General features: G+C 70.1%; 52 protein-coding genes and 1 pseudogene (1 of these 53 cut by a window edge). 35 read left to right on the top strand and 18 right to left on the bottom strand.

Annotated elements, in window-relative coordinates; genetic code table 11:
- The 8 genes in view from AO398_RS11670 to AO398_RS11635 are tightly spaced (at most 48 nt apart) and all read right to left on the bottom strand, a layout consistent with a single transcriptional unit that may run on beyond the window.
- A protein-coding gene (locus AO398_RS11670; RefSeq protein WP_244498739.1) for a response regulator crosses the window boundary here: on the bottom strand, positions 1 to 666 show its start. 1,299 nt of this gene lie to the left of the window's left edge; the window shows 666 of its 1,965 coding nt (coding positions 1–666); its start codon is at positions 664 to 666; its stop codon lies beyond the left edge, outside the window.
- A complete protein-coding gene (locus AO398_RS11665; protein ID WP_058192225.1) occupies positions 663 to 2,384 on the bottom strand; it encodes a response regulator in 1,722 nt (573 codons plus the stop codon). The genes AO398_RS11670 and AO398_RS11665 overlap by 4 nt, the downstream gene beginning before the upstream one ends.
- On the bottom strand, positions 2,381 to 3,448 hold the full coding sequence (cheB, locus tag AO398_RS11660; protein ID WP_058192224.1) for a chemotaxis-specific protein-glutamate methyltransferase CheB: 1,068 nt from the start codon (positions 3,446 to 3,448) through the stop codon (positions 2,381 to 2,383). The genes AO398_RS11665 and cheB overlap by 4 nt, the downstream gene beginning before the upstream one ends.
- A complete protein-coding gene (locus AO398_RS11655) occupies positions 3,445 to 5,694 on the bottom strand; it encodes a response regulator (protein ID WP_058192223.1) in 2,250 nt (749 codons plus the stop codon). The genes cheB and AO398_RS11655 overlap by 4 nt, the downstream gene beginning before the upstream one ends.
- A 14-nt stretch (positions 5,695 to 5,708) precedes the next feature.
- The gene (locus tag AO398_RS11650) at positions 5,709 to 7,382 is read right to left on the bottom strand and encodes a methyl-accepting chemotaxis protein (protein WP_058192222.1); all 1,674 of its coding nucleotides are present in this window, start codon (positions 7,380 to 7,382) and stop codon (positions 5,709 to 5,711) included.
- Positions 7,383 to 7,430: 48 nt separating this feature from the next.
- Positions 7,431 to 8,003 carry a chemotaxis protein CheW gene (locus AO398_RS11645; RefSeq protein ID WP_058192221.1) on the bottom strand — a complete coding sequence of 191 codons (573 nt, stop codon included), beginning with the start codon at positions 8,001 to 8,003 and terminating at the stop codon, positions 7,431 to 7,433.
- Positions 8,004 to 9,497 (bottom strand): CheR family methyltransferase, encoded by a 1,494-nt coding sequence (locus AO398_RS11640; protein WP_058192220.1) that lies wholly within the window; start codon positions 9,495 to 9,497, stop codon positions 8,004 to 8,006.
- Between the two features lie 7 nt (positions 9,498 to 9,504).
- A complete protein-coding gene (locus tag AO398_RS11635) occupies positions 9,505 to 9,999 on the bottom strand; it encodes a chemotaxis protein CheW (RefSeq protein WP_058192219.1) in 495 nt (164 codons plus the stop codon).
- A gap of 209 nt (positions 10,000 to 10,208) precedes the next feature.
- Between AO398_RS11635 and AO398_RS11630 the strand changes: the two genes are divergently transcribed.
- From AO398_RS11630 to AO398_RS11600, 7 genes are all read left to right on the top strand, one after another.
- The gene (locus AO398_RS11630; protein WP_058192218.1) at positions 10,209 to 10,460 is read left to right on the top strand and encodes a hypothetical protein; all 252 of its coding nucleotides are present in this window, start codon (positions 10,209 to 10,211) and stop codon (positions 10,458 to 10,460) included.
- 368 nt (positions 10,461 to 10,828) lie between these two features.
- Positions 10,829 to 11,644, top strand: coding sequence for a DeoR family transcriptional regulator (locus AO398_RS11625; protein WP_058192217.1), 816 nt, complete (start codon positions 10,829 to 10,831; stop codon positions 11,642 to 11,644).
- A gap of 85 nt (positions 11,645 to 11,729) precedes the next feature.
- Positions 11,730 to 13,262: a glycerol-3-phosphate dehydrogenase gene (gene glpD, locus AO398_RS11620; protein ID WP_058192216.1), complete on the top strand. Its 1,533-nt coding sequence runs from the start codon at positions 11,730 to 11,732 to the stop codon at positions 13,260 to 13,262.
- 57 nt (positions 13,263 to 13,319) lie between these two features.
- On the top strand, positions 13,320 to 14,825 hold the full coding sequence (glpK, locus tag AO398_RS11615) for a glycerol kinase GlpK (RefSeq protein ID WP_058192215.1): 1,506 nt from the start codon (positions 13,320 to 13,322) through the stop codon (positions 14,823 to 14,825).
- A gap of 253 nt (positions 14,826 to 15,078) precedes the next feature.
- The gene (locus AO398_RS11610; RefSeq protein WP_058192214.1) at positions 15,079 to 15,810 is read left to right on the top strand and encodes an MIP/aquaporin family protein; all 732 of its coding nucleotides are present in this window, start codon (positions 15,079 to 15,081) and stop codon (positions 15,808 to 15,810) included.
- Between the two features lie 139 nt (positions 15,811 to 15,949).
- Positions 15,950 to 16,945: a lipoyl synthase gene (lipA, locus tag AO398_RS11605; RefSeq protein ID WP_058192213.1), complete on the top strand. Its 996-nt coding sequence runs from the start codon at positions 15,950 to 15,952 to the stop codon at positions 16,943 to 16,945.
- Between the two features lie 16 nt (positions 16,946 to 16,961).
- A complete protein-coding gene (locus tag AO398_RS11600; protein ID WP_058192212.1) occupies positions 16,962 to 17,417 on the top strand; it encodes a type II toxin-antitoxin system RatA family toxin in 456 nt (151 codons plus the stop codon).
- 5 nt (positions 17,418 to 17,422) lie between these two features.
- On the opposite strand, the gene AO398_RS11595 is transcribed toward AO398_RS11600, so the two are convergent.
- Positions 17,423 to 18,640, bottom strand: a complete 1,218-nt coding sequence (locus AO398_RS11595; protein WP_058192211.1) for an FAD-dependent oxidoreductase — start codon at positions 18,638 to 18,640, stop codon at positions 17,423 to 17,425.
- A gap of 21 nt (positions 18,641 to 18,661) precedes the next feature.
- Complete coding sequence (locus AO398_RS11590; protein WP_058192210.1) at positions 18,662 to 19,159, bottom strand: CinA family protein; 498 nt, start codon at positions 19,157 to 19,159, stop codon at positions 18,662 to 18,664.
- A gap of 100 nt (positions 19,160 to 19,259) precedes the next feature.
- Here AO398_RS11590 and AO398_RS11585 point away from each other — a divergent pair, with 100 nt between their 5' ends.
- Positions 19,260 to 19,658, top strand: coding sequence for an MAPEG family protein (locus AO398_RS11585; RefSeq protein ID WP_058192209.1), 399 nt, complete (start codon positions 19,260 to 19,262; stop codon positions 19,656 to 19,658).
- Between the two features lie 466 nt (positions 19,659 to 20,124).
- Here the strand turns inward: AO398_RS11585 and AO398_RS11580 are convergent, their stop codons facing one another.
- Positions 20,125 to 21,456, bottom strand: coding sequence for a bifunctional 2-C-methyl-D-erythritol 4-phosphate cytidylyltransferase/2-C-methyl-D-erythritol 2,4-cyclodiphosphate synthase (locus AO398_RS11580; RefSeq protein WP_058192208.1), 1,332 nt, complete (start codon positions 21,454 to 21,456; stop codon positions 20,125 to 20,127).
- Positions 21,457 to 21,625: 169 nt separating this feature from the next.
- Here AO398_RS11580 and dusB point away from each other — a divergent pair, with 169 nt between their 5' ends.
- The 3 genes from dusB to ntrC all read left to right on the top strand — a co-directional run bounded on the left by dusB (position 21,626) and on the right by ntrC (position 25,317).
- The gene (gene dusB / locus AO398_RS11575) at positions 21,626 to 22,648 is read left to right on the top strand and encodes a tRNA dihydrouridine synthase DusB (RefSeq protein ID WP_058192207.1); all 1,023 of its coding nucleotides are present in this window, start codon (positions 21,626 to 21,628) and stop codon (positions 22,646 to 22,648) included.
- Positions 22,649 to 22,719: 71 nt separating this feature from the next.
- Entirely contained in the window at positions 22,720 to 23,802 is a 1,083-nt protein-coding gene (locus AO398_RS11570; RefSeq protein ID WP_152997498.1) for an ATP-binding protein, read from the top strand.
- A 48-nt stretch (positions 23,803 to 23,850) separates the two neighbouring features.
- Positions 23,851 to 25,317 (top strand): nitrogen regulation protein NR(I), encoded by a 1,467-nt coding sequence (gene ntrC, locus AO398_RS11565; protein ID WP_058192205.1) that lies wholly within the window; start codon positions 23,851 to 23,853, stop codon positions 25,315 to 25,317.
- A gap of 63 nt (positions 25,318 to 25,380) precedes the next feature.
- On the opposite strand, the gene AO398_RS11560 is transcribed toward ntrC, so the two are convergent.
- The gene (locus AO398_RS11560; RefSeq protein ID WP_244498738.1) at positions 25,381 to 25,683 is read right to left on the bottom strand and encodes a hypothetical protein; all 303 of its coding nucleotides are present in this window, start codon (positions 25,681 to 25,683) and stop codon (positions 25,381 to 25,383) included.
- A gap of 74 nt (positions 25,684 to 25,757) precedes the next feature.
- Between AO398_RS11560 and AO398_RS11555 the strand changes: the two genes are divergently transcribed.
- Positions 25,758 to 25,931, top strand: coding sequence for a hypothetical protein (locus AO398_RS11555; protein ID WP_201025749.1), 174 nt, complete (start codon positions 25,758 to 25,760; stop codon positions 25,929 to 25,931).
- A 28-nt stretch (positions 25,932 to 25,959) separates the two neighbouring features.
- Here the strand turns inward: AO398_RS11555 and AO398_RS11550 are convergent, their stop codons facing one another.
- Both AO398_RS11550 and AO398_RS27465 read right to left on the bottom strand, forming a co-directional pair.
- Positions 25,960 to 26,319, bottom strand: a complete 360-nt coding sequence (locus tag AO398_RS11550; RefSeq protein WP_058192204.1) for a type II toxin-antitoxin system HicB family antitoxin — start codon at positions 26,317 to 26,319, stop codon at positions 25,960 to 25,962.
- Complete coding sequence (locus AO398_RS27465) at positions 26,316 to 26,582, bottom strand: type II toxin-antitoxin system HicA family toxin (RefSeq protein WP_082643240.1); 267 nt, start codon at positions 26,580 to 26,582, stop codon at positions 26,316 to 26,318. Before AO398_RS27465 ends, AO398_RS11550 begins: the two co-directional genes overlap by 4 nt.
- Positions 26,583 to 26,746: 164 nt before the next feature.
- Here AO398_RS27465 and metC point away from each other — a divergent pair, with 164 nt between their 5' ends.
- The 10 genes from metC (at position 26,747) to AO398_RS28285 (ending at position 38,206) form a co-directional block, all read left to right on the top strand.
- Positions 26,747 to 27,937, top strand: coding sequence for a cystathionine beta-lyase (gene metC, locus AO398_RS11545; RefSeq protein WP_058192203.1), 1,191 nt, complete (start codon positions 26,747 to 26,749; stop codon positions 27,935 to 27,937).
- An 88-nt stretch (positions 27,938 to 28,025) separates the two neighbouring features.
- Positions 28,026 to 29,747 carry a hypothetical protein gene (locus tag AO398_RS11540; protein WP_058192202.1) on the top strand — a complete coding sequence of 574 codons (1,722 nt, stop codon included), beginning with the start codon at positions 28,026 to 28,028 and terminating at the stop codon, positions 29,745 to 29,747.
- Entirely contained in the window at positions 29,744 to 30,511 is a 768-nt protein-coding gene (locus tag AO398_RS11535; RefSeq protein ID WP_058192201.1) for a glycosyltransferase family 2 protein, read from the top strand. Before AO398_RS11540 ends, AO398_RS11535 begins: the two co-directional genes overlap by 4 nt.
- On the top strand, positions 30,505 to 30,846 hold the full coding sequence (locus AO398_RS11530; protein ID WP_058192200.1) for a lipid-A-disaccharide synthase N-terminal domain-containing protein: 342 nt from the start codon (positions 30,505 to 30,507) through the stop codon (positions 30,844 to 30,846). Before AO398_RS11535 ends, AO398_RS11530 begins: the two co-directional genes overlap by 7 nt.
- A complete protein-coding gene (locus AO398_RS11525) occupies positions 30,843 to 31,442 on the top strand; it encodes a pyridoxamine 5'-phosphate oxidase family protein (protein WP_058192199.1) in 600 nt (199 codons plus the stop codon). The genes AO398_RS11530 and AO398_RS11525 overlap by 4 nt, the downstream gene beginning before the upstream one ends.
- A 254-nt stretch (positions 31,443 to 31,696) precedes the next feature.
- Positions 31,697 to 33,388 (top strand): methyl-accepting chemotaxis protein, encoded by a 1,692-nt coding sequence (locus AO398_RS11520; protein ID WP_058192198.1) that lies wholly within the window; start codon positions 31,697 to 31,699, stop codon positions 33,386 to 33,388.
- 130 nt (positions 33,389 to 33,518) lie between these two features.
- A complete protein-coding gene (rarD, locus tag AO398_RS11515) occupies positions 33,519 to 34,418 on the top strand; it encodes an EamA family transporter RarD (protein WP_058192197.1) in 900 nt (299 codons plus the stop codon).
- 48 nt (positions 34,419 to 34,466) lie between these two features.
- Positions 34,467 to 36,848, top strand: a complete 2,382-nt coding sequence (locus tag AO398_RS11510) for a response regulator (protein ID WP_058192196.1) — start codon at positions 34,467 to 34,469, stop codon at positions 36,846 to 36,848.
- Positions 36,845 to 37,126 (top strand): hypothetical protein, encoded by a 282-nt coding sequence (locus tag AO398_RS11505; RefSeq protein ID WP_058192195.1) that lies wholly within the window; start codon positions 36,845 to 36,847, stop codon positions 37,124 to 37,126. Before AO398_RS11510 ends, AO398_RS11505 begins: the two co-directional genes overlap by 4 nt.
- A gap of 741 nt (positions 37,127 to 37,867) precedes the next feature.
- Positions 37,868 to 38,206 (top strand): hypothetical protein, encoded by a 339-nt coding sequence (locus tag AO398_RS28285; protein ID WP_152997495.1) that lies wholly within the window; start codon positions 37,868 to 37,870, stop codon positions 38,204 to 38,206.
- 40 nt (positions 38,207 to 38,246) lie between these two features.
- On the opposite strand, the gene AO398_RS11500 is transcribed toward AO398_RS28285, so the two are convergent.
- Complete coding sequence (locus AO398_RS11500; RefSeq protein WP_058192194.1) at positions 38,247 to 39,272, bottom strand: P1 family peptidase; 1,026 nt, start codon at positions 39,270 to 39,272, stop codon at positions 38,247 to 38,249.
- 100 nt (positions 39,273 to 39,372) lie between these two features.
- Between AO398_RS11500 and AO398_RS11495 the strand changes: the two genes are divergently transcribed.
- Positions 39,373 to 40,239: an NAD(P)-dependent oxidoreductase gene (locus AO398_RS11495; RefSeq protein WP_058192240.1), complete on the top strand. Its 867-nt coding sequence runs from the start codon at positions 39,373 to 39,375 to the stop codon at positions 40,237 to 40,239.
- Positions 40,240 to 40,580: 341 nt separating this feature from the next.
- Here the strand turns inward: AO398_RS11495 and AO398_RS11490 are convergent, their stop codons facing one another.
- On the bottom strand, positions 40,581 to 41,432 hold the full coding sequence (locus AO398_RS11490; protein WP_058192193.1) for a S49 family peptidase: 852 nt from the start codon (positions 41,430 to 41,432) through the stop codon (positions 40,581 to 40,583).
- A gap of 232 nt (positions 41,433 to 41,664) precedes the next feature.
- Between AO398_RS11490 and AO398_RS11485 the strand changes: the two genes are divergently transcribed.
- The 6 genes from AO398_RS11485 to AO398_RS11460 all read left to right on the top strand — a co-directional run bounded on the left by AO398_RS11485 (position 41,665) and on the right by AO398_RS11460 (position 47,076).
- Positions 41,665 to 41,967, top strand: coding sequence for a hypothetical protein (locus AO398_RS11485; RefSeq protein ID WP_058192192.1), 303 nt, complete (start codon positions 41,665 to 41,667; stop codon positions 41,965 to 41,967).
- A 176-nt stretch (positions 41,968 to 42,143) separates the two neighbouring features.
- Positions 42,144 to 44,900 (top strand): DNA gyrase subunit A, encoded by a 2,757-nt coding sequence (gyrA, locus tag AO398_RS11480; protein ID WP_058192191.1) that lies wholly within the window; start codon positions 42,144 to 42,146, stop codon positions 44,898 to 44,900.
- A 61-nt stretch (positions 44,901 to 44,961) separates the two neighbouring features.
- Positions 44,962 to 45,465: a pantetheine-phosphate adenylyltransferase gene (gene coaD, locus AO398_RS11475; protein ID WP_058192190.1), complete on the top strand. Its 504-nt coding sequence runs from the start codon at positions 44,962 to 44,964 to the stop codon at positions 45,463 to 45,465.
- Positions 45,466 to 45,492: 27 nt separating this feature from the next.
- Positions 45,493 to 46,041 carry a peptidylprolyl isomerase gene (locus AO398_RS11470; protein ID WP_058192189.1) on the top strand — a complete coding sequence of 183 codons (549 nt, stop codon included), beginning with the start codon at positions 45,493 to 45,495 and terminating at the stop codon, positions 46,039 to 46,041.
- A gap of 9 nt (positions 46,042 to 46,050) precedes the next feature.
- Complete coding sequence (locus AO398_RS11465) at positions 46,051 to 46,548, top strand: hypothetical protein (RefSeq protein WP_082643239.1); 498 nt, start codon at positions 46,051 to 46,053, stop codon at positions 46,546 to 46,548.
- Positions 46,549 to 46,614: 66 nt separating this feature from the next.
- Positions 46,615 to 47,076 (top strand): peptidylprolyl isomerase, encoded by a 462-nt coding sequence (locus AO398_RS11460; RefSeq protein WP_058192188.1) that lies wholly within the window; start codon positions 46,615 to 46,617, stop codon positions 47,074 to 47,076.
- A gap of 204 nt (positions 47,077 to 47,280) precedes the next feature.
- Here the strand turns inward: AO398_RS11460 and mobA are convergent, their stop codons facing one another.
- A complete protein-coding gene (mobA, locus tag AO398_RS11455) occupies positions 47,281 to 47,934 on the bottom strand; it encodes a molybdenum cofactor guanylyltransferase MobA (RefSeq protein ID WP_058192187.1) in 654 nt (217 codons plus the stop codon).
- 7 nt (positions 47,935 to 47,941) lie between these two features.
- Positions 47,942 to 49,090, bottom strand: a complete 1,149-nt coding sequence (apbC, locus tag AO398_RS11450) for an iron-sulfur cluster carrier protein ApbC (RefSeq protein ID WP_058192186.1) — start codon at positions 49,088 to 49,090, stop codon at positions 47,942 to 47,944.
- A 239-nt stretch (positions 49,091 to 49,329) separates the two neighbouring features.
- Here apbC and AO398_RS11445 point away from each other — a divergent pair, with 239 nt between their 5' ends.
- The 6 genes and pseudogenes from AO398_RS11445 to AO398_RS11420 all read left to right on the top strand — a co-directional run.
- On the top strand, positions 49,330 to 49,833 hold the full coding sequence (locus AO398_RS11445) for a pyridoxamine 5'-phosphate oxidase family protein (RefSeq protein ID WP_058192185.1): 504 nt from the start codon (positions 49,330 to 49,332) through the stop codon (positions 49,831 to 49,833).
- Between the two features lie 127 nt (positions 49,834 to 49,960).
- Complete coding sequence (locus AO398_RS11440; RefSeq protein WP_058192184.1) at positions 49,961 to 51,253, top strand: nicotinate phosphoribosyltransferase; 1,293 nt, start codon at positions 49,961 to 49,963, stop codon at positions 51,251 to 51,253.
- A gap of 355 nt (positions 51,254 to 51,608) precedes the next feature.
- Positions 51,609 to 53,060 (top strand): MmgE/PrpD family protein, encoded by a 1,452-nt coding sequence (locus AO398_RS11435; RefSeq protein ID WP_058192183.1) that lies wholly within the window; start codon positions 51,609 to 51,611, stop codon positions 53,058 to 53,060.
- Positions 53,061 to 53,197: 137 nt separating this feature from the next.
- Positions 53,198 to 55,219, top strand: coding sequence for an AI-2E family transporter (locus tag AO398_RS11430; RefSeq protein ID WP_058192182.1), 2,022 nt, complete (start codon positions 53,198 to 53,200; stop codon positions 55,217 to 55,219).
- A gap of 110 nt (positions 55,220 to 55,329) precedes the next feature.
- On the top strand, positions 55,330 to 56,118 hold the full coding sequence (gene hisN, locus AO398_RS11425; RefSeq protein WP_058192181.1) for a histidinol-phosphatase: 789 nt from the start codon (positions 55,330 to 55,332) through the stop codon (positions 56,116 to 56,118).
- Between the two features lie 46 nt (positions 56,119 to 56,164).
- Positions 56,165 to 56,752 (top strand): annotated as a pseudogene (locus AO398_RS11420) (hypothetical protein); the annotation flags it as partial.

Here is a 56,752-nt window from a genome sequence, read left to right as displayed (position 1 = left end):
CACCGCGCCGCCCTTCGCGCCGAGGAGGTCGCCCTCGCGCTGCCCGAGGCAGCTGAAGACGTCCCGGCCGAGCAGCGTCGCCTTGCGGGCGTTGAGCCGCACGAACCGCCCGTCCGCGTCCTTGAAGCTAATGGCGTCCTGGGCGTGGTCGAGCAGGCCGCGCAGCAGCGCTCGCTCGGTGGCGAGGTCGCGGCCCAGGCGGTGGCGCTCGAAGGCCTGCCGGACCGTGGAAAGCAGCAGGCTCGCGTCCCAGGGCTTGGTGACGTAGCCGACGATGCCGCCGCGGTTGAGGGCGGCGATCACCGCGGTGATGTCGGCGTAGCCGGTGAGCAGGATCGCCTGGGCGTCGTGGAAAGCCCGGGCCTCGGCGAGCAATGCGTCGCCGGTGAGGCCGGGCATGCGCTGGTCGGAGAGCACCACCGCGATGTCGGGCTCGGCGTGCAGGATCTCGAGCGCCTCGGATGGGTTCGAGGTCGTCAACACCCGGTAGGAGTCCTCGAAGAGGTCCTCCAGGGCGATCAGGATATCCGGCTCGTCGTCGACGGCCAGGATCGTCCCACGCGGGTTGTCGAACCCCGCCCCGTGATCGTGCTGTGAATGCGTATCCGTCACCGAACCGGTGTCCATCGCGGAGGAGAATGCTCGAACTGCCGTGCCTTCACTCATGCGCTGGCCGCCTGCCGCGGAATGCCGATCACGAAGCAGGCTCCCCCGTCTGGCGCCGCCTCCACGGTGAGCGAGCCGCTATGCGCCTGAACGACGCTGTAGGCAATCGCAAGACCCAAGCCGGTGCCTGAACCCACGGGCTTTGTCGTGAAGAATGGCTCGAAGATCTTCTCACGCAGATCTTCCGGGATGCCAGGACCAGTATCGCTAATCCGGATCTCGTCGATCTCGGGGTTCGAGAGGGTATCGATCCGGATTATGCCGCCCCCCGGCATGGCGTCGGCGGCGTTGCCGAGGATGTTCATCACCACCTGGTTGAGCAGTGCGGGGGTGCAGTGGATCTCGGGGCGTCCGGCGAAGCTGCGCTCCACGGCGATCCGGTCGCCGAGCTTGTGCTGGATCAGGGCCAGCACGGTCTCGATCGCCTCGGGCACGTTGACGAGCGCCCGCTCGCCCTCGTCGAGGCGCGAGAACTTGCGCAGGTTGAGCACGAGGTCCTGGATCCGGGTCAGCCCCATCCGCATCGAGCCGACCCGCTGGCGGGCCTTGTCGATGGCGCGGGCGGCGCGCTCCGGGGCCGCGGTGGGCAATTCGTTGAGCAGCCGCTCGACCGTGCCCTGGTGGGCCAGGATGAAGGCCAGGGGGTTGTTGATCTCGTGGGCGATGCCGGCGACCAGCTCGCCGAGCGAGGCCATCTTGGCGGCCTGGACCAGCTTGGCCTGGGCCTCGGTGATCTGGCGGTTGGCTTCGGCGAGGTCGCGGTTGGCCCGCTCCAGGGCGTCGGCGAGACGGGCGCGGGCCTCGGAAGCCTCGGCCTCGGCGCGGGCACGCTCCACCGCCCGCTCGCGCTCGCCGAACTGGCCGGCGATGCGGCGGTCGTCCTCCTCCAGCAGGCGGCGGCGCACGAAGCCGCGCACCCGCAGGGCCAGCACCTCGGCATCGGTCTTGGAGACCACGTCGTCGGCGCCGGCCGCGAAGGCCTCGACCAGAAAATCCTTGGCCGGATCGCTGCCGGCAATGCCCACGAGATGGAAGCCGGCGCCGGCCGCCTGGCCGGAGCGGCGCTGACTGATCGCCCGGCACAGGGTCAGCCCGTCATAGGCGTGGCCGAGCAGGTCGATGGTCACGCAGTCGAACGCGTCCTCGCCGACGCCGTCGAGGGCCTTGAGCGCGGCCTCCGGCCCGTCGGCGGTGGCGACGTGGTGGCCCTCCTGTCCGAGCAGGCCCGCCAGGAAGGTCCGGTAGGTGAGGCTGCCGTCGATCACCAGGATCCGACCGCGTCGGAAGGCGGCGGCCCCAGGGCCCTCGCCGTCGGCGGCGGGCCGGCGCTCGCGCCGGAGGGCGCGAATGCGCAGGATCATCAGGTCGCGGTCGGCGGATTTCGGCAGGTAAGCGTCGGCGCCGCTCTCCAGGCCCTTCCGCTCGCCGCCACCGCCGCCTGTGAGCATCAGCACCGGCAGGGCCCGCGTGCGCAGAGACAGGCGCATCTGGCGGATCAGCTCGTCGCCGTCCATGCCGGGCAGGTGGTAATCGGCCACGACGAGGTCGGGCTGGCTGCGATTGAGATGGTCGAGGGCGGCCTCGGCCGAGGGGCAGCGCTCCACCGCAAAGCCGTGGGCCTCCAGAAGAAGGCGCAGCTCCAGGGCCTGCGTCTCGGAATCCTCGACCAGCAGGATCCGGGCGGGCCCGTCCTGGGCGGCGGCCTCGCTCCGGCTCACGGCCGGGCCCCGGGATCGGCCAGCCGCAGGACGTGATCGCCGATCCGGTCGAGGGGGAGGACCGACCGGGCAGCGCCGAGCCGCACCGCCGCCGCCGGCATGCCATAGACGACCGCGGTGCTCTCGTGCTCGGCCACGGTCTGGGCGCCGGCCCGGTGCATGTCGGCCAGCCCGACGGCGCCGTCCTCGCCCATCCCGGTAAGCAGCACGCCGATCCCCGAGGCGCCGACCTGGCGCGCCAGCGAGCGGAACAGCACCGTGGCGGCCGGGCGCTGGCCGGAGACGGCCTCGGTCGCGACCACCCGCATCACCCGGCCGGAGCCGATCTCCAGGTGCCGGTCGCCGGGGGCCACGTAGACCCGGCCGGGTTCGGCCCGCTCGCCGTCCTGGGCCAGGGAAACCGGCAGGGCGACGACACTGTCGAGCCAGTTCGCAAACCCCTCCATGAAGGCCGCGCCCATATGCTGGACCACCAGCACCGGCAGCGGAAAGGTTTTGGGGAGTGCGCCGATCACCCGGGCGAGCGCCGGCGGGCCGCCCGTGGACGCCCCGATCGCCAGGAGGCTCGGAGCCTGCCCGACCGGATCGGCGGGGGGCGCGAAGGAGGCGGCGCTGGTGCGACCGGCCCATTCGGTGCCGATCGGCCGGCGCCGGATCACCGGGACCTGAGCCATGATCCGCAATTGCGTGCAGATCTCGCCCGCCACAGCCTCGTAGCCGGCATGGGTCGTAGCCACGGGCTTCTCGACCACCGAGAGGGCGCCGGCGCGCAGCGCGTTCATGGAGATCCGCAGCGAGGAATCCTCCACCGCGTCAGCGACCACGACGATCGGCGTCGGGTGCTCGGCCATGATCCGGCGGGTGGTCTCCAGACCGTCGATGCCGGGCAGGCGGATATCCATGGAGATCACGTCGGGCCGCACCGCCTGGAGGCTCGACAGCGCCTCCTCGCCGGAGGCCACGGCGGCGACCAGCTCCAGCCGGGGATCGCGCGACACGATGTAGCGCAGAAGCTCGCGCACCACGAGGCTGTCTTCGACAAGCATGACCCGGACGGGCGTCATAGCAGCTGTCCGATCGTGTCGAGCAGCTGGCGCTGGTCGAAGGTCTGCTTGGTCAGGTAGGCGTCGGCCCCGAGGTCGAGGCCGCGGGCCACGTCGGCCTCATCCCCGCGCGAGGTCATCAGGATCGTCGGCAGCCGGGCGAAGCGCGTGTCGGCGCGAAGCGCCTTCAGCAGGCCGAATCCGTCGAGGCGCGGCATCTCCACGTCGACGAGCACGAGATTGATGGGCTCGATCTCGGCACGCAGCCGGTCGAGGGCGTCCTGACCGTCGACGCAGACGACCACGCGGTAGCCGGCGGCTTCCAAGATGCCCTTCTCCAAGGTCCGGGTGGTGATCGAATCGTCGACGACCAGGATGGTCGCCCGCGCGGCGGCACGGGGTGCGGTCGTCGAACGTGGAGCCTGCGCCATCGTTCCGGGCGACAAGCCCGCCGATGTCGCGGCCCGGGCGGCGAGGCCCTCGGGGTCGAGGACCAGCACGGGGACGTCGCCGGCCACGACCGCCGTGCCGGCGATCAGGCCGGGATCGGCCCCGAAGGCCGGGGCGGGCAGGACCAGGAGCGCGCGGACATCGTGCAGGCGATCGACCCCCAGCGCCAGCCGGCCGCCGCCGGCCCGGAGCAGCACCGCCGTCAGGATCGTCGGGTCCTGACCGGCGGAGTCCTGCGCCTGTCCCAGGATCGCGGCGAGATCGGTGACCGGGTGGTTGGTGGCCGCCTCGCCCGCGCCGATCCGGACCATGGTGCGGCCCAGGGCGAGGGGCAGGTCGGCGCGGTCGAGGCGCAGCAGGCGCTCCACCGCGCCGCCCGGCAGGGCGTAGGTACGCCCGGCCGATTCGACCAGCAGCAGGCTACGCCGGGCCGCCGAGAGCGGCAGGCTGAAGACCAGGGCGGTGCCGGCGGGCTGGCGCGGCTCCAGGCGGACGCTGCCCTGAAGCTGGCGCGCCGCATCCGCCGCGACCGACAGGCCGTAGCCGCGCCCCGACAGGGTATCGACCGCCTCCGCGGTGGAGAAGCCGGGCTCGAACACGAGGCGCAGCAGGGTCTCGGGATCGGCGGCCTCCCCGGGGGACAGCAGTCCCCGGTCCCGGGCGGTGGCCTCGATCCGGGCGAGGTCCGGACCCGGCCCGTCATCGTGGACCGTGACCTGAAGGCGCGCACCGCGCACCGCGACCTCCAGCCCGAGCGCCAAAGCCTCGGGCTTGCCGGCGGCGCGGCGGATCTCCGGGCCCTGCCAGCCGTGGCTCAGGGCGTTGCGCAGGGCGTGCAGCAGCGGATCCTTCAGGGCCTGGAGCAGGCCGCGCTCCACCGGCAGGTCGAGGCCGCGCAGATCGAGATCGACGTCGCGGCCCTGTTCCCGGGCGGTCTCGCGGATCGAGCGGGCGAGGGGGCCGAGGACGGTCTCGGCCGGCACCAGGGCGAGGCGCTCGGCTTCGGCACGGACGCGGAACGCCGCGCCCTCGACCGCGCTGGTGGCGGCGGCCTGGCGCCGGGACAGCTCCGCGGCATCCCGAGCGAAGCCGCCGAGACGCGCTGCCAGCGCCCGCAAGTCCGGTCGTTCCGCCTCGAATTTATCAGCCAGTGCCTCGGCGACGACACGCAGATCCCGGGCGAGGCGGGCAAGGCGCGCCAGACCCTCGGCGGCGGGGGCCTGGGCCGCCAGGGTGCTGGTCAGGTCGTGGCTCGCCCGGGCCAGGGCCTCCACGGCCTCCCCGGGCACGCGCAGGATCGCAGCGCCGGGTTCGGCAGGCTCGGAAGGCGGCGCCGGGGCGGAGGCGGCTGGAGCGGGCGGCGCTGAGGCGGACGGCGCGGGGGGGTCGCCGCGACGCGCGGGGGGCTCAGGGGCGGCCGGGGCTGGTGCGGGTTCGGGAGCCTCTCCGGGCAGGCCGAGGCATTGCCCGAGGGCCGACAGGGCGTCGGCGGGCATGTCCGGCCCCGCGCCGTCCTGAAGGCCGGACACGTAGGTCTCGATCCGGTCGAGGGCGAGCTGGACGGCGTTGGCGGCGGCGCGATCGAGGGCCTGGGCGCCGGTACGGACCCGCTCGAACAGCGTCTCCAGCCGGTGGGCGACGGCCTCCACGGGCGGCAGGTCGACGGCGCGGGCGGCGCCCTTCAGGCTGTGGGCGCGGCGGAACACGTCGTTCCAGTCCGGCGTCGCGCTCCCGAGCGCGGCCCGGATCGCCGTGATGTGCTCGCGGTGCTCGACCTCGAAGGCCGCGAGCAGGAGCTGGCGAATATCGACGGCCAAGGCGGCGCCCGCCCTCAGTGCCGGTAGCGTTCGGCCAGGGCCATGAGGGCCTGGGCGAGTTCGGTGAGGTTGGCCGAGGCGGTCTCGACCTCGCGGGTGCCGGCCGCCGTTTGCTGGCTGGCCTGGCGGATGTTCTGCAGCGCGCCCATCACCTGCTCGATCCCGAGCTGCTGCTGGTTGGTCGAGGCCACGATCTGCTGGAACGTCTGGACGTTCTCCTCCACCCGCGCCGTGATCTCCTCGATCGTCCGCTGCGTCGTGTCCGAGCGGGTCTTGCCCGAGGCCGCGCGCTTGACCGCCTCCTCGGTGAGCATCACCGAGGTGTTGATGCCCCGCTGGATCTCGCCCAGCAGCCCCCGGACCTGGCCGGTGGCCGCCTTGGCCTGGTCGGCGAGCAGCTTCATCTCCGAGGCCACCACGGCGAAGCTGCGCCCGCTCTCGCCGGCCGCGGCCGCCTCGATGGCGGCGTTGAGCGCCAGGAGATGGGTGCGCTCGGAGATGTCGTTGACCGTCTCGATGATGTCGCCGATCGTCTGGGTCTTCTCCGACAGGCTGACGATGTTGCCGGCCACGGCCTCGGCCTGCTCGCGGATCGCGTCCATGGCCTTGGCGGTGTCGGAGACGGCGCGCAGGCCCTGGCGGGAGGTCTGGGCGGTGGCCTGGGCGGTGGCGATGACCTCGGTGGCGCGCTTGCCGATCTGGGCGCCGGAATGGGTGATCTCGTCGACGGTGGCCGCGGTCTCCTGCACGGCGGCGAACTGCTCCTCGACGGACGCGGCCTGCTGCTGCGCCGAGGCCCGGATCTCGGCGGCGGCGGCGTTCAGGTCGGCGGTGGCCGCCCGGTTGGTCCGGGCGAGGTCCGACAGGCCCGACACCATGGCGTTGAGGGTCCGCCCGAGGCGGGCGATCTCGTCGCCGCCGCGCACGTCGAGCTGCCCGGCGAGGTCCCCCGAGCCCACGCGTTCGACGAACCCCATCACCGTCTCGAGCGGGCGCACCACCGCACGGCGGATAAGCCACGTGACGATCATCGCCAGCAGCACGGCGGCCGCGAGGGTCAGGTAGATCGAGAGGCGCGAGCGCTCGTAGACCTCGTGCGCCGCGCGCTGTCCCAGGGCCATGCTGCCGTCGAGCAGGGTGCGCAGATTGGTGATGCCGCCGAGGAACGGCGCCTGCAGTCGGCCGATCTCGTCGTTGCGCGCCTCGACGGCGGCGACATCCTGGTTGGCGATGGCGGCGAACTGCGCCTCGCTCACGCTCCGGACATCCCGGAACGAGCGCTGCACCTCGGTGGCCGCCGCGGCGATCCGGTCCCAGGCGGCGTTGCGCTCGGCGGAGATCGAGATCGTCCGGTACTCGCTGGCGAGCTGGACCGTGGTGGCGAGGCCGGCCTCGACCTTGGCGGCGGTCTGGCGCCACGCCGCCACGTTGTCGTCGGCGCGCGCCGGCCGGCCTTGCGCCTGCGACAGCATCGCGATCACGGCGTTGCGGCGCAGGAGCCCCAGGTCGCGGGCCTGGTTGCCCAGATCGTCGAGCTGGCGCAGCACCGACATGTCGCGCCGGACGATGGCGTCGGTGGTGTCGCGCACCGCCCCGATCTGCTCCAGCGCGTAGAAGCCGAGCGCCACGATCACCACCGTGACGGCGACGAAGCCGAGGAGGATGCGTCTTCCGATCGAGAACGTCACGGTCGGGGCTAACTCCGGTGGTGGGGCGCGGATGCGCGGATCAGGGCGTTAGGGCAGGACGCGGCGCAGGAGGCGGGGCAGGTCGACGACGACGAAATCCGGTCGGCCGTCGCGGGCCGAAGCGGGGGCATAGCCCGAAGCGGCGGCGTTGCCCAACCCGGCGGGGTCGGCCTCGGCTGTCGCCCCTGCGGCGGAGGGTCCCGGGGCGGCGGCGATCCCGAGCACCCGGTCGACCGCCAGAGCCACGGGCTGTGCCTGGGCGGCGCGCAGCACGACGAGATGGCCGGCGCCCAGCTCGGCGTCCGGCGGCTCCGGCCGGCCGAGGGTCCGGGCGAGGCCGAGAACGCCGACGATCCGGCCCGAGAGGGCGATCAGGCCCAGCAGCGCCGGCACGGCCCCGGGCATCGGCGTGGATGGGCGCATCGGCAGCACCTGCGCGACCGCCGCGAGGGGAATCCCGTAGCGCTCGGTCCCGCAGGCGCAGACGAGGTGGTCGATGCCGTCCACGGCCCCCACGGCAGCGGCTTGCCGCCGGGCGAGCGCGGCGGCGCGCTCGGCCTTGAGGTCCCGCTCGGACTTGCGGGATCGGCTCCGCTCCGGTGCGCTCGGGCGCGCGTCCATTTAAAAGCTCCCGCTGCCTGGGCCGCGATACGGGCCGAGCCCGGTGCGGGCTGCGGCGGCCCCGGCCGCGACCTCGCCGGCCACCGCGCCATCACCCTCGCGGAGGGGCGTCTCCGGCTCGAGGGCCTGACTCAGCGCGACGGCGTTGTCGAGGGCGCGCGCGGCCTCCTCGGCACGCCCCATCGCCATCAGCAGCAGGCCGAGATGGTAATGGGCCATGACGAAACCCCGGTCGAGATAGAGCGCCGCCCGGAAGGCCCGCTCGGCCTCGACGTCCCGACCGAGGGTGCGGGCGAGCAGGCCCTCGTAGAAGCGCAAGGACGGATCGGTCGGATCCCGTTCCAGAGCGCCGGGCAGCAGCCGCCAGGCGGTGCCGGTCTCGCCGGCATCGGCCAGGGCGCGGATCTGGGCGAGGTCGCCGGCCTGCACGGGGTCATCGCCACGATCGAGGCTCACGGCGATGGCGGGCAGGGGCGCGGGCGGAACGAGAATAGCGACGGCCGTTTCAGCGGGCTCACGCGGCGGGTCCGCCGCCAGGGGGTGGGACGCCGGCCAGGGCGGTTCGACGGCGAGCGGCAGCGGCCAGGGCACGGGCGGCGGGACGGCATCGGCGAGACGCCGGTAGGCGACGGTGCCGGGCAGGCTGACCGGATCGAGGAACCCCGAAAAGGTCGGGTTCGGCTCGGCATGGCCAAGGAGTATCCAGCCGTCCGGGCGAAGCCGGCGTCCGAGGCCGCGCACCACCGCGGCCACCGTCTCGGCCTCGAAATAGATCAGTACGTTGCGGCACAGGATCAGGTCGAACCCCTCGCCGGGCGGCCGCTTCGGCTCGATCAGGCTCAGGAGGTTGCCGCGCTCGAACCGCACCAGGGTGCGGAATTCCGGCCGCAGGGCGTAGCCGCCCTCCCGGCGGATCCCGGGCGCGGGAGGCAAGCGGGTGAAGTAGCGCAGCCGGTCCTCCGGCGGCATGGTGCGGAGCGCCCAGCGGCCGTACACGGCCGCCCGGGCGGTCGCCAGCGCCTCGACGCTGATATCGGTGCCGAGGATCGCGATCCGCCAGTCGGGCAGGGCATCGCCCAGGGCCTCGCGGACCAGGATCGCCAGGGAATAGGGCTCGGCCCCGGTGGAGCAGCCGGCGCTCCAGATCCGCAGGGTGCGGTCGAGGCTGCGCGCCGCGATCAGCGCCGGCAGGATCGTCTGGCGCAGGGCCTGGAACTGCTCCGCGTACCGGAAGAAGAAGGTCTCGCCGACGGTGATCTCGGCCTCGAGCTGGGACCATTCCGCCTCGCCCTTGGACCGGTCGGCCAGGAGCGCGGTGTAGGCGGCGCAATCGGCGACCGCATTGGCCCGGAAGCGTCGGCGCAGGCGCTCGATCAGCAGCTCGTCCTTGTCGATGTAATAGTGGTGGCCGGTGCGCGCGATGATCCGCGCCTTGAGCGCGGCATAGGCCGGGTCGTCAGCCGCCTCGGGACGGAACGGAGCGGGGCGCGGCATCGCCGGATCACGCGGTTGCGGGCAGGGCGGCCAGGCGCTCGGCCGCGGCCTGGGTCAGCGCCGCGACCCGGGCCCGCTCCTGGGCGGTCAGGAGGCTCGCAGGGACCAGGGCGTGCACGAGCCGGTCGCCGATCACGAGCTCGGCGGCGACGCAGCCGTTGAGCGTGCCGTCCTGCTCGGACGGCCGGATCGCGGAGTCGGGCACGATCACGAGATCGGCGGCGCGATCGACCAGGTAGGCGACGGAATCGTCCCGGGTGAGCACCAGATGCGCGTAGAGGCCCGGGGCGGTGGCGGCCGGGCGCAGGCCGAGCAAGGGCGCCAGATCGACCACCGGGATCGGCGCGCCGCCGAGATTGAGGAAGCCGGCGAGCCAGCCGCCGGTGGCCGGGGGCGTGTGCAGGTCCGGCAGGGGCAGGATCTCGGAGACGGAGGCGCGAGGCAGGGCGCACGGCGTGCCGGCCACATCGAGGAGCAGATAGGCCGAACCGCTGCTGGCCAAAGCCGCCCCTCCTGTAAGCCCCACGGTCACGGTCGCGCCGGGCCCGCTCGCGAGATAGGCCCACGGCCGGCGGCAGGCAATCGTCCACAATCGGATCGCGGAACCGGGGAACCATGTCTCCCCTCAGCCGCTTATTTTCCGACGCAGCGGCAAAGCCCCAGACGTTGGGCGACGCCTCGCCTGCGCCTGTCTTACGCCAGGGATCGATCATGAAGAAACTGCTGTTGGCCGCCGCGTCGCTGACGCTGCTCGCGGGCTCCGCTTACGCCCAGGGTAATGCGCCCTACAACAATTCCGGCGCCCAGGCTGGCGGCCCCCGCGGCGGCATGGAGCGGGCCGGCGAAGCCGCCGCCATGGAGCGGGGCGCAGTTGCGCCGACCGAGCGCCCGATGATGCGCAAGCGCATGAAGCACAAGCGCATGATGAAGCATCACCGCCGGATGCGTCACCACCAGATGTGATCAGGCCGGGATGGCCGCACGCGGCCTCTACCGGACGATCTGGCCTGTCGCGCTCGCGGCAGGCCTTTTTTTGTGGGGTTTTTCCGGCGTGGTTCGGATGCTCCACTGCGAGGATGACACGTGCCCTCCCTCCCCCGCAGAGGGGGAGGGAGACGCGCCTGTGACCGACCGAACACCGCGTAGTCCGGTGAGGAAGTTGCCCGCGCCACGGTCTACCGGTGTTGAGAATCCTGTCCTCTACCCGAGCGATCCGGTTGCCCCACCGCCCCGGCAGGTCCACTCTCGTTACGAAAGCCGCCACACCCGCAGGATGTTCGAAAACGAACATCTGCACCTGTAGGGCGGCCCGAGGAACGCCAGGAGTCTCGATGTCACGCCCGCTCGACCGGAAATCCGAGGACAGGGTCGAGGCAACCGGGGTCGAGGGGCGGCGGTGCGCCATCGTGGCGGCGGTGCGCCAGCGGGGCTTCGTCACTATCGAGGCCCTGGCCGCGCAATTCGGCGTCACCGTGCAGACGATCCGGCGGGATCTCAACGAACTGAGCGCGGAAGGGCGGCTGGAGCGCTACCGGGGCGGCGGCGGGCTGCCGTCGAGCGTCGAGAACATCGACTATGCCGATCGCCGGGTAACCCTCCTGCCGGAGAAGACCCGGATCGGCCGGCTGGCGGCCGCCCGGATCCCGTCGCACTGCTCGGTCTTCGTCAATATCGGCACGACCCCCGAGGCCGTGGCCCGCGAATTGACCCGGCACGACGACCTCAGCGTCATCACAAACAACCTCAACGTGGCTCTGTCGCTCGCCGAGGCAACGGAATTCCACATCGTCGTGGCCGGCGGCACTGTGCGCAACCGCGACGGCGCGGTGCTGGGCCAGCTCACCTGCGACACGCTCAGCCAGTTCCGGGTGGACGTGGCGGTGATCGGCATCAGCGGCATCGATGCCGACGGCGCGCTGCTCGACTACGATTACGAGGAGGTGCGGGCGACGCAGACCATCCTGGCCCATGCCCGCAAGACCTTCCTGGTCGCCGACCACACCAAGTTCACCCGGCGACCGATGGTGCAGGTCGGGCGTCTGGATCAGGTCGACACGTTCTTCACCGACCGGATGCCGCCGCCCGAGGTCGTCGCGATGATCGAGCGCCAGGGCGTCACCCTGGCGGTGGCCGACGACGAACCGTAACGAACATGTGCTTTTTCGCTTGCGAAAATCGGCAGGCGGCTCAATATGTCCTGAACCTGCCATCGAGGGCGGGAGAGGAGGAACAATGCCGGCTGCAACGCGCCAGCGCACGCCGTCCGACGCCTACGATCTTCTGGTCATCGGCGGCGGCATCAACGGCACCGGAATCGCGCGCGATGCGTCGGGCCGCGGCCTGTCGGTCCTGCTGGCCGAGCGCGGGGATCTGGCCGGCTTCACCTCCTCGTCCTCGACGAAGCTGATCCACGGCGGCCTGCGCTACCTCGAATATTACGAGTTCCGCCTGGTCCGCGAAGCCCTTGCCGAACGCGAGCGGCTGCTGCGGCAGGCGCCCCACGTGATCTGGCCCCTGCGCTTCGTGCTGCCTCACGACGAGGGCCTGCGCCCGGCCTGGATGCTGCGGCTCGGCCTGTTCCTGTACGATCATCTCGCCCGGCTGCGGACCCTGCCGGGCTCGAAGTCCGTCGATCTGCGCAGCTCCCCCTACGGCGCGCCGCTGCAGAATCGGCTGACCAAGGGCTTCGTCTATTCGGACTGCTGGGTCGAGGACAGCCGCCTGGTGGTGCTCAACGCCATGGATGCCCGCGAACGCGGCGCCACGGTCCTGACCCGCACCGGCGTGGTCTCGGCGCGGCGCGAGGGCGACGGCTGGGTCGCGACCCTGCGCGACGAGCGCACCGGAACCGAGCGGATGGTCCGGGCCAAAGCCGTGGTCAACGCTGCCGGCCCCTGGGTGAGCGCGACGCTCGGCGGCACGCTCGGCATCAACAGCCGCGCGGCGGTGCGCCTGATCAAGGGCAGCCACATCGTGGTCAAGCGCCTGTTCCCGGGGGACCAGGCCTACATCCTGCAGCAGCCCGACAAGCGCATCATCTTCGCGATCCCCTATGAGCGCGACTTCACGCTGATCGGCACCACCGACGTGCCCTATGACGGCGAGCCCGGGCCGGTCTCGATCTCCCCCGAGGAGACCGACTACCTCTGCGGCTGCATCAACCGCTCCTTCGACACCCGCATCACCCCGGCCGACGTGGTCTGGAGCTATTCGGGCGTGCGCCCGCTCTACGACGACGCGGCCGAGAACGCCTCCGCGGTGACCCGCGACTACGTCCTCGACGTGGAGGACCAAGGCGGGAAGGCGGCGGTGCTGTCGGTGTTCGGCGGCAAGATCACCACCTACCGGCGCTTGGCCGAGCACGCGATCGAGAAGCTCAAGCCGTTCTTCCCGGGCCTCAAGCCGGCCTGGACCGGCGATGCGGTCCTGCACGACCGCGGCATGCCGGACGCGGATTTCGACCGGTTCCTCGCGAAGTTTCAGGCGGAGAAGCCGTTCCTGCCGGCCGAGACCGCGCGGCGCCTCGCCCGGGCCTACGGCACCAACGCGCGCGAGATCGTCGGGAGCGCGCAATCCATGGCCGATCTCGGCGCGGTGTTCGACGGCGGCCTCACGGCGGCCGAGGTCGATTACCTGCGCGTCGCCGAATGGGCGGTCACCGCCGAGGACATCCTCTGGCGCCGCTCCAAGCTCGGCCTGCGCACCAGCCCCGAGAGCGCCGCGCGGCTTTCCGACTACCTCGACCGCAAGGCCGAGGCCGCATGATCCTGTTCGAACCCGAGCCGGCGCGAGACCGGTCGGGCCTAACCTGAGGAGGGAACGATGAGCCGTTACGTCGGGGCCATCGACCAGGGCACCACGAGCAGCCGCTTCATGGTGTTCGATCGCGCGGGCAGCGTCATCGCGCTGGCCCAGGCCGAGCACGCGCAGATCTATCCGGCCCCCGGCCATGTCGAGCACGACGCCGCCGAGATCTGGACCAAGACGCAGGGCGTGATGCGCGAGGCCCTGGACAAGGCCGGCCTCCAGCCCACCGACCTCGCGTCCATCGGCATCACCAACCAGCGCGAGACCACGCTGATCTGGGACCGCCGCACCGGCAAGCCGCTGCACAACGCCCTGGTCTGGCAGGATACCCGCAACGACCGGCTGGTCTCCGAATTTGCCCGCGACGGCGGCCGCGACCGGTTCCGCGACCTCACCGGCCTGCCGCTGGCGAGCTACTTTTCCGGACTGAAGCTGCGTTGGCTGCTCGACCATGTCGAGGGCGCCCGCGAGAAGGCCGAGGCCGGCGACGTGCTGTTCGGCAACATCGACACCTGGCTGGTCTGGAACCTCACCGGCGGGACCGAGGGCGGGCTGCACGTCACCGACGTAACCAATGCCAGCCGCACGCAGCTGATGTCGCTGAAGTCCCTGGACTGGGACGACGGCATGCTGGCGACCTTCGGGATTCCGAAGGCGATGCTGCCGAAGATCGTATCCTCCAGCGAGGTCTACGGCGAGACCAAGGCGCCGTTCGCGGGCGTGCCGATCGCCGGCATCCTCGGCGACCAGCAGGCGGCCCTGTTCGGCCAGACCTGCTTCAGTCCGGGCGAGGCCAAGAACACCTACGGCACCGGCTGCTTCGCGCTGATGAACACCGGCACGGAGCCGGTCCCGTCCAAGGCCGGCCTGGTCACGACCCTGGCCTACCGTCTCGACGGCCAGAAGCCCGCCTACGCCCTTGAGGGCTCCATCGCGATCACCGGCGCCCTGGTGCAATGGCTGCGCGACAACCTGCACATGATCAAGGATTCGGCAGAGGTCGAGACGCTGGCCACGACCGTCGAGGACAATGGCGGCGTCTACTTCGTGCCGGCCTTCTCGGGCCTCTACGCGCCGCACTGGAACGAGGGCGCCCGCGGGCTGATCATCGGCCTGACCCGCTACGTCAACCGCGGCCACATCGCCCGCTCGGTGCTGGAGGCGACCGCCTTCCAGACCCACGAGGTGCTGGACGCGATGGCCAAGGATTCCGGCATCCCGGTCAAGGAGTTGCGCGCCGACGGCGGCATGGTCGCCAACACCACGCTGATGCAGTTCCAGGCCGACATGCTCGACGTGCCGGTGGTGCGCCCGAAAGTCTCCGAGACCACGGCGCTCGGCGCCGCCTACGCGGCCGGCCTGGCGGTGGGCTACTGGAAGGGCCTCGACGACCTCAAGCGCAACTGGGGCGTCGACAAGCGCTGGACACCGAAGATGGATGCCGGCCAGCGCCAGAAGATCGCCGCCGCCTGGGGCCGGGCGGTGCAGCGCTCCTTCGACTGGAAGCTCAACGAGGATTGAGGAGAGGGCCTTCGGGCCGGATCACCCCTACCCGCGACCTCATCCTGAGGTGCTGGGCAGCAGCCTCGAAGGAGGCTTCCAGGGATCGCGCGGCCGGCTGGAGGGCTCCTTCGAGGCCTCCGCTACGCTCCTGCACCTCAGGATGAGGGAAGATATTGGAAGATCGATAGATATCGACAATCATCCCTTAGCATTACACATTCAAACAAGCTGTAAAATCTTACAATAAGCAGCAAAACTGGGGAGACAGACCATGACATTGCCATTCCTGGGCGAGTTCCTCGGCACGATGACGCTGATCGTGCTGGGAGACGGCGTCGTCGCCGGCGCCCTGCTCAAGAAATCCAAGGGCGAGAATGCCGGCTGGATCGCGATCACCGCCGGCTGGGCCTTCGCGGTGCTGGCCGGGATCTTCGTCGCCACCGCCACCGGCAGCCCGGACGCGCATCTCAACCCGGCCGTGACCGTGGCGGGGGCCGTCAGCTCCGGGGACGTCTCGAAGCTCTGGGTCTACATCCCGGCGCAGATGCTCGGCGCCTTCGCGGGCGCGGCCATCGTCTGGCTCCACTACCTGCCGCACTGGGCGGCGACCCCGGAGCAGGACCTGAAGCTCGCCTGCTTCTGCACCGGGCCCGCGATCCGGGACGCCAAGGCCAACTGGACCTCGGAGATCATCGCCACCTTCTTCCTCATCCTGACCATCTCGGCATTGGTGACCAACACCCTCGGCGCCTCGGGGGCGATCCCGCGCGGGGTCGCCCCCTACATGGTCGGCATGCTGGTCTGGGGCATCGGCCTCTCGCTCGGCGGCACCACCGGCTACGCCATCAACCCCGCCCGCGATCTTGGACCACGCATCGCGCACGCCGTCCTGCCGATCGCGGGGAAGGGCACCTCCGACTGGGGCTACGCGCTGATCCCGGTGGCCGGCCCCGTTGTCGGGGCGGTGCTGGCCGCGCTGCTGGTACGGGCGCTCGGGATCTGACGGAAACGCCGCATCCTCAACCGCCGCAGGGCGTCCCGGCGTCGCGGCGGTTTGCGGCGCGAGGCCGGGCGCCTTAAGTCAGTCCCACTGACCGACCGCGCCTCCGGGCGCCTCCCCCCGGTGTGGCAGCCCCCGACCCATGGCCGTCGTCCTCGACATCCTGAAGAACGATCCGCGCTCCGCGCGCCTGCGCCATCCCGAGAAGGCGCACCGGCCGGACCAGCCCGTTCAGGCCAAGAAACCGGATTGGATCCGGGTCAAGGCGCCGGGCTCCAAGGCCTGGACCGAGACCCAGAAGATCGTCCGCGAGCACGGCCTGGTTACCGTCTGCGAGGAAGCCGGCTGCCCCAATATCGGCGAGTGCTGGGAGAAGCGGCACGCCACCTTCATGATCATGGGCGACACCTGCACGCGGGCCTGCGCCTTCTGCAACGTCCGCACCGGTCTGCCCGACGCCCTGGACGCCCTGGAGCCCGAGAAAATCGGCGACTCGGTGGCCAAGCTCGGCCTGCACCACGTGGTGATCACCTCGGTGGACCGGGACGACCTGAAGGACGGCGGCGCCCAGCATTTCGCCCGGACCATCGCGGCGATCCGCACGGCGAGCCCCGGCACCACGGTGGAAATCCTTACCCCCGACTTCCTGCGCAAGGACGGCGCACTGGAGGTGGTGGTCGCGGCCAAGCCCGACGTGTTCAACCACAACCTCGAGACGGTGCCGGCCAAGTACCTCACGGTGCGGCCCGGCGCCCGCTACTTCCACTCGGTGCGCCTGCTCCAGCGGGTGAAGGAGCTCGACCCGACGATCTTCACCAAGTCCGGCATCATGGTCGGGCTCGGCGAGGAGCGGAACGAAGTGCTCCAGCTCATGGACGACCTGCGCTCCGCCGAGGTCGACTTCCTGACCATCGGCCAGTATCTGCAGCCGTCGAAGAAGCATCACGAGGTCGTGCGCTTCATTCCGCCGGACGAATTCAAGACCTACGAGACCACCGCCTACGCCAAGGGCTTCCTGCTGGTCTCGGCCACGCCGCTCACCCGCTCGTCGCACCATGCCGGCGAGGATTTTGCCAAGCTTCAGGCGGCCCGGCTCGCCAAGCACGCTGTCTCGCACGCCCCCGCCCTCTCGGCCTGAGCACGTCGGAAAAGAAATGCCGTCCTTCCGGGTTACCCGCACGGTGCGGCATTCGCCGCAGCAGATGTACGATCTCGTGGCCGACGTGGAGCGCTACCCGGAATTCCTGCCGCTCTGCGAATCCCTGCGGGTGATCCGCCGGCAGGCGATGCCGGAGGGCGGGCAGGTTTTGGTCGCCGAGATGGGCGTGGGCTACAAGGCCATCCGCGAGCGCTTCACCACCCGGGTCAGCCTCGATCCGGCCAACCACAGAATCGTGGCCGAGTATATCGACGGTCCGTTCCGCCACCTGGAGAACCGCTGGTCGTTCAAGGAGGCGCCGAACGGCGGCTGCAGCGTCGATTTCTTCATCACCTACGAGTTCAAGAGCCGGACGCTGGGCCTCCTGATGGGCACGATGTTCGACCGCGCCTTCCGCAAGTTCACCGACGCCTTCGAGGGCCGCGCGGACCGGATGTACGGCACCGCCTGAAGGGATCAGGCCCGGGCCGGCACGGACACGTGCTCCGGCCGCACGCCCATCCCGATCATCCGGGCGGGCAGAACCTGGAGGAACGGCAGCCGGTCGAGGATGCGCAGGGCCAGCGGCGCCCGAAACGGTGCGTCGGCCGTGAGGGACGGGGTGATGACCCGGGCCTGGATCACACGCTGCAGCATCTGGATCACCCGGACCGGGAAGATCCGCCGGGCCTGGACGCGGGCGAGGTCAGCCTCGGCGACCGGCCCCGCCCGCAGGGGCCCGGCCAGGATGTTGGCCGTCGCCACCGCGTCCTGGATCGCCAGGTTGATGCCGACTCCGCCCACCGGCGACATCGCGTGGGCGGCGTCGCCGATACAGAGCAGGCCGGGGCGGTGCCAGCGCTCCAGCCGGTCGACGGTCACGGTCAGGAGCTTGACCGAATCCCAGTCGGCGATGGCGTCGGTGCGGTCGGCCAGGAACGGCGCGATCTCGCCGACCGCCGCCCGAAAGGCCGGCAGCCCCCTGGCGCGAAGTGCCGCGTCACCGTCCTTCGGAACCACGTAGGCGCATTGCCAGGTATCGCCCCGGTCGAGGGTAATCAGGATGCGGCCCGGGCCGAATCGCCCGGCTGCCGCCTCCGGATCGCCGTCCCGGCGGGGCAGGCGGAACCACAGCACGTCGATCGGCGCCCCGAAGGCCCGGGGGACAAACCCGGCGCGTTCGCGCATCGCCGAGTGGCGCCCATCCGCGCAGAGCACGAGGTCGGCCCGGATCTCGACCGGCCGGTCCGGCCCTTCGGCCCGCACGCCCACAACCCGGCCGTCCACCAAGATCAGGTCGCGGGCCTCGGTCCTGCGGATCAGCCGGAAGCCCGGATAGCAGCAGGCCTCACCGGCCAGAAAGTCCAAAAAATCCCATTGCGGCATGAAGGACAGGAAGCGGTTGCGGGTCGGCAGCCGGCTGAAATCGGCCACCCGGTAGCTCCGGCCGTTCACGACGCCCGAGAAGGTCTCGACCCGCCGCTGGGGCAAGGCGCGAAAGCGCTCAGCCAAGCCCAGCTCGTCGATGAGATCGAGGGTGGAGGGGTGGATCGTGTCGCCGCGAAAGTCGCGCAGGAAATCCGCGTGCTTCTCCAGCACCGTGACGGCGATTCCGGCCCGGGCGAAGAGCAGGCCGGCCATCATCCCGGCCGGGCCGCCGCCGACGATGCAGAGCTGGGTCCTCAGGCTGTCCATCGAGCCCTCCCTGCCGTTGGATCAGTCCGCAAGCGCTCCTTCGAGCAGGCCGAGCGCGTCCGCGAGCGCCGCCCGGCGAATTTCTCCGCGGCTACGGTCGCCGTAGCGTCGCTCCAGGTGACGCCGTCCGCCCTCCCGCAGCGCCAGCCCGAAATGCACCAGCCCGACCGGCTTCTCGGCGCTGCCGCCGCCGGGGCCGGCAATGCCGGTGATCGCCACGGCCACCGCGGCGTGCGAGGCGGACAGCGCTCCGCAGGCCATCGCCCGGGCTACGTCCTCGCTGACGGCGCCGTGCCGGCGGATCAGGTCCATCGGTACCCCGATCGCCTCCGCCTTGGCCTCGTTCGAGTAGGTAACGTAGCCGCGCTCGAGCACGGCCGAGGAGCCCGGAACCGCGGTGAGCAGCCCCGCCACCAGCCCGCCGGTGCAGGATTCCGCCGTGACGATCGTGCGGCCGGCCTTGGCATAGGCTGCGACCAGCGCCTCGGCGCGTTCGAGAAGCTCCGTGTCGTCGATCATCGCGAGGCTCGCCCTGGGCCGGAGCGCCCTATCTGGTGTTGTGACGCAAGGCCGGTTCCGGCTCAAGGACCGGCTGCCCCCAACAGGAGACCCTATTCCGATGATCTTCCCCGCGACCACGGCCTTCTACGCCGCGCTGCTCGCCCTCGTATATCTCGGCCTGTCCGGCTGGGTGATGGGATCCCGCGTCTCCAGCAACGTCCTGTTCGGCAACGGCGGCGATGAATCCATGCTCAAGCGGGTCCGTTCGCACGCCAATTTCTCGGAGTACGTGCCGCTGGCGCTGATCCTGGTCGGCCTGCTGGAAGCCGGCGGCGGCAGTCATGGGCTGGTCCAGGGCCTGCTGATTGCCCTGCTGGTCGGCCGCATTCTCCATCCGATCGGCATGTTCGCCGCACCCAACTCCGCCCGCCAGTTCGCCTGCCGGGGCGGTGGCATCCTGCTGACGATGGCGACCTTGGCCATCGCGGCGATCGCGCTGCTGTTGCGGACGGCGTGATGCTTATTGGTACGCGCCTTCACCCGTGATCGACCGATAAGCGAAGAGGCCGGCCCCAAACGCCGCTCCCTCCCTCCTTTGCGGGGGGAGGGTGGTCCGCAAAGCGGGTCGGGAGAGGGGCGCGTCACTTCCGGAAGGGTCGCGACAGGCGTGCAATCCTGAACTGTCGCGCTGCAACTCTCCCGACCCTCGCTGACGCTGGGCACACCCTCTCCCGCAGAGGCTACGACGTTCACATATCGTCTTCGGCAAGGCGCGACGCGCTCTCCTCCCCCTTGTGGGAAGGCGTTGGAGGTGGGGGTGGTTCAGAAGGCACCGCTGCGCCCCATCCGGCACCACCCCCACCCCTGACCCCTCCCCACAAGGGGGAGGGGAAACGCGTTGCATTTCAGAGGCTTGCTAAAGAACGCATCCAATATAGGAATCCGTTAGCCCGCAGAGGGGGAGGGATAGGCGCCGACGCCCCTCACCCCTGCCGCATCGCGGTCTCGGCTTGAGCGTCGAGAGCGGGGCCGTCCTCCTCGGGCAGGCGGATCGTGGCGGCGGCCTGGGCGGCGAGGCCCTCGGCGCGGCCGACGAAGCCGAGCTTCTCCGTGGTGGTCGCCTTGATCGACACGGCGGTGAGCGGCACGCCGGCGATCTCGGCGATGCGCGCACGGATCGCCTCCCGGTGCTGGCCGATCCGCGGCGCCTCGGCGAGCACGGTGATGTCGAGATGATCGATCCGGCCGCCGCGCGCCCGGACCAGCTCGCAGGCATGGGCCAGGAACTGGTCCGACGAAGCACCCCGCCAGCGCTCGTCCGAGGGCGGAAAGTGGGTGCCGATATCGCCGTCCGCGATGGCGCCGAGCAGCGCGTCGGTGAGGGCGTGCAGCGCCACGTCGCCGTCGGAATGGGCCAGCACCCCGCGATCGGCGGGAATCTTGATGCCGCCGAGCCAGACATGGTCGCCGGTCGTGAAGGCGTGAACGTCGAAGCCGGTGCCGAGGCGGGTGACGTAGGTGGTCATGGCGCGGGCTCCGGGCGCGGGTAATTCGGAAGGGTCGGAGGCGAAGGCCCGGTCCGCCTCGATCAGGTCGGCGGGCTGGGTGATCTTGCGGTTGGCGATGTCGCCGACGAACACCACCACGGGCAAGCCCGCCCATTCGGCGAGCGCCCCGTCGTCGGTGAAGCCGTCGAGGCCCTGCGCGGCCGCATCGCGATGGGCACCGAGCAGCGGCGCGAAGGCGAAGGCCTGGGGGGTCTGGACCGCGCGGAGATGCTCCCGGGGCGGGGTCTCGTGCACGCGGCCGATGCCGGGGGCGATCTCGGCGACGCGCTTGACCGTGTCGGTCACCGGCACGCCCGGCACCGCGGCGCCGTGGTCGCGGCCGGCCGCGATCGCCCGGGCGATCAGGGCGGCGTCGACATAGGGGCGGGCGGCATCGTGCACCAGTACGATCTCCGGCGCCGCGCCGGCCGCCAGGGCCTCGAGCCCGGCGCGCACCGAGAGCTGCCGGGTGGCGCCGCCCTCAACGGGGGCGCCGATCTTGTCCCGCATCGCGGGGATGAGCTCTTCGAGGCAGCTTTGAAAGAATTCGGCCGCGTCGGCGGCGATCACCGGCTGGATCCGGACGATGGTGTCCTGGGCGGCGAGGGCGGCCAGCGTCCGGGTCAGGACCGCCTGGCCGCCGACCCGGCGATACTGCTTGGGCGTGCCGCCGCCGATGCGTATGCCGCGGCCGGCGGCAACCACCACCGCGGCGACGCCGGACCCCGTATCCACGGGTCCGGTGGCAGGCGTGCCGGTGGCGGGCATGGGCAGCGAACTCGTGGAATCCAGGGCATGGCGGCAGCGGGCGCGCGGGCCAGCCGTGCTGCCGAGCCTCTGCCGGTGAGGATGCCCGTCGTTTAAGCGGGGGAGGGCGCGAAATCAACGCGCGGCACCCGCTTGCCAGCGGACCGCACTTGCCTCATTGTTGTGCAGAATGGCGACTGATCATTATTTAAGCGCGCTGCGCGACGGACGATCGGCCGGCGGGGGCGAAACTCCCGCCCCGTTGTGCCTGCTCGCGCCCCTGTCGGGAGTCACCGACCTGCATATGCGCCGGATCGGCCGGCGCTGCGGCGCCGACGCGGTGGTGTCCGAGATGGTGGCCGCGCGCGAATTCACCCGCGGCGCCGGCGAGGCGACCCTGCGGGCGGACGGCTCGGGCGTCGACCTGCACGTGGTCCAGCTCGCCGGCTGCGAGGCAGCCCCCATGGCCGAGGCCGCCCGGCTCGCCGAGGCGGGCGGGGCCGACGTGATCGACGTGAACATGGGCTGCCCGGCCAAGATCGTGACCGGGATCGCTTCGGGCTCGGCCCTGATGCGCGACCTCGACCACGCGACACGCCTGCTCGCCGCCGTGCGCGGGGCGGTGTCGGTGCCGGTCACCGTCAAGATGCGGCTCGGCTGGGACGACGCCACGCGCAACGCCGTCGATCTGGCCACCCGGGCCGAGCGGCTCGGGCTGAACGCCGTGACCGTCCACGGGCGGACCCGGCAGCAATTCTACAAGGGCACGGCCGACTGGGACGCGATCCGGCCTGTGGTCGAGGCGGTGTCGATCCCGGTGATCGCCAACGGCGACGTCGTCGACCTCGCCAGCGCCCGAGCGTGCCTGGCGGCCTCCGGCGCAGCCGGTGTGATGATCGGGCGCGCCGCCACCGGGCGGCCCTGGCTGGTCGGGCAGGTGGCGGCGGCTCTCGCTGGACGCCCGGCGGAGGCGCCCGCGCGGGCCGAGCAGGCCGACATGGCGGCCGCGCATTACGCCGGCCTGCTGTCGCTTTACGGCCGTCACATGGGCGTGCGCCACGCCCGCAAGCACCTGGCCGCCTACGCCGAGACCGGCGGCGCGCTCGAGCCGGCCGAGCGCGCCGCGCTCCTCACCACCACCGATCCCGATGTGGCGCTGGCCCTCCTGGCCCGGGCCTTCGGGGCGGCCGACATGGTCCGGGAGGCCGCGTGAGCGACGACGCCGTCTCGAATTCGGGCAGCCCGGAAAGCCCTGCAGGCCAGCGCCCCCCCGCCGGGGAGGCCGTGCTCAACGCCCTGCCGTTGCCGGTCCTGACCATCGGCGGCGACGAGCGAATCCTGCACTGCAACCACGCCGCGGAGGCGTTCTTCGACTATTCCGCGCGCCTGATGCAGCGCCGCCGCCTGCGCGACATCATCCCGTTCGCCTCGCCGATCATTGCGCTCGTAGCCGAGGTCCGGCGCCGTCGGGCCAGCGTCAGCGAATATCGGGTCGAGCTCACCCAGCCCCGCCTCGGGCTGGAGCGCAGCGTCGACGTCTTCGCGACGCCGCTCTGCGACGACGACGACGCCGTGGTGATGATGCTCCAGGAGCGCACCATCGCGGACAAGATGAACCGCCAGCTCACCCATCGCGGCGCCGCCCGCTCGATGGTGGCGCTCGGCGCGATGCTGGCGCACGAGATCAAGAACCCGCTGGCCGGCATCCGCGGCGCCGCGCAGCTCCTGGAGAGCACCGGCGCCGAAGAGGACCGGATGCTGACCCGGCTGATCTGCGACGAGTCGGACCGGATCGTGCGCATCGTCGAGCGGATGGAGCTGTTCGGCGACGAGCGCCCGGCCGATCGCGGCGCCGTCAACGTCCACGGGGTGCTCGATCAGGTGAAGCGTTCGGCCCAGAGCGGGTTCGCACGCCATATCCGGTTCATCGAGACCTATGACCCGTCGCTGCCGCCGGTGCTCGGCAGCCGCGACCAGTTGATCCAGGTGATCCTGAATCTCGTGAAGAACGCCGCCGAGGCAATCGGCCCGGACGCGGTCGAGGGCGAGATCACCCTGTCCACCGCGTTCCGCACCGGCTTGCGCCTGCAGGTGCCGGGGTCGCGCGAGCGGGTCAGCCTGCCGATCGAGGTGGCGATCCGCGACAACGGGCCGGGCATCTCGGCCGACCTGCTGCCCGACCTGTTCGATCCGTTCGTGACCACCAAGGCGCAGGGCTCCGGCCTCGGACTTGCATTGGTCGCCAAGATCGTCGGCGACCACGGAGGCATCGTCGAGTGCGATCCCGCCCCCCGCCGCACGACGTTCCGCATCCTCCTGCCGATGTCGAGTGCCCGCGACGGGCGCGAATCGGCGGTCGAGCCGTAATGTCGCCTTGTGTTTCGGCCGCCCGGCCGGAGGTCTGAGTAGAGAGTCATGCCGAACGGCCACATCATCGTCGCCGACGACGACGCCGCGATCCGCACGGTGCTGAACCAGGCACTGTCCCGGGCGGGCTACGAAGTCCGCTCGACGGGCAATTGCGCCACGCTCTGGCGCTGGGTCGCGCAAGGGGAGGGCGACCTCGTCATCACCGACGTGGTGATGCCCGACGAGAACGTGTTCGACCTGCTGCCCCGCATCAAGCGCGTGCGGCCGGAGCTGCCGATCATCGTCATGAGCGCGCAGAACACCTTCATGACGGCGATCCGCGCCTCCGAGCGCGGCGCCTATGAGTACCTGCCCAAGCCCTTCGACCTGAAGGAGCTGATCGCCATCGTGGGCCGGGCTTTGTCGCGTCCCCGCGGGGCGCCCGCGGCCGGCGCGCCCCCCGACAACGAGGACATCCCGCTGGTCGGGCGCTCGCCCGCCATGCAGGAGATCTACCGGGCGCTCGCCCGGCTGATGCCCACCGACCTCACCGTGATGATCACCGGCGAATCCGGCACCGGCAAGGAGCTGGTCGCCCGGGCGCTGCACGATTACGGCCGCCGCCGCACCGGCCCGTTCGTGCCGGTCAACATGGCCGCGATCCCGCGCGACCTGATCGAGTCCGAGCTGTTCGGCCACGAGAAGGGCGCGTTCACCGGCGCGCTCCAGCGTTCGGCCGGCCGGTTCGAGCAGGCCGAGGGCGGCACCCTGTTCCTCGACGAGATCGGCGACATGCCGATGGAGGCCCAGACCCGGCTGCTGCGCGTGCTCCAGCAGGGCGAGTACACAACGGTCGGCGGCCGCGTACCGATCAAGACCAACGTCCGGATCATCGCGGCGACCAACAAGGACCTGCGGATCTCGATCCAGCAGGGCATCTTCCGCGAGGATCTGTTCTTCCGGCTGAACGTCGTGCCGCTGCGGCTGCCGGCCCTGCGCGAGCGCTCGGAGGACGTGCCGGATCTGATCCGCCACTTCTTCGTGCTGGTGGAGCGCGAGGGCCTGACCCGCAAGTCGCTCGACGGCGACGCGATGGAGCGGCTCAAGCGCTACCGCTGGCCGGGCAACGTCCGCGAACTCGAGAACCTGGTCCGGCGGCTCGCCGCCCTGTACCCGCAGGAGACGATCACCGGCCCGGTGATCGAGGCCGAACTCGATACCCTGCCGCTCGCCCCCCCGGCCTCGACCAATGGCAGCGGCGGAACCCGTAAGGCCGGCTCCGAGTCGGAGAGCCTGTCCAGCGCGGTGGAGCGCCACCTGTCGGACTACTTCTCGGGCTACCGGGACACGCTGCCCCCGCCCGGGCTCTATCATCGGATCCTGCGGGAGATCGAAGGTCCGCTGATCGGAGCGGCACTCGCTGCCACCCGGGGCAATCAGATCCGCGCGGCGGAGCTGCTCGGCGTCAACCGCAACACCCTGCGCAAGAAGGTCCGCGACCTCGACCTGCAGGTGTTCCGCACGGCCCGATAGGGGGCTTCCGAAGGGCTTCCAGGCTCCTTCGGGGGGACGGGGCGCGTCGCGTCCCGGGCCCTTTCAGCGCCGCGGCAGGATCGGGTCGCCGCGCATCAGGGCGTTGAGGCGCTCGGTGTCGAAGCCGTTCGGGATGCTCGGCACCACCGGCTTCGGCGCGGGCGCAGCCTTCACCGGGGCCGGCAACGAGCCGGTGGCGGAGGGCTCGGCCTGGGCGGGGCGCACCACGGCCGGCGGCGCCAGATGGGCGAGCCGGTCGGCGCTGACGAGGGCGACGATCGCCGTCGAGACCAGCACGAGGACGCCGCCGAAGAAAGAACGCAGGATACGCACGCAGACGACCCGGAACGCGACTTGAGACGGCAACAGATTACCCGCCGGCCCGTTAACGAAGCCCACCCCAAATGTCCGGGATGGGAGCCAATGTTCGGGAGGCGATATTGACGAACGTCCAGGCCACCGCGAGCGACAGCCCGTTCATTCAGGGCCGCAACGCCCGCCTTTACGGCAAGCCCGCGAGCGAATGTCCCTATCCGGAAGGCTCCGAAGAGCATGCCGGCTGGATGCAAGCTTACGAGGAGGCTGCGGTCTCCGATCCGCCCGAGAAGCCGTGAGCGGTGGGGGCAGAACGGCGGAGGCCGGTCATGCCTCCTCAGTAACGGCCACCATGCGTTCCGAGCCCGCGCGACGCAGGACATCCTCGGCCCATTGGTTGAGGCTCGTCCCGGCGAGTTCCGCCGCGAGAGCAGCCTGCGCATGGATATCAGGGTTGATCCTGAGCATGAGCTTGCCGGAATAGGCTTTCTCCGGCTCCTTTCCGATCGCTCGACAAGTCGCGATATAATCGTCCACGGCCTCATGAAACGCAGCCTTCAGTTCGGCTACAGTTCCCCCGTGAAAGCTGACCACGTCGTTGATGCCAGCTATTTGACCGACAAATAGCTCATCCTCCTCGTCAAATGCGACGCGGGCACGGAAGCCCTGATAGGTCATCGTGTTCACGCTGACTCTCCCGGTCTGACCCCGATTTTGATGAGAAACTCACGCGCGGCGCGCACCTGATAGCGCGCAGCCTCCTTGGCCGGATGCGGCCGATGGAAAGCGGCCACGACGCCTCTGTACTCGAAACGCACCCGTGACCCGGTCCCTTCGATAAGCCGGCATCCGACTGCGAGCAGCAAGCTTTCAATAGCCTGCCACTCTATCGAGGCCAGCACGGGATCCTTGTAGATCGCAAGCAAAGTTCGCGAATGCCGGCTGTTCACGCGTCGCTCGGTATCGCCAGTTTAGATATCAAAATCTGATATCAACCTTCCCCCTCATGGTCAATCCGAAGGCCGTGTGATCGTTTCACCCTTTGGCCCAGGCTTGACCTCACCCCAACCCAGGGGCTTCGTGTTTTGCAGCGCAACGCGATCGTCGAGCCACAATGTCCCTGACGCCCAAGCCCGAATCGAAGCAGAAATTCGGGGCGGCGACGCGCCTCGTCCATGCCGGCCGGGATCCGGGCGCGCAGCACGGCTTCGTCAACACGCCGATCTATCGCGGCTCGACCGTGCTCTACCCGACCTACGACGCGATCAAGCATCGGCGCGGGCGCTACAATTACGGCACCTCGGCGACGCCCACGATGGATTCGCTGACCGACGCCTGGACCGAGCTCGCCGGTGCCGCCGGCACGGTGGTGACGCCCTCGGGCCTCTCGGCGCTCACCATCGCGCTGATGGCCGCGGTCTCGGCCGGCGACCACCTGCTCGTGACCGATTCCGCCTACCGCCCGACCCGGCAGTTCTGCGACGGGGTCCTGGCGCGGTTCGGCGTCGCGGTCACCTATTACGACCCGACCGTGGGAGCCGGGATCGCGGAGCTGATGCGCCCGAACACCAAGGCGGTGCTGGTCGAGGCGCCCGGCTCGCAGAGCTTCGAGATGCAGGACATCCCGGCCATCGCCGAGGTCGCGCATGCCAGGGGTGCCTGCGTGATCATGGACAACACCTGGGCGACGCCGCTGCTGTTTCCGCCCCATGCGCGCGGGGTCGACATCGCGGTCGAGGCCGGGACCAAGTACCTGAGCGGCGGCTCCGACCTGCTGATCGGCCTCACCTCGGCGAACGCCGCCTATTTCCCGGCAGTGCGGCGCACCTTCGACCATCTCGCGCCCTGCGCCGGGGCCGAGGATATCTTCCTGGCGCTCCGGGGCATGCGCACCATGGCGTTGCGCCTGCGCGAGCACGGCCGCGCCGGCCTCGAGATGGCCCGGTGGTTCCAGGCCCGGCCGGAGGTGCTGCGGGTGCTGCATCCCGGCCTGCCGGAGGATCCCGGCCACGCGATCTGGAAGCGCGATTTTTCCGGCGCCTCCGGGCTGTTCGGGGTGATTCTCAAGCCGGTGCCCGAGGCCGCGGTCGCCGCCATGCTGGACGGGCTCGAGCTGTTCGGGATGGGTTTTTCCTGGGGTGGCTTCGAGAGCTTGGTGATCCCATTCGACTGCGCCGGCTACCGGACCGCGACCCAATGGGCCCCGGGCGGCCCGGCCCTGCGCTTCCATATCGGGCTGGAGGACGTCGCCGACCTCCAGGCCGATCTCGACGCCGGCTTCGCCCGCCTGCGGGCCGCGTCCTGAAACGGTCCGCCCCGTTATCGCGCGCGCGATGACGCATCGATGACGGCGCATTTGACCTTCCCGTCCGATCCTGATTGACCGGCCGGGCATGACCACGAGCCTTTCCGCCGACGGCGTCCCGCGCCTCGCTTCTGTCGACCGGATCGGCCGCGGGCGCGGCGGCCGGAGCCTCACCCAGACCCGCGCCGTGCTGGCCCTGCTGGCGCTCTGCCTGCTGCTGTTCCTGCCCGGCCAGATCTCCCTGCAGCCGATGGACCGGGACGAGCCGCGCTTCGCCCAGGCCTCCAAGCAGATGCTGGAGAGCGGCGACCTCGTCGACATCCGCTTCCAGGGGGAGGCCCGGCACAAGAAGCCGGTGGGGATCTACTGGGCACAGGCCGCCGCGGTGGCAGCAGGCGAAGCGCTGGGCGTCCCCCTGGCGCGCCGGCAGATCGCCCTCTACCGCATCCCGTCGCTGATCGGCGCCACCGCCTCGGTGCTGCTCGCCTACTGGGCCGCGCTCGCCTTCCTGCCCCGCCGGCTCGCCCTGCTCGCGGCCGCCCTGTACGGCGCCGGGCTGATGCTCTCGGCCGAGGCGCATCTCGCCAAGACCGACGCCCTGCTCGCCGCCTGCGCCACCGCCAGCCTCGGGGCGCTCGCCCGGGTGTGGCTCGCGTCCCGTGCGGGCGAAGTCGCGAGCCGCGCCGTCTTCCCGGCCTTCTGGCTCGGGATGGCACTCGGCATCCTGGTCAAGGGACCGATGGTCCCGCTCTTCGTCGTGCTGCCAGCGCTGATCCTGTCAGTGGTCGCGCGCTCGTGCCGCTGGCTGCTCGCCCTGAGACCCTGGGCTGGCCTGGCACTCACGCTCCTGCTGGTTGCGCCGTGGTTCGCGGCGATCGCCTGGAAGAGCGGTAGCGCCTTCTACGCGGAGGCGGTGGGTCACGACATGCTCGGCAAGGTCGGCGGCGCGGCCGAGCGGCACTGGGCTCCCCCCGGGGCCTACACGCTCGCGTTCTTCGCGACTTTCTGGCCCGGCGCGGCCTTCGCGGCGATGAGCCTGCCGCTCGCCTGGCGCGCACGGCGCGAGCCCGCCTTCGCGTTCCTGATCGCGACCGTTCTGCCGGCCTGGCTGATCTTCGAGGCGGTGCCGACCAAGCTGCCCCATTACGTCCTGCCGCTGATGCCATGGCTGGCGATCCTCACGGCTCTGGCCCTGTCGCGCGGCGCGCTCGACCCGCGGCTGCGGGGGGCGCGGGCGACGGCCCTGCTGGTGCCGGCGATCCCTATCGGGCTCACGCTCGGCCTGTGCCTCGCGGGCTGGCGCCTCGACGACCACACGCTGCCCTGGGCCGCGCTGCCACTGCTGGCCGCCGCCTGCGCGGTTGCCGTGCTGGCCTGGATGGCGTTCGCGGGCGGCAGGCCCGAGCGCGCCCTCGTGCTCGGGATCCTCGCCTCCTGCCTGCTCGGGCCGGCGGTGCTCGGCGTGGCGCAACGCTCCCTGCCAGCCCTGAAGGTCTCGCCGCGGCTCGCCGCCCTGCGTGATCGCGTGGGCTGCCCGAACCCGCAGGTCGCGAGCCTCGGCTACCGGGAGCCGAGCCTGGTTTTCCTGGCCGGCACCGATCTCGCCCTCCCGCCGGACGGCGCCGCCGCCAGGCAGTTCCTGCAGGCGGGCGGCTGCCGGCTGCTGTTCGTGGAGGCTCGTGATCGGGACGACTTCAACGCCGCCTGGCCGGTGGGGCGGGGCGCGCCCGCGGCGCTCGCCGAAGTCGAGGGCTTCAACCTCAATACCGGCCGGCGGGTCTTCGTGAACGCTTACGCGGTGACCCCATGACCGGCGCCCCCCATCTCAGCGTCGTCGTGCCGGTGAAGAACGAGGCAGGCAACATCGCCCCCCTGGTGGCCGAGATCGAGTCCGCCTGCGCGCCGATCGGGTTCGAGCTGATCTACGTCGACGACGGCTCCACGGACGGCACGCCGGGTGCCCTGGCGGCGGCGCGCGCCGGCCGCCCATGGATGCGGGTGATCCGGCACACGCGCAGCGGCGGCCAGTCGGCGGCGGTGCGCAGCGGTGTCCTGGCGGCGCGGGCGCCGGTCGTCGCGACCCTGGACGGCGACGGCCAGAACGATCCGGCCTTCATTCCCGCCCTGCTCGCCGCCCTCGAGGCAGGGGGCGCGCAAGTCGGCCTCGCCCAGGGGCAGCGGCGCGGGCGCAAGGACGGGCGCTTCAAGATGCTGCAATCGCGCATCGCCAACGGCGTGCGCGGCCGCATCCTGAACGATGCCACCCGCGACACCGGCTGCGGCCTGAAGGTGTTCCGCCGCGCCGTATATCTCCGGCTGCCCTATTTCGATGCCCTGCACCGGTTCATGCCGGCCCTGGTGGTGCGCGAAGGATTTGCGGTAGTCCACCACGACGTGATCGACCGGCCCCGGCTGACCGGAATCTCGAATTACGGCTTGTTCGACCGTCTCTGGGTCGGCCTCCTCGACCTCGCCGGGGTCTGGTGGCTGATCCGGCGCAAGCGGGCCGATCCGCAGCCGCGGGAACTGCCCGCCCCGGACGCCGTGCCCGCAGACCAGGATGTCGGATGCTGATCCAGCTCGCCCGCGATCTGCCGGACTATTTCTACGATGTGTTCGTCACCCGGCTCGATTTCTGGGTGGTGTTCGGCATCGTCGCCCAGATGGTGTTCGGCTCGCGCTTCATCCTGCAATGGATCGCCAGCGAGCGGGCCGGCCGGAGCGTGATGCCGCTGTCGTTCTGGTTCCTGTCGATCCTGGGCGGGCTGATGACCCTGGTCTACGGGTTCGTCCGCCGGGAGCCGGTGATCATCATCGGCCAGGGCCTGTCCACCGGTATCTACCTGCGCAACCTCGCGCTGATCTTCCGCGAGCGGCAGCGGCAGCGGCGGCGGAGCGGCACCCCATGACGCGCGCGCCTTTGCCGGCCTTCTACGACGACCTCGACGCCACCTTCGCCGAGCTGTGGCGCTTCCTGGCGGAGGGCGCCGCGCAGGGCCGCAGCGGGTTCCACCTGCCGGTGCTGGCGACCCTCGGCGCTGAGGGTCCGCGGCTGCGCACGGTGGTGCTCCGCGCCGCGGATGCCGAATCCGGCACCCTGCGCTTCCACTGCGACCGCCGCTCCGACAAGGCCGCCGAGATCCGGGTGAACCCGGCCTGCGCGCTCGCCGCCTACGACGCCGAGTCCAAGATCCAGATCCGGATCGAGGGCCGGGCGACGCTCCATGTGGACGATGCCGTCGCGCACGCCGCCTGGGCCGGCTCCCGGGCGATGAGCCGGGTCTGCTACGGCGCCGACCCCGCCCCGGGGACGATCCTGCCCACGGGCGGCGCCTATACGCTGCCCGACGAGGCGACGGCGGCTACCCTCGGCCGCCCGCATTTCGCGGCCGTATCGGTGCGGGCCGCGCACCTCGACTTCCTCTACCTCGACCGCCGCAGCCCTCGCCGGGCGGCCTGGACACGGGGCCCTGGCGACTGGGCCGGCGGCTGGATCGCACCCTGATCGGATTCGACGCACGAGATCGACCAGTAACAGATCTCACAAACATCATTAAGATATTTTTATTTCTTTATTTTTGAGACTTAACATCAGATCTGGTACAATAACTCAAATATTCGCCGCACAATAAAGATAAAAACCGACCATTCGGCGACTCGAATGCTGCGTCGATCCCACAGACATCGCTCTTGTCGCCAGGACGATAAAAAAAGATACGTCTCGCCAGCTCGATCGGGATCGCGCCAAGTGGGGCCGCCATGGAACTGATAGCGAAGATCAACATTCCCACAAAGCTGTTCGCAGTCATTGCTATGATGAGTGCAATGTTTTTCGGCTGCGCCTGGTACACGTCTCAGAATATCGCCGGAATCGACGCGGCCTACACAACGCTGCTCGATAAGGAATCGAAGGCGGTCGTGAAGATGGCGCGCCTGAACCGCGTCGTCGCGCAGCTGAGTTACGGCGCCTTCCGCACCGCGGCCGAAGCCGGCACGCCGGAAGGGAGCCGCATCGGCAGCACCCTCGATGCATTGGTGGACGAGGCCGCGAAGCTCGCCGACGGCGCCCGTCGGGAAGCCCCCAACTTCCGGGATCGCATCGACCAGATCGGCCCCCAATTCGACGCCTATGCCCGGGCCGTCCGCGACATCCGCGCCCTCGCCGAAACGGGTAAGGGTGACGAGGCCCTGACGCTCGCGCGCCGGATCGCGGGCGGCGTTCAGAAGGAGGTGAGTGATGCCGTCCGGACGCTGGTGGCGGATATCGACGCCTCGGTCCAGACCCATTCCGACGCGCTGACCGCGGAGACCAACGCGACGCGCACCCTGCTGCTGACCGTGTCGATCCTCGGCATCGCCGCCGGCATGATCGGCGGTGTCCTCGTCGTCATCTTCGGCGTGACACGCCCGATCCGCCGGCTTGCGGGCACGCTGCAGCGCATGGCGGACGGGGAGATCGATGCCGAGATCCCCGAGGCGCGGCGCGGCGACGAGATCGGCCTGATCGGACGGGCCGTGGAGGGCATCAAGGCGCTCGTTGCCCAGAAGGCCGCCGAGGAAGCCGAGATCCGGCGGGTGGCCGACGAGGCGGCCGCGGAGATGCGCCGCCGGACCATGCTGGAGCTCGCCGACGGCTTCCAGGGCACGGTCGGCCGGATCATCGGCCAGGTCTCGTCCTCGGCCACGGAGCTTCAGGCCACCGCACAGACCATGACGGCCACCGCGACCCAGACCGCCAGCCAATCCACCACCGTGGCGGCCGCGGCCGAGGAAGCCGCCAGCAACGTCAATACCGTGGCGAGCGCCGCCGAAGAGCTGGGCTCGTCGGTCCAGGAGATCGGCCGGCAGGTCGACGGATCGGCCAAGCTCGCCCAGGGCGCCGTGTCCGAGGCCGATCAGACCGCCTCCCTGGTGCAGGAGCTCAGCGCCGCCGCCGCCAAGGTCGGCGACGTGGTGCGGCTGATCACCGATATCGCCGCCCAGACCAATCTGCTGGCCCTCAATGCCACGATCGAGGCGGCGCGTGCCGGTGAAGCGGGACGGGGCTTCGCGGTGGTCGCCGCCGAGGTGAAGGAACTGGCGAACCAGACCGCCAAGGCAACCGAGGAGGTCGCCGGGCAGATCGGCCAGATCCAGAGATCCACCGGTGCGGCCGTCTCGGTCATCGGCGGGATCGCCGCCCGCATCCGGGAGATCGAGGCGGTGTCGACGTCCATCGCGGCCGCGGTCGAGGAGCAGGGTGCGGCGACACAGGAGATCGTGCGCAATGTCGGGCAGGCGGCATTGGGCACCGGCGCGGTGACCAGCAACATCGTCGGCGTGGCCTCGGCCGCCGAGGAGACCGGCAAGGCGGCCGGCCAGGTGCTCGGCGCGGCTTCCGAGCTGTCGCGCCAATCCGAGCACCTCAGCGGCGAAGTCGGTCGCTTCCTGGCGACGATCCGGGCCGCCTGAGCCTGGGCGCGGCCCGCGCAGGGATATCAGCCTTGCGCGGCTCCCCCTGTCCGGGGTGGGCCGCCGGGCGTAAAGCCCCGGCACCGTCCGCTCGCTCGGGTCGATCGGCGGATCGACCCGGAGGACTGACGTGGGCCTCGTCTACGCGCTTGCCGCCTATCTGAGCTGGGGCCTGCTGGTCCCGGTGCATTTCCGGATGCTCGGCGCCTTCAGTCCGAACCACATCCTGGCCGAGCGCATCGTCTGGTCGAGCCTGTTTGCAGGGGCGCTGGCCCTGGCGCTCGCCGCGCGCAAGCGTCTGAACCTGCCGCTGCCCCTGTGCCGCCGCCACGCTCTGCTGGCAGTCTCGGCCACGATGATCGGGGTGAACTGGCTGCTCTACCTCTACGCCATCGACCGCGGGCACCTGCTGGACGCGAGCCTCGGCTACTACATCAACCCGCTGGTCAGCGTGGCGTTCGGGCGGATCGTGCTCGGCGAGCGGTTGCGGCCGTTGCAGGCGGTGGCGGTGGGGATCGCGGCCGCGGGCGTCGCGGTGGCGGTCCTGTGGGCCGGCGAACGGCCGGCCTTGTCGCTGTCCCTCGCGGTGAGCTTCGCGCTTTACGGGCTCGTCCGAAAAATCGTCGGGGTCGACGCCTTGGTCGGATTCCTGGCCGAGACGCTGATGCTCCTGCCCCTCGCGATCCTGTGGCTCGTCCTCTCGCCCGAACCGTTCCTGCCGGCGGAGCCCAAAAGTCTCGTGCTGCTGATGCTCACCGGGCTCACCACGGCGCTGCCGTTGATCTGGTTCGCCGCTGCGGCGGTGCGCTTGCGGCTGACCACGCTTGGCCTGCTGCAATACGTCGCCCCGACCTGCCTGCTCGGTCTGAGCGTCCTGGCCTATGGCGAGCACGTGGAGCCACCCAGGGCGGCGATGTTCGCCCTGATCTGGGCGGCGCTCGCCCTGTACAGCTTCGACGCCTTCCGCGGCCGGAGGCCGGCGGAACCAGCGGTCGCGGTCCGGTCGGATCCCGATCCGATGCGTGTATAAGGCATTCCATGCGCCCCGCGGGGCGGGCGACGGGATACCGGCGAGCCGATGAGCGAATCCGAGGGCGGCCGAGGCGTCGTCACCGATGCCGATTACAGGAATCTCGCCGAGACGCTGCCGCAGCTCGCCTGGATCGCCGAGGCCGATGGAACCATCGTCTGGTACAATCAGCGCTGGTACGACTACACGGGCAGCACCCTCGAGGAGATGCGTGGCTGGGGCTGGCGCGCCGTCCACCATCCCGATCACGTCGACGCGGTGACCGAGCGCTTCCGGGCGGCGATCCTGCTCGGCCAATCGTGGGAAGACACGTTCCCGCTGCGCGGGAAGGACGGGATCTATCGCTGGTTCCTGTCCAAGGCGCTGCCGCACCGGGACGAAGCGGGCAACATCCTGCGCTGGTACGGCACCAACACCGACGTCTCCCGGCGCCGGGCCGTCGAGGAGCGCCTGCGGGATTCCGAGCAGCGCTTCCGGGCGCTGGTGGACGCCTCCGCGGCGGTCATCTGGAACACGAACGCGGTGGGCGAGCTGATGCCGCCCCAGGTCCGCTGGAGCACCTATACCGGCCAGAGCGAGGAGGCCTACCAGGGCTGGGGCTGGGTCGACGCGGTCCATCCGGACGACCGCGCCCACGCGGCCGATTCCTGGGCCGCCTGTGTCGAGGAACGCAAGCCCTACGAGGTCGAGTACCGTCTGCGCCGGCACGACGGCGTCTGGCGCGCCATGGAGGTGCGCGGCGTGCCGGTGCTCGCCGAGGACGGCACCTTGCGCGAATGGGTCGGCACCTGCGTGGACGTCACCGAGCGCAAGGAAGCCGAGGAGGCGGTGGAGCGGGCCCGCCAGGCCGCGGAGGCCGCCAACCGGGCGAAAAGCCAGTTCATCGCCAACATGAGCCACGAGCTGCGCACCCCGCTCTCGGCGGTGATCGGCTATTCCGAGATGCTGGGCGAGGAGCTGGAGGATATCGGCCAGGCCGCTCTGCTGCCGGACCTGCGCAAGATCGAGGCGGCGGCCCGGCACCTGCTGTCGCTGATCAACGACGTGCTCGACATTTCCAAGATCGAGGCCGGGCGCATGACCGCCTCGGCCGAGACGTTCTCGGTGTCGGATCTGCTCCGGGACGTCTCCGACGCCACCGGTTCGCTGGTGGAGAAGAAAGGCAACCGCTTCGTCCTCGACGCTGACGATGCCGAACTGGGCGGGATGCACCAAGACCAGACCAAGATCCGCCAGTGCCTCCTGAACCTGATCGGCAACGCCGCCAAGTTCACCGAGGCCGGCACGATCACCCTGGCCGTGCGCCGCCACCAGGACGCGGGGGCGGACTGGCTGTCCTTCGCGGTGAGCGATACCGGCATCGGGCTGAGCGAGGAGCAGATCGCGCGCCTGTTCGAGCGCTTCGTGCAGGCCGACGACTCGACCACCCGCCAGTTCGGCGGCACCGGCCTCGGCCTCGCCATCACCCGGGCCTTCTGCCAGACCATGGGCGGCGACATCGCCGTCACCAGCACGGAAGGGCAGGGCGCGACCTTCACGATCCGCCTACCCGCCGTGCTGAAGCCCGAGGACGAGCCGCCGGAGGTGGCCAAGATCGCCGCCGCGGTCGAGCCGCACGAGCAGCACGAGACCGTCCTGCTGGTCGACGACGATCCGGCCGCCCGGGAGCTGCTCCAGCGCTTCCTCGAGCGCGAGGGGTTTCACGTCCGCACCGCTAGTGACGGGCGGGCCGGGCTGACGCTGGCCCGGGCGCTCAAACCGCGGGCGATCCTGCTCGATGTCGAGATGCCGCGCATGGACGGCTGGGCGGTGCTGCACGCGGTGCGCAACGATCCCGATCTCGCCGGCACGCCGGTGATCATGACCTCGGTGGTGGCCGAGCAGGGGCTGGGCCGGGCGCTCGGCGCCACCGACTACTTCGTCAAGCCGATCGACTGGGATCGGATGAAGGGCATGATGGAGCGCTACCGCCCGGAAGGGCCGGGGGAGGCGCGCGTCCTCGTGGTCGACGACGACCCGGATGCCCGCGAGCGCCTGCGCCGGTCGCTCGGCCGCGAGGGCTGGACCGTGGACGAGGCCGAGAACGGCCGGATCGCCCTGGAACGGGTCAGCCAAACGCGCCCGAGCCTGATCCTGCTCGACTTGATGATGCCCGAGATGGACGGGTTCAGCTTCCTGCGGGCCTTGCGCGCCCGGCCGGACGGCGACGTGCCGGTGGTGGTGCTCACCGCCAAGGAGATCACCAGCGCCGAGAAGGCGAGCCTCGGCGCCCACGCCGACCGGGTGATCGCCAAGGGCTCCATGAGCCTCGCCGAGATCGGCCGGCAGTTGCGCGTTCTCTATGCCCGCTCGGCCGCCGAGCCGGTGCCGGGCCGGCTCCAGGGCCTGATCGAGCGGCTCGCCGAGAACGATGTGGGAGATGAACCATGAGCGACGACGGGATTGATCTTAACAAGGCGGCGGCGATCCGCCTGCGGGCGCGGCTGGCAGTGGTGGAGCGGGCGGCCTGGTTCGGCCTCGTCCACGCAATGAAGACGCGGCCCGCCGAGACCGAAGCCTACATCGCCGCCGAGCGGGCGCGCTGCGCGGAAGGCTTTGGCGGCACCACCTGGGCCAAGGACCTCACGGATGCCGAGCGCAAGATGCTCGCCGAGGAGGTCGATGCCGGGCTGGCGCAACTGATCGCGGATGCCCGCGGGGAGGTGTGAGCCGGTCTCGGTGGGACGGCACTACCTCTTCTCGCATGAACGATCGCGAGCAGAAGCGTCGCAAGCGGCCGTTTGATGGCAGTCGATAAACGAGCGACCTGATGCAGATCGAGAAATATTCAGGAATTTATTCTTAAATCGAAAATGCCTCTTATTCTAAATAATTCAAACTGCAAATCTAATTAATGTGAAAATTATTAATCAACAGCACATCAAAATTGATAAATATATGCGAATATTACTATATAATTGAGGTAAAGTTCCGATCGCATAATGGCCCGGAATATTGGTTTTCTGCTAAAGCTCCTATTTATGTGGCGCGCACAGGAGAACTCGCGGTGCGTGAGCGCGGCGAATCATTGCATCTATCTAAACTTCGTTTTGATCTTGCGGCAGCCAGCGTCGTCGTAAAATTCAATCGGCTTAGGTTTGCGCTTAAATATGTTGAGCCCAATCAGCCGCATGTCCCGGCGGGACAGCGCGAAGGAGGTCAATGGTCTAGTACCTCATCTGGGTCTGGAACACGTCGAACCAACAACGGCGTTCAACCTATCGCTCGATCGTACAGATTCGGAGTACTTGTTGCCGAGATACCGAAAAAATAGGCGCAATTGCGTCTACGAATTCGACTTCGGGTTAGTCATGGTAGAAGGCCCAACAAATCCTCGTTGCATTCAGGAACTTCCATCAAAAGCTGTCAGCCATGGAATGTTGCTGAACGACAACTTCAGGACGTGAGCCATGCCAACGAATTCCTATCTCCCAATCAACTTCACGATTTCGCTGGAAGCTTGGGCAGAAATTGAAGTTATCAGAGAATCCTATGACAAAAATCGTGATGACAAAGCCTCTGTTTTAATGATATCTTGGGGAAATACTGTGTTAAACGATGGCAAGTCCTGGAGTCACGTCGTCATAGGATTCTATCGGACATCAGAAAGATATAAAATCCGCGATGGCATTCAGATGCTTTCTGGCCACGAAGTTGTTTTTTTCATTACACCCGATCTTTATGGGAAATTCGACGGAAAAATTATAAAATTTGGCCGGGAAGAGGGATTTTTCCTGGCGCCCAATTGAAGACACCCGCGATCACGCACTTCGTAGTCGGACTCGAAATCTAAGACTCCCGGAACACGTCGCACCAAGCCGGCGGCAGGCCCATGACCGACAGAGGCGCCGCGACAGCGTGGCCCGGCAGGGTCGTCGCGCAATAGACGCCCCGCGCCACGCTCCGAGCCAGCACCCGCGCGGCAGCATCCCCCAGGCGCGCGAGGTCGGCCACCGGGTCCGTGAGCGGCACGGCGCCGGTCGCCACCGCGAAGACGAGGTCGCCGTCGAGCGGCGTATGCGCCGGCACCAGGGCGCGGGCGAGGCCGTCCTGCGCGGCCACCGCCAGGCGCCGGCACTGCGCCTTGGTCAGGGCGGCGTCGGTGGCGACCACCGCGAGGGTCGTCGCCGCGCCAGGGAGGACGCGGGCCGGGAAGGTGAGGGCGTCCGCCGGCACCCGGGCCGGGGAACCGAGGCCGCCGAACTCGTCGCCCACTTCGAAGGGCGCGGCCCAGAAATGAGGCCCGTCGCCGATCGTGGCGCTGCCGAAGGCGTTGACCGCTGCGAGCCCGCCGACCGAGAAACCGGTGCCGGGCACCGAGGCCGAGGCCGAGCCGATGCCGCCCTTCAGGCGCCCGGTGCGTGCCCCCGTGCCGGCCCCCACGGAGCCGAGGGCGAAGTCCTCCGCCGCCGCCGCGGCCGCCAGAAAACCCAGCTCGCGATAGGGCGGGTAGCGGCCCCATTGCTTGTCGCCGCCGTTGAGCAGGTCGAACAGGATCGCGCCCGGCACGATCGGGACCCGCATCGGGCCAACGGGAAAGCCGCGCCCGGCCTCGGCGAGCCAGGCGGTCACGCCGGCGGCCGCGTCGAGCCCGAAGACCGAGCCGCCCGAGAGCACCAGGGCGTCGATCCGCTCCACCGTGCGCTCGGGATCGAGCAGGTCGGTCTCGCGGGTGCCGGGGCCGCCGCCGCGCACGTCGACGGAGGCGGTGACGGGCGCGTCGAACAGGATGGCGGTGACCCCACTGGCCACTGTCAGATCGTGGGCGTGGCCGACCCGCAGGCCGGGAATGTCTGTGATGCGGTTGCGCGCCATGGATCGAGCTTGCCACGCCCGGCGATCGGGGCAAATCCCGCTCACGCTGCCGGGGCCCGTCGCGGGTCGGGACGGCGGCAACGCCATCGAGGAGCAGGACATGGACGTCGGATTCATCGGATTGGGGCGGATGGGCCGCGGCATGGCCGTCAGCCTGGCGCGGGCCGGCCACCGGGTCCGGGCGTGGAATCGCTCGCCCGAGGCCGCGCAGGGTCTCGACGGGGTGATTCCGGTGGCGAGCGCTGCGGAGGCGTTTGCCGGGGACGCGGTCATCACCATGCTGGCGGACGACGCGGCCCTGGAGGCGGTGATCGTGTCGGGCGGCCTGCTCGACCAGCCCGAGCGCCCCGGCCTGCATATCGGCATGAGCACGATCTCGGTGGCGCTGGCCAAGCAGCTCGCCGCCGTCCACGAGCGGGCCGGCGTACCCTACATCTCCGCCCCGGTCTTCGGACGGCCGGACGTGGCCGAGGCCGGCAAGCTCAACATCGTGGCGGCCGGTCAGGCAGCCCTGCTCGACCGCGCCGCGCCCCTGTTCGACGCCATGGGCGCCAGGACCTGGCCGTTCGGCGACGAGCCGTCGCGCGCCAACGCGGTCAAGCTCGCGGGCAACTTCATGCTGATCTCGGCCATCGAGGCCATGGGCGAGGCCTGCGCACTCACCGAGGGCCACGGGGTCGCGGGCGCCGACTTCCTCGACCTGATGACCAACACGCTGTTCGCCTCGCCGGTCTACAAGGGCTACGGCGCCTCGATCGCCCAGAACCGCTACGAGCCGCCGGGCTTCGGCCTCAAGCTCGGCGCCAAGGACGTGCGGCTGGCGCTCCAGGCGGCGGAAGGCGCCGGCGTGCCGATGCCCTTCGCCAGCGTCCTGCGCGACGGGCTGATCGAGGCCATCAGCCACGGCGACGGCGAGAAGGACCTCGCCGCCCTGGCGCGGGTCTCTGCGCGGCGCGCCGGCCGGTAAGGGGATTCCGACGGGCGTGCGCCCAGCGCTTTCACGGTGTTGGGCCACGTGCGCGTCGTGGGATCGGCGCTCCCCTTTCCCAGACAGGTGAAGCGAAGCGGAACCTGATCTGGGACCCAGCACGCGAAGCGCCGCGCCAGCGGCACAGGTCGATCAGACGGACGCTGCGCGCCGTATTGTGCTAGGTCCCGGGTCGCATTCCGCTGGCGCTGCATGCGCCCGGGAAAAGGGCGGTGCAGACCGGCCCAACGCCATGGCTTGGCTTTCAGCTCAAGCACCTTGAAAGGGCTGGGCATACGCCCTCTGGCGGGTGATCAGGGCAGGGCCCTGATGCAGGGGCGTCAGAGGCCGAACCGGGCGAAGGCGGCGCGCTCCTCGAGCGCCGCCATCGCGTCCGCGGCGATCCCGCCCGGCGCCCCGCCCCGGCGCAGCAGGCGGGACAGGAACCCGCCCTTGGCCTCGGCGACGAGCCGCAGGTCGACCGTGTCGCCGAAGCGCGCCCGCATGGTCGCGCGCACGTCCCCGAGTGCGTCGACCAGCCCGAGGTGCTGGGCCTGGCGGCCGGTCCAGACCGCGCCGGTGAACAGGTTTTCGGATGTCGACAGGGTCGGGCGCCGGGATGTGACGAGGCCGGTGAACAGGTCCTGGATATCGGCCTGGAGGCGCTTCAGGCGCTCCACGTCGGCAGGGTCCTCCGGGCGGAACGGGTCGAGCATCGACTTCGCCTCGCCCTGGGTGTGGACCCGGCGCTCGACGCCGATCTTCTCCAGGAGGCCCTGGAAGCCGAAGCCGGCCGAGACCACGCCGATCGAGCCGACGATCGAGGTCGGGTCGGCGACGATCTCGTCGGCCGCGCAGGCGATCATGTAGCCGCCGGACGCCGCGACATCCTCCACGAAGGCCACGACCGGGAGCTTCTTCTCCTCAGCCAAGGCCCGGATGCGCCGGTGGATCAGGTGCGACTGCGCGGGCGAGCCGCCCGGTGAGTTGATCACGATCGCCACCGCCTTGATCCCCGGCATGGTGAAAGCCCGCTCCAGGCTGCCGGCGCCGCCGCCGATCGAGAGCCCCGGGCGGATCGGCGAGACCGCCCCGATCGTGCCCGAGAGCCGGACCACGGCGACCCGCGGGCGGCGGTCGCGGAAACGGCGCGGCAGGAAAGCCCGGAGGGCGTCGGGAAGGGCGAACGGCATGGAGGCTCTTCGGGGGAGGCGGGAAGCGGTACGTGCTGTCGTCGGAATTGGGCGTTCCGGCGCCGGGCGCAAGGGAACCGGGACAGGAGGTCCCGGCAACCATGATCGTCTGCGCAGTCAGAGCGGATCGAACCGTTTGCCGACCTTGGCGGTTCCTGGCGACGGCGCGCAGAACGTGCCGGCCCGGATCTGCGGATTGCCGCCGGGTGCTCACACGGGAGAGAGAGAGACGATGCGACCCTGGCCCATCCTGGTCCTGCTCGCCGCGCTGATCGGGGGCTTCGCCAGCACCCCGTCGCGGGCGGCACCGCTGCCGGTCCCGGCCGCCGCCGAGGCGGCTGCGCCTGGCCCCACAGTTCAACTCGCCCGCTGGCACTATCGGCGCCACTGGCACCGCCGCCATCACTACCGCCGTCATTGGCATCACCGGCGCCATTTCTGGCATCGCCGCCACCATTGGCATCGTCACTACGGACACCGGCGGCCCATCGCGTATCGCCGCCATTTCGGCCCGCGGCACCCCACGTTCTACTGACGCGTGCAGCCTGCGCCCCGGCCGGATCGATCCGGGGCGCAGCCTTGTGCGCGGGCGCGGAAAAGCTTATTTAACCACCTGATATCACTGCTGTTCCGCAAGGCCGTCCGGGCGCTCCGCGCGCCACCGGGATGGTCGCCAGCACCGCCCCTCCGGGCCTGATTACGGGTACTTCCTTGGCCGAGACCGATCCGACGGGCACCGCCCCGCCCGCCAGCGACATTCGCCCCGTCTCCATCACCGACGAGATGCGCCGCTCCTACCTCGATTACGCGATGAGCGTGATCGTGAGTCGCGCGCTTCCCGACGCGCGCGACGGGCTGAAGCCGGTCCACCGCCGCATCCTGTATTCCGCCTTCGAATCCGGGCACCTGCCGGAGCGGAAATACGTCAAGTCGGCCCGCATCGTCGGCGACGTGATCGGTCTCTACCACCCGCACGGCGACCAATCGATCTACGACGCCTTGGTGCGGATGGCGCAGGACTTCTCCATGCGCCTGATGCTCATCGACGGGCAGGGCAATTTCGGCTCGGTCGACGGCGATCCGCCGGCGGCCATGCGCTACACCGAATCACGCCTGGCCAAGCCGGCGACCGCGCTGCTGTCCGACATCGACAAGAACACCGTCGACTTCCAGCCGAACTACGACGAGTCGCGGGAGGAGCCGAAAGTCCTCCCGGCCCGGTTCCCGAACCTCCTTGCCAACGGCGCCGGCGGCATCGCGGTCGGCATGGCGACCAACATCCCGCCGCACAATCTCGGCGAGCTGATCGACGCCTGCATGGCGCTGATCGACGATCCCGGGCTGACCATCGAGCAGCTCACCGAGATCGTGCCCGGCCCGGATTTCCCCACCGGCGGCATGATCCTCGGCCGGGCCGGCACCCGGCAGGCCTACGCCACCGGCCGCGGCTCGGTGATCATGCGGGCCAAGTCGCATATCGAGGAGTTGCGCAAGGAGCGCGAGGCGCTGATCTTCACCGAGATCCCGTATCAGGTGAACAAGGCGACGCTGGTCGAGAAGATCGCCGAGCTCGTGAAGGAGAAGCGGGTCGAGGGCATCTCGGACCTGCGCGACGAATCCGACCGCAGCGGCATGCGCATCGTGGTCGAGATCAAGCGCGACGCCATGGCCGAGGTGGTGCTGAACCAGCTCTACCGGTTCACGCCGCTGCAATCCTCCTTCGGCTGCAACATGGTCGCCCTCAACGGCGGCCGGCCGGAGCTGATGAACCTGAAGGACCTGCTCCAGGCCTTCGTCGATTTCCGCGAGGAGGTCGTCTCCCGGCGCACCAAGTTCCTGCTCGGCAAGGCCCGCGAGCGCGCCCACGTCTTGTGCGGGTTGGCCATCGCGGTCGCCAATATCGACGAGGTGATCCGGCTGATCCGCACCTCGCCGGACCCGAACACCGCCCGCGAGGCCCTGATGGGCCGCGACTGGCCGGCCCACGACATCGCACCGCTGATCGCGCTGGTGGACGACCCGCGCCACCGGGTCGCCGAGGACGGCACCTACCGCCTGTCCGAGACCCAGGCCCGCGCCATCCTCGACCTGCGCCTGCAGCGCCTCACGGCGCTCGGCCGCGACGAGGTCGGCGACGAGTTGAAGTCGCTGGCCGACGAGATCGCCGACTATCTCGACATCCTGCGCTCGCGCGCGCGCATCCAGGCGATCGTCAAGGACGAGCTGATCGAGGTGCGGCAGCAATTCGCCACCCCGCGCCGGACCGAGATCGTCGACTACGATTCGAGCGTCGACGACGAGGATCTGATCGCCCGCGAGGACATGGTGGTGACCGTGTCCCATGCCGGCTACGTCAAGCGCGTGCCGCTCTCGACCTACCGGGCGCAGCGCCGGGGCGGCAAGGGCCGCTCCGGCATGGCGACCCGCGACGAGGATTTCGTCACCCGCCTGTTCGTGGCCAACACGCACACGCCGGTGCTGTTCTTCTCCAGCCAGGGCCAGGCCTACAAGGAGAAGGTCTGGCGCCTGCCGATGGCCGCCCCGAACGCCCGCGGCAAGGCGCTGGTGAACATCCTGCAATTGCAGGACACCTCCGAGCGCATCACCACGATCATGCCGCTGCCCGAGGACGAGGCGTCCTGGGAGACCCTGGACGTCATGTTCGCGACCGCCAGCGGCAATGTCCGGCGCAACAAGCTCTCGGACTTCGTCCAGGTGAACCGCAACGGCAAGATCGCCATGAAGCTCGATCCGGGCGACCACATCGTCCATGTCGAGATCTGCCGGCCGGACCAGAACGTGCTGCTGACCACGGCGATGGGGCAGTGCATCCGCTTCCCGGTGGAGGACGTGCGCGTGTTCAAGGGCCGCGATTCCACCGGCGTGCGCGGCATCCTGCTGGCCAAGGACGACCGGGTCATCTCGATGACGATCCTGAACGCCTTCGATGCCAGCGCCGAGGAGCGGACCGGCTACCTGAAGATGCGCCGCGCCGTCACCGGCGAGGCGGAGGAGGGCGCCGAGGTCGAGGCCGAGGACGGCGCCGAGGCCGCCGCGATCTCGCCGGAGCGCTACACCGAGATGGGCGCGGCCGAGCAATACGTGCTCACCCTGTCCGAGCGGGGCTACGGCAAGCGCTCCTCGTCCTTCGAGTACCGGACCTCGGGCCGGGGCGGGAAGGGCATCACGGCGATGCGGGTCAACGACCGCAACGGCAACCTCGTGGGCTCCTTCCCGGTCGAGGCCACGGATCAGATCATGCTGGTCACCGACCGGGGCCAGCTGATCCGGGTGCCGGTGGACGACATCCGCATCGTCGGCCGCGCCTCGCAGGGCGTGACCGTGTTCAACACCGCCAAGGACGAGAAGGTCGTGTCGGTGGAGCATATCGTCGGTGAGGACGAGACCGAGGCGGGCGCGGAGGGCGACCTCGAGGCCGGCCCGGAGGGGGGCCCCGAGGCGGCGTGAGGCGCCTTCACCCCCGCCCCGAGGTTCCGTCCGGCGCAAAAATGCTCTAGGTCGGGCCTCGATGACCCGCACCGCCCTCTACGCCGGATCGTTCGATCCGGTCACGAACGGCCATCTCGACGTGGTCCGCCAAGCCTGCCGGCTGGTGGACCGCCTCGTGATCGCCATCGGCGTCCATCCTGGCAAGGCGCCGCTGTTCTCCGCCGAGGAGCGCGCGGCGCTGCTCACCGAGACCTGCGGGCCGGTGGCCGAGGCCGAGGGCGCGACGCTGGAGATTGCGACCTTCGCCGACCTCGCGGTCTCGGCCGCCCGGCGCTGCGGGGCGTCCATCTTCATCCGCGGCCTGCGCGACGGAACGGATCTCGATTACGAGATGCAGCTCGCCGGGATGAACGGTGCCATGGCACCCGAGGTGCAGACCGTGTTCCTGCCCGCCTCGACGCAGGCGCGCCCGATCACCGCGACGCTGGTGCGCCAGATCGCCGGCATGGGCGGGGACGTCTCGCCCTTCGTGCCCGCGGCCGTCGCCGACCGCATCCGGCAGCGCTTCGCCGCCACAGCCTGATCCTCTGACGTTTCTGGAAGGAACCCGATGAACCGCCGCCACGCCCTCCTCGCGCTCGCCCTCACGTTCGGCTCCGTCACGGCCGCCCAGGCCGCCGACGCCAACACGGTCTATCTCGAGACCAAGGACGGGCGCATCACCATCGCGCTGCGGCCGGATCTTGCCCCAAAGCACGTCAAGCAGATCAAGACGCTGATTTCCCAGGGCTTCTACGACGGCCTGAAGTTCCACCGGGTGATCGACGGCTTCATGGCCCAGACCGGCGACCCGAAGGGCAACGGTACCGGCGGCTCCAGCCTGCCGAACATCCCGGCGGAGTTCTCGCAGACCGCCGAGTTCCGCCGCGGCACCGTGGGCATGGCCCGCTCGTCGGATCCGAACTCGGCCAATTCGCAGTTCTTCATCTGCCTCGGCGACGCACCGTTCCTGAACAAGCAGTACACGGTCGTGGGCAACGTCACGGACGGGCTCGACGTGCTCGACAAGATCAAGAAGGCTTCCCCCGGCGCGCCGGGCGGCGCCGTGCAGGACCCGGACAAGATCGTCCGCATGACGCTCGCCGAGAAGGCGAAGTAGCGCCCGCCGATGTGGCGCCGGCTGGTCGTCCTCGGCGCGCTCGCCCTCGCCCCGGCGGCGGCGCGCGCCTATGACGGCTTCTATGCCTACGGCGGCTACGCGTACGAGCCCGGCGGCGCCTATCCGCTGAGCCTGCCGCAGACCCTGCGGGGCACCGTCGCGGTGCCGCTGGCGCATCGACCGGCGCGGGCGGCCGACACCCTGGCCGAACTCTACCCGGTGCTGGCGGCCTGCTGGCAACCGCCCGCCGGCCTCGCCGGGCCGGTCACCGGGTCCGACGACGTCGAGATCACCGCGCGGCTGTCGCTCCGGCGCGACGGCAGCCTGATCGGTCCCCCGCGCATCACCTACGCGGCGGGATTCGCTGACGGACAGCGTCGCAACCTGGTGCGGGCGACCCTCGATGCGCTCGCGGGCTGCACCCCGGCGCGGATCACCCCGGGCCTTGGCCGAGCGATCGCCGGCCGGCCGGTGGCTCTGCGCTTCGTCTACCGGCCGCCGGCCTGACCGTTTCGCCGCGCTCGCCGATCCTATGGGCGCCGCTACATTTCCACCAACAGGAAGGACCTACCCATGGCCGATACCGAAACCCTCATCCTCGAGACCACCAAGGGCCGCGTCGTGATCGGGCTGCGCCCCGACCTCGCCCCGGGCCATGTCGAGCGGATCAAGACCCTGGCCGCCCAGGGCTTCTACGACGGCGTGCCGTTCCACCGGGTGATCGAGAACTTCATGGCCCAGACCGGCGACCCGACCGGCACCGGCTCGGGCGGCTCCGAGCTGCCGGACCTGAAGGCCGAGTTCAACGCCGAGCCCCACGTGCGCGGCACCTGCTCGATGGCCCGCACCAACTTCCCGCACTCGGCGAACTCGCAGTTCTTCATCTGCTTCGACGACGCCCGCTTCCTGGACAAGCAGTACACGGTCTGGGGCAAGGTCGTGGAAGGCATGGACGTGGTCGACACGATCAACAAGGGCGAGCCGCCGCGCTCCCCGGACAAGATCGTGAAGGCGAGCGTGGGCGAAGCGGCTTAATTCGAGACGTCGCCGCCCGTGCTCTCGCCACAAGTGCGAGTACGGGCGGCCAATCAGAGCGTTCCACAGCCTTCGTCATTGCGAGCGTAGCGAAGCAACCCAGGGCGGCGCGCGATCCCCGAACGTGGCGTTTCCCTGGGTTGCTTCGCTTCGCTCGCAATGACGGTGTGGGATCAGCGATCCGACTGGATACCGTCGTAGCGCTCAGGCACTTGACAGTCCTTCGGCAGCACGACCCAGCTGGTTGAGCCCGTGGGTAAGTTCTGCGGCCGCGGCCAGATCTCCCGGCGTATTGACGTTCAAGAACGGATCGACCGTTTCAACTGGCCATTCGACGACGGCCGCGCCGTGACGCGCGATGAACGCCCCCACCCGCCGCTCGTCCCGCTCACACAGCGCCCGACGCAGATCATCCCGCAGCCCGACAGGCCAGAGCGCCACGGTGTAGTGCTCGCGTCCACCCGAGGCGGCGAGCGCGATCGGCGCGCCCTTCAGAGCCGATCCGAGCCGCGCGGCGAGATCGCCCGGTAGGAACGGAGCGTCCCCGGGCACGCTCAGGACATGGGTCACAACCGGATGGTGCGCGGCGTGGTCGAGCCCCGCGAGAAGGCCGGCGAGCGGACCCGGGAGGCCCGGCACCGTGTCGGGCAGGACCGCCCCCGGAAACCCGGCGAACCGGGCCGGATCGCCGTTCGCACTGAGCACGAGCCCCGCGCCGCATTGCGGACCCAGCCGCTCCACCACCCGTGCCAGCAGCGTCCGGCCGCCGAGTTCGAGCAGCGGCTTGTCGACCCCGCCCATGCGCCGGCCGAGGCCGCCGGCGAGGATCAGGCCTAGGATCGGCGGGCGGTCCACCACGAAAGCATCACTCGATGACGATCCTGGGCGCCGTCCGCCCCGCCGGGGCCCCGGACAGGTTCGCCCAGAGCTTGGCGGCGATGTCGCGATAGACCTTGGCATGCGGGCCGTCGGGCTCGGTCGCCACGACGGGCCGGCCGGAATCCGAGGTCTCCCGGATGGTCATGTCGAGGGGCACCTCGCCGAGGAACGGCACGCCCAGGCGCTGGGCCTCGATGCGGGCGCCGCCATGCCCGAAGATGTGGGAGGCGTGGCCGCAATTCGGGCAGACGAAGGTCGCCATGTTCTCGATCACCCCGAGGATCGGGACCGCGACCTTCTTGAACATGGTCACGCCCCGGCGGGCGTCGATCAGCGCGAGGTCCTGGGGCGTCGAGACGATGACGGCACCGGAGAGCGGGGTGGCCTGGGCCATGGTGAGCTGGGCGTCGCCGGTGCCGGGCGGCATGTCGACGATGAGCACGTCGAGCTCGCCCCAGATCACGTCACGCAGCATCTGGGTGATCGCCGATTGCACCATCGGGCCGCGCCAGATCATCGCCGTCTCGGGCTCGATCAGGAAGCCGATCGACATGACCTTCAACCCGTAGCCGACCATCGGCTCCATGGCCTTGTTGTCGACCACGGTCGGCTTGCCCGACAGGCCGAACAGCTTCGGCACCGACGGCCCGTAGATGTCGGCGTCGAGCAGGCCGACCTTCAGCCCCTGGGCCTGCAAGGCCAGCGCAAGGTTGCAGGCCGTGGTGGACTTGCCGACACCGCCCTTGCCGGAGGCGACCGCCACGATGTGGCGCACGCCGGCGATCTGCGGCCCCTGGTTCGGCGGCGCGCCGGGCCGCGGCGGGGCGACCGGCGGCGGCGTTACCGGGCGGGGGGCGGCGTCGCTCTGGGCCGGCATGCCCGGACCCCGCTCCGAGGTCAGGCTCGCGAACACACCGGAGACGCCCGGCATCTGCAGGACACGCCCCTCCGCCTCCCGCCGCACCGGCTCGAACCGCTCCGCCTCGCTCGGATCGACCAGGATCGAGAACATCACCCGGTTGCTGGGATCGACCACGACCTGGGACAACCGTCCGGAGCCGGGCAGGGTGGTGCCGGCGGCGTAGACGGTGACGGATTGAAGCGCACGCAGCACGTCGTCGCGAGTGATGGCCACGATTCTCGACTCCTGATGGGACGACTCGGGACGGGCGTATCCGGCCGTATTCGCCAGCCGTCGCAGACCCGGAATTTGGTCCCTTGTAGCCCTGCGGGCGGCAAACGCCAGCCTTGCCGACGGGAGTCCGTATCGGGCCTGAACCAACGCCGCCCTCGCCCGTTGTGTCGAGACTCTTTAGGGATCGGCGCACCGCGCAGGTACGCCCCCCGCAGACCACTTCCAGGAGACTTTACCCGATGCATCAGGGCAATCACCGCGACCACGAGGGCGCGAAGAAGCTGTTCGAGCTGGTCAAAGACGTGAAGATCGCGATGATGACCACTGTCGATGCCGAGGGTACGCTCAACAGCCGCCCGATGTGGAACAACGACGCTGATGAGAACGGCGATCTGTGGTTCTTCACCAAGCTGCACTCGCCCAAGACCGCGGAGATCAGCAAGGACAACCAGGTGAACCTGGCTTATTCCGACCCGTCGAGCCAGACCTACGTCTCGGTGGCCGGCAAGGCCGAGATCGTGCGCGAGCAGGCCAAGATCGACGAGAAGTGGAATGAGAGCCTGAAGACCTGGTTCCCCAACGGCAAGGACGACCCCGAGGTCGCCTTGATCCGTGTCCACCCGGAGAAGGGCGAATACTGGGACAGCCCCAACAGCAAGATGCTGCATCTCTACGGCTACGTGAAGGCGACGCTCACCGGCGAGAGCCCCAAGACCGAGACCAAGAAGGTCGATCTCGCCTGAGTTTTTTGTGACTTGGCGACGTGGGTAACGGGGGCGGCGCGTCGTAGGGACGTGTCGCCCTTCGTATTGACGCGCCCGCGCCCGGCATGCGCTCTGCGCCGTGAGACGCGGGACGAGTCCGAAAAGCATGATTGATCTGGCGAAACGGGTCCACGATCACAGCTTCCGCATCGACCCGGTCGTACGGTCGCTGCTCGACACGGATTTCTACAAGCTGCTGATGGCACAGACGATCCTGCGCCGGCATCCGCAGATCGACACCACCTTCGGCATCACCAACCGCACGAAGCGCATCCGCATCGCAGACGAGGTCGATGCCGGGCTGCTGCGCGAGCAGCTCGACCATGCCCGCAGCCTGCGGCTCAGCAAGGGTGAGGTGACGTGGCTGCGCGGTAACGTGTTCCGCGGTCAGGGCCGGATCCTCGGCCCGGAATTCGTGGCGTGGTTCGAAGGCTTCCAGCTGCCCGACTACGAGCTCGCGGTCCATGACGGCCAGTACGAGCTGACCTTCCACGGCCCGTGGATCGAGACCACCATGTGGGAGGTCCCGGCCCTGGCGATCCTCAATGAACTGCGGGCGCGCGCGGTGCTGAAGGGTCTCGGCAAGCTCGACCTGCAGGTGCTCTACGCACGGGCGATGACCCGGGTCTGGGAGAAGATCCAGCGGCTGCAGAAGCTGCCCGACCTGTCGGTGGCGGATTTCGGCACGCGCCGACGCCACGGCTTCCTCTGGCAGGATTGGTGCGTGCAGGCCATGGCCGAGGGGCTGGGCGGCGCGTTCCTCGGCACCTCGAACTGCCTGATCGCCGCCCGGCAGGAGGTCGAGCCGGTGGGCACCAACGCCCACGAATTGCCTATGGTCTACGCGGCGCTGGCCGAGGACGACGCGGCACTCGCCGCCGCGCCCTACGCGGTGCTCGCCGACTGGCAGGAGGATTACGACGGCAACCTGCGGGTCATCCTGCCCGACACCTACGGCACCACCGGCTTCCTGGCCAACGCCCCGGACTGGGTGAGCGACTGGACCGGCATCCGCATCGATTCAAAGGATCCGATCGCGGGCGGCGAGGAGGTGATCCGCTTCTGGCGGGAGCGCGGCTACGATCCCCGGGACAAGCTCGCGATCTTCTCCGACGGGCTCGATATCGACGCCATCGAGCACATTCACGCCCATTTCCACGGACGCATGCGCATCGGCTACGGATGGGGCACCCTGCTCACCAACGACTTCCGCGGTCTCCTGCCCGACGGCAAGCTCGATCCGGTCTCGGTGGTCTGCAAGGTCATGGCAGCGAACGGCCGTCCCACCGTCAAGCTCTCCGACAACCCGACCAAGGCCCAGGGACCGGCCGACGCGATCGCCCGCTACCGCCGGGTTTTTGGCGTGGGCGAGCAGGAGGCGTTGCCGGTGCTGGTGTGAGGCGCGACTACTGCGCCGCCGGCATTCGGAAACGCAGCCCTTTCCCGGGCGCATGCAGCGCCAGCGGAATGCGACCCGGGACCCAGCGCAAGACGACGCTTAGTGTCCGCGTTAGCTCGAAAGGTGCCGCTGCGCGGTGCTTCTTCCGCGGGGTCCCGGATCACCTTCCACTGACGTTCCAGGTGTCCGGGAAAGGGTGGTGCGCGCGCGGAGACGGTCTGCCGTGGAGCTTCCAAGCGAGCGGGCTTCATCTGCGTGGGCCTGTCAACACACCTGCTGACGGACCCGCGCCTTATTCAGTATGGTGTCGACCAACAGAGCCCGCCGCGTGCGGCCGGCTCGACGGGAGAACGCCATGACTATGAATCGCCGCTCGCTCATCGGCGCCGCAGCCCTCGCCCTGGCGGCCCCGGCCCTGGACGGCGCACAGGCCGCCGAATCCGTGAAGCCGGCCGCCAAGGCGCCGCCGCCCGTCACGAAGATCTTGGCGCAGTGGATCCTGGCCTCGTCCTACGACACCCTGCCGGAGACCGTCCGCCGCGAGGGCGTGCGCAGTTTCCTCAACTGGGTCGGCGTGGCGATCGGCGGCTCCCACCACGAGACCGTGGACGTGGCGGTCGCGGCGCTGCAGCCGTTCTCGGGACCACCGCAGGCCGGCCTGTTCGGCCGGGCGGAGCGGTTCGACATCATGAACGCCGCCTTCCTCAGCGGCGTGGCGAGCCACATCTTCGATTTCGACGACACCCACCTCAAGACGATCATCCACCCGGCCGGCCCGGTCGCGTCGGCGATCCTGGCCTACGCCCAGATGAAGCCGGTCTCGGGCAAGGACTTCCTCGACGCGCTGGTGGTCGGGATCGAGACCGAGTGCCGGATCGGCAACGCAGTCTATCCGAACCACTACGACGCCGGCTGGCACATCACCGGCACCTGCGGGCCGTTCGGCGCCGCGGCGGCAGCCGGCAAGCTGATGGGCCTGACCGAGCAGCAGATGGTCTACGCGCTGGGCCTCGCCGCATCGCAGCCGGTGGGCCTGCGCGAATCGTTCGGCTCGATGAACAAGAGCTTCAACCCGGGCCGGGCGGCCTCGAACGGGTTGTTCGCGGCGATCCTGGCGGCCAAGGGCTTCACCTCGTCGGAGGGCATGATCGAGGCCAAGCGCGGCTGGGCCAACACGATCTCGACCAAGCAGGACTGGTCCGAGATCACCGACGGGCTGGGCACCCGCTACGAGGCCCTGCTCAACACCTACAAGCCGTTCGCCTGCGGGATCGTCATGCACCCGACGATCGATGCGGGCGTCCAGATCCGCGACCAGGACCATGTCCGGCCGGAGGACATCGCCCGGGTCGATCTCAAGGTCCACCCGCTGGTTCTGGAGCTCACCGGCAAGACCGCGCCGAAGACCGGCCTGGAGGGCAAGTTCAGCATCTACCATGCGGCCGCGGTCGCCCTCGTGGAGGGTGCGGGCGGCGAGAAGCAGTTCAGCGACCGGGCGGTGAACGACCCGCGCGTCGTCGCCCTGCGCCAGAAGGTCGTGCCGGTGATCACCCCCGGCATCGACGCCGCGCAGGTCGACATGACCGTGACCCTGAACGACGGTCGGACCTTCCACCGTCGGATCGAGCACGCGATCGGCAGCGTCGAGACGCCGATGTCCGACGCGCAGCTGGAGGCGAAGTTCACCGATCTCGCCGCCGGGGTGCTGCCGGAGGCCCAGGCCAAGCAGGTGATGCAGATGTGCTGGTCGCTCCCCGAGCTGAAGGATGTCGGCGCGGTGGCCCGGGCCGGGGTGCAGGGGGCGTGATCGGGGCGTCGGCGCCTCGATAACGGATACGCGAGGCCAGCGGGATCGTTTTCCGGCCCCGTGCCGTTCCTCTGCCGCGAGGCCCCGCGACCCCCGGCGGGCGCCCGCATGTGGCGTTCGGGGTGTGGACTCGCAGCATGGGTACGAGAACCCCGGTCGGGGCGCAGCCTGAGCGCGCGCTGATTGCGCCGCGCCCGACCCGGGTCGCCGCGGCCGAGACCCCGCGGGCCGCGATGGCGTCGCCGATCCTGATCGGGGCCACCATCGTGGCGATCCTGTATTTCGGCCGCGAGATCTTCATCCCGATCGCGATCGCGCTGCTTCTGTCCTTCGTGCTGACGCCGCTGGTGAGCCGCCTGCGGCGCCTGCGCCTGCCGCGGCTGGTGGCGGTCGGCGTGAGCGTCCTGCTGACGCTCGGAATCGTGGGGGCCCTGGGGACCCTGATCGGCATCCAGGCGGCCGATCTTGTGGGCGACATCCCGCGCTACCGCACCACCATCGAGCGCAAGATCGAGGGCTTGCGCGCCTCGCCGGTGGGCCACATCACCGATTACGTCGCCAATATCGGCCGGGCGCTCCATACCGGTGGCCAGGACCAGGCGAAGGAGCCGGCCAAAGAGACGCCCAAAGCCGCACCGCAGCCAACCGAGCCTGCCCCCGGGCTGGACGAGGCCAAGCCGGGCCAGAAACCCGTCCTGGTCGAGGTGGCGTCGATCCCGCCGGGACCGCTGGAAATGCTGGGCACGCTGCTGTCGCCGGTGCTGCAGCCGCTGGCCACGGTGGGTATCGTCTTCGTGGTGCTGCTGTTCGTGCTGATGCAGCGCGAGGACCTGCGCGACCGCATGATCCGGCTTGCGGGCTCGAGCGACCTGCACCGGACCACCGGGGCGATCGACGACGCCGCCGGGCGTCTCAGCCGCTACTTCGTCGTGCAGCTCGCCCTCAACACCGCCTTCGGGGTCGTGATCGGGATCGGGCTCTACGTCATCGGCGTGCCGAACCCGATACTCTGGGCGATCTTCTCGGCCCTGATGCGGTTCGTGCCGTATATCGGGGCGTTCCTGTCGGCGATCCTGCCGATCACGCTGGCCGCCGCGGTCGATCCCGGCTGGAACATGATGATCGCGGTGACGATCCTGTTCCTCATCCTGGAACCGCTGACGGGACAGGTGTTCGAGCCGATCGTCTACGGCCAGTCCACGGGGCTCTCGCCGCTCGCGGTGCTGGTCTCGGCCCTGTTCTGGACCTGGCTGTGGGGGCCCGTGGGCCTGCTCCTGTCGACGCCGCTGACCGTCTGCCTGGTGGTGCTGGGACGGCATGTCGAGCACCTGGAATTCCTCGACGTGCTGTTCGGCGACCGGCCGGCGCTCACCCCGGTGCAGAATTTCTACCAGCGCATCCTGGCCGGCGATTCCGAGGAGGTTTTGGGCCATGCCGAGCTGATCCTGCAGCAATGCTCGCTGTCGTCCTACTACGACGAGGTCGTGCTCAAGGGCCTGGAGCTCGCCGCCCGGGACGCTGCGCGCGGGGTTCTGACCACCCAGCAGAAGGGCGCGATGCGCACCGCCCTGGGCGAGCTGATCGCCGACCTGTCCGAGCGCAGCGATGCCGCCACCGAGGCGGCGGGGGAGGGCGGCGAGAACGCCTGCAGCCCGATGCCGATCGGCCCCGCGCCGGAGACCCTGCCGGAGGCCTGGACCCGCAAGGGTGCGGTGCTGTGCATCTCGGGCCGCGGCTTCCTCGACGAGGCCGCCGCCGCGATCCTGGCCCAGATCCTGGAGAAGCGCGGCATCGGCATCCGCACGGTGCCGTTCTCGGAGGCGTCCTCGGCACGGATCGGACGGTTCGAGCCCGGCCCGGCCCGGATGGCCTGCGTGGTCTCGCTGGCGCTGAACGGCGAGCCGACGCACCTGCGCCGTCTGGTCGAGCGCCTGCAGGCGCGGATGCCGGGGGTGCCGGTCCTGCTCGGCCTGTGGCTCGCCCAGAACGGCCAGTCGGAGCGGGTGGGGCGCGCCCAGGCGGGCGCCACGAACGCCACCGGGCAGGTGGCGTCCCTGCGCGAGGCCATCGAGGCGGTGCTGGCCGCCGTCCAGGCCGACATCGCCGGCGCCCCGGAGGCTGGCGCGGCGGCCCGTGCGCCGGAGCCGGCGGAGGCATGAACCGCGACGACTCCAGCCCCGGGGGCTTGACGGCCGGGGGGCCGCCCCGGTTTCGTCGCGCAGCGGCCGGACCACCGGACGGGTCGCAGGCAGATCAGGGGACAGAGCCGATGAGCGTCGTCGAACTCGGGCGGTTCATGGACGATCTCGCGGACGCGTCCGGCCAGGCGATCCTGCCGTTCTTTCGCGCCCAGTTCGGCCTCGACGACAAGGCGCGCGGCGGAGCTCCGTTCGATCCGGTCACCGAGGCCGACCGGGCCGCCGAAGTGGTGCTCCGGGCGATGATCGGCCAGACCTTCCCCGGCCACGGCATCCTGGGCGAGGAATTCGGCGCCGAGCGGACCGACGCCGAATGCGTCTGGGTGCTCGACCCGATCGACGGAACGCGCGCCTTCATCGCGGGCCTGCCGACCTGGGGCACGCTGATCGGCCTGACCCGTAACGGCGTCCCGGTGCGCGGGCTGATGCACCAACCCTATCTCGGCGAGCGCTTCACCGGCGATGGACGCAACGCCCGCCTGCGCGGCCCGGCGGGCGAACGCACCCTGCGCACCCGCCGCTGCGCCGATCTGGGCCAGGCGATTCTGGCCACCACCGATCCGCGCCTGTTCGCGACAGGAGAGGAGGCTGAGCGCTTCCGTGCCCTGGAAGGCCAGGTGCGGATGTCGCGCTACGGCACCGATTGCTACGCCTATTGCATGCTCGCGGCCGGCCAGATCGACCTCGTGGTCGAGGCCGGCCTGAAGCCCTACGACATCGTCGCGCTGATCCCGATCGTCGAGGGCGCCGGCGGCCGGGTCACGGCCTGGGACGGCGGCTCGGCCGCAGGCGGCGGGCGCATCGTGGCGGCGGGCGACCCGCGCCTCCACGAAGCAGCCCTGAAGGTGCTGAACCCGTGAGGCTTTGCCGGCTTTCGCATGACCGGGACAACGGGGGCCCGCCCGCGTGCTGCTGAACGCGCTCATCCTGCTGGCGGGCCTGATGCCGTCCGTCGAGGATCGCGCGGCCGCGCTCCTGGCCGCGCCGCCGGTGGCAGCCGCCCCGGCCGAGGCCGCCCCCCCGCGCTTCGATGCCGCCACCCGGTCGGTCTCCAACTGGCACGAACAGGCCGGCGTCAACCTGCTGCCCCGGGCCCTGGCACTGACCGCCCGGCTCGCCGAGGACCCGCCCTACGTCGCCCGCTGCGTCCGGCTGAACAACGGATGGTGCATCAAGTCCGCCCGCTGGTCGGGGGAGATCGGGGCGGATGCGGAGGGCCACACGGCCTTCGCCACCATGGCGGATGGGGCGGACGCCGCCGCGACCCTGCTGCGCCGCTACTTTCGCGACTACAACCGGCATACCGCGCTGGCCATCGTGCGCCGTTGGGCGCCCTCCGAGTGCCGGGTCGCGATGCCGGCGGGGGCGGGCAGGGGCGTCGCGACGCCGGCGGTCACGGCGACCCTGGCGCCCCGGGGTCTCGGCCGGACGCTGCGCGCCCGTTTCCTCGCTTCCCACCGGCCGGGCGGCGTGCCCCGAGCCCGCGCCAAGGCC

This window comes from Methylobacterium sp. GXS13, assembly GCF_001455965.1.
In the GTDB taxonomy this organism is placed as follows: domain Bacteria; phylum Pseudomonadota; class Alphaproteobacteria; order Rhizobiales; family Beijerinckiaceae; genus Methylobacterium.
The sequence above is the reverse complement of the archived record's forward strand: the minus strand, read 5'-3'. Positions and strand labels throughout refer to the sequence as shown.

Excerpts from the sequence above, each read along its gene's own strand:
- cheB (WP_058192224.1), bottom strand. The coding sequence starts at position 3,448 with ATGACGCCCGTCCGGGTCATGCTTGTCGAAGACAGCCTCGTGGTGCGC.
- AO398_RS11645 (WP_058192221.1), bottom strand. The coding sequence starts at position 8,003 with ATGGACGCGCGCCCGAGCGCACCGGAGCGGAGCCGATCCCGCAAGTCC.
- AO398_RS11640 (WP_058192220.1), bottom strand. The coding sequence starts at position 9,497 with ATGCCGCGCCCCGCTCCGTTCCGTCCCGAGGCGGCTGACGACCCGGCC.
- AO398_RS11630 (WP_058192218.1), top strand. The coding sequence starts at position 10,209 with ATGAAGAAACTGCTGTTGGCCGCCGCGTCGCTGACGCTGCTCGCGGGC.
- AO398_RS11625 (WP_058192217.1), top strand. The coding sequence starts at position 10,829 with ATGTCACGCCCGCTCGACCGGAAATCCGAGGACAGGGTCGAGGCAACC.
- glpD (WP_058192216.1), top strand. The coding sequence starts at position 11,730 with ATGCCGGCTGCAACGCGCCAGCGCACGCCGTCCGACGCCTACGATCTT.
- glpK (WP_058192215.1), top strand. The coding sequence starts at position 13,320 with ATGAGCCGTTACGTCGGGGCCATCGACCAGGGCACCACGAGCAGCCGC.
- AO398_RS11610 (WP_058192214.1), top strand. The coding sequence starts at position 15,079 with ATGACATTGCCATTCCTGGGCGAGTTCCTCGGCACGATGACGCTGATC.
- lipA (WP_058192213.1), top strand. The coding sequence starts at position 15,950 with ATGGCCGTCGTCCTCGACATCCTGAAGAACGATCCGCGCTCCGCGCGC.
- AO398_RS11600 (WP_058192212.1), top strand. The coding sequence starts at position 16,962 with ATGCCGTCCTTCCGGGTTACCCGCACGGTGCGGCATTCGCCGCAGCAG.
- AO398_RS11595 (WP_058192211.1), bottom strand. The coding sequence starts at position 18,640 with ATGGACAGCCTGAGGACCCAGCTCTGCATCGTCGGCGGCGGCCCGGCC.
- AO398_RS11590 (WP_058192210.1), bottom strand. The coding sequence starts at position 19,159 with ATGATCGACGACACGGAGCTTCTCGAACGCGCCGAGGCGCTGGTCGCA.
- AO398_RS11585 (WP_058192209.1), top strand. The coding sequence starts at position 19,260 with ATGATCTTCCCCGCGACCACGGCCTTCTACGCCGCGCTGCTCGCCCTC.
- AO398_RS11580 (WP_058192208.1), bottom strand. The coding sequence starts at position 21,456 with ATGCCCGCCACCGGCACGCCTGCCACCGGACCCGTGGATACGGGGTCC.
- dusB (WP_058192207.1), top strand. The coding sequence starts at position 21,626 with ATGGCGACTGATCATTATTTAAGCGCGCTGCGCGACGGACGATCGGCC.
- ntrC (WP_058192205.1), top strand. The coding sequence starts at position 23,851 with ATGCCGAACGGCCACATCATCGTCGCCGACGACGACGCCGCGATCCGC.
- metC (WP_058192203.1), top strand. The coding sequence starts at position 26,747 with ATGTCCCTGACGCCCAAGCCCGAATCGAAGCAGAAATTCGGGGCGGCG.
- AO398_RS11540 (WP_058192202.1), top strand. The coding sequence starts at position 28,026 with ATGACCACGAGCCTTTCCGCCGACGGCGTCCCGCGCCTCGCTTCTGTC.
- AO398_RS11535 (WP_058192201.1), top strand. The coding sequence starts at position 29,744 with ATGACCGGCGCCCCCCATCTCAGCGTCGTCGTGCCGGTGAAGAACGAG.
- AO398_RS11530 (WP_058192200.1), top strand. The coding sequence starts at position 30,505 with ATGCTGATCCAGCTCGCCCGCGATCTGCCGGACTATTTCTACGATGTG.
- AO398_RS11525 (WP_058192199.1), top strand. The coding sequence starts at position 30,843 with ATGACGCGCGCGCCTTTGCCGGCCTTCTACGACGACCTCGACGCCACC.
- AO398_RS11520 (WP_058192198.1), top strand. The coding sequence starts at position 31,697 with ATGGAACTGATAGCGAAGATCAACATTCCCACAAAGCTGTTCGCAGTC.
- AO398_RS11510 (WP_058192196.1), top strand. The coding sequence starts at position 34,467 with ATGAGCGAATCCGAGGGCGGCCGAGGCGTCGTCACCGATGCCGATTAC.
- AO398_RS11505 (WP_058192195.1), top strand. The coding sequence starts at position 36,845 with ATGAGCGACGACGGGATTGATCTTAACAAGGCGGCGGCGATCCGCCTG.
- AO398_RS28285 (WP_152997495.1), top strand. The coding sequence starts at position 37,868 with ATGCCAACGAATTCCTATCTCCCAATCAACTTCACGATTTCGCTGGAA.
- AO398_RS11500 (WP_058192194.1), bottom strand. The coding sequence starts at position 39,272 with ATGGCGCGCAACCGCATCACAGACATTCCCGGCCTGCGGGTCGGCCAC.
- AO398_RS11495 (WP_058192240.1), top strand. The coding sequence starts at position 39,373 with ATGGACGTCGGATTCATCGGATTGGGGCGGATGGGCCGCGGCATGGCC.
- AO398_RS11490 (WP_058192193.1), bottom strand. The coding sequence starts at position 41,432 with ATGCCGTTCGCCCTTCCCGACGCCCTCCGGGCTTTCCTGCCGCGCCGT.
- AO398_RS11485 (WP_058192192.1), top strand. The coding sequence starts at position 41,665 with ATGCGACCCTGGCCCATCCTGGTCCTGCTCGCCGCGCTGATCGGGGGC.
- coaD (WP_058192190.1), top strand. The coding sequence starts at position 44,962 with ATGACCCGCACCGCCCTCTACGCCGGATCGTTCGATCCGGTCACGAAC.
- AO398_RS11470 (WP_058192189.1), top strand. The coding sequence starts at position 45,493 with ATGAACCGCCGCCACGCCCTCCTCGCGCTCGCCCTCACGTTCGGCTCC.
- AO398_RS11465 (WP_082643239.1), top strand. The coding sequence starts at position 46,051 with ATGTGGCGCCGGCTGGTCGTCCTCGGCGCGCTCGCCCTCGCCCCGGCG.
- AO398_RS11460 (WP_058192188.1), top strand. The coding sequence starts at position 46,615 with ATGGCCGATACCGAAACCCTCATCCTCGAGACCACCAAGGGCCGCGTC.
- AO398_RS11445 (WP_058192185.1), top strand. The coding sequence starts at position 49,330 with ATGCATCAGGGCAATCACCGCGACCACGAGGGCGCGAAGAAGCTGTTC.
- AO398_RS11440 (WP_058192184.1), top strand. The coding sequence starts at position 49,961 with ATGATTGATCTGGCGAAACGGGTCCACGATCACAGCTTCCGCATCGAC.
- AO398_RS11435 (WP_058192183.1), top strand. The coding sequence starts at position 51,609 with ATGACTATGAATCGCCGCTCGCTCATCGGCGCCGCAGCCCTCGCCCTG.
- AO398_RS11430 (WP_058192182.1), top strand. The coding sequence starts at position 53,198 with ATGGGTACGAGAACCCCGGTCGGGGCGCAGCCTGAGCGCGCGCTGATT.
- hisN (WP_058192181.1), top strand. The coding sequence starts at position 55,330 with ATGAGCGTCGTCGAACTCGGGCGGTTCATGGACGATCTCGCGGACGCG.